Here is a 57,671-nt window from a genome sequence, read left to right on the forward strand (position 1 = left end):
AGCACAACCAGGCTCTAACGTATCACCATTTACCGCTTCCTTAACCTTAATTTTGCAATAATTGTTCAAACGCTCAGCAAAGGCAGTAGTAAACGTGCCCGGCATATGTTGAACCAGAATAATTGGGTAAGGAAAATTTGCAGGTAACGCAGTGAGGACTTTTTGAAGCGCAACCGGTCCACCTGTCGATGCACCGATAGCAAGACACTGATAGCGCTTGCCAGTACGAGTGACCGATGACACTGATTGTTGTACTGGCGCATCGGCTCTGCCCGTTAACACACCTGATGAACGAAAGAACTGCTGCTTAGGCGCCGTTTTCGGTAGCGGCCTACGAGAAGGTGACGTTGTTGTGGGACTCGGTGCAGTAGAAGACGAAAATGCGCGTTTTACCCCTGCGCCTCTTCTCGCGATAAGGCGAACTTTCGCTCTTAATAACGTTGATGCTTCTTTTCTGTCCTGGGCGATGTCTTCGAATTTTTTAGGTAAGAAATCTAACGCACCGGCGTGCAACGCATCTAACGTTGCTTGTGCACCTTGATGCGTAAGTGACGAAAACATGAGTATGGGGACCGGATGTGAATCCATAATAGACTTTACTGCGGAAATGCCGTCCATTACCGGCATTTCTACGTCCATTGTCACCACATCGGGTTTAAGTGTTTTGACTTTTTCTAATGCTTCCCTTCCGTCGCGTGCTTCACCGATAACCTCGAGTTCTCTGTCTTCATTCAAGATTTGGCGTACACGGCGACGGTAAAAGGTCGAATCGTCCACGATAAGGACTTTATAGACCATGTAGACACTATTCCTCTGTTACAACCTATTTAAGTGCTTTTTTTGCGTAACGTTTCAACAAGCTTGGAATATCAAGGATCAAAGCAATACCACCGTCAGATGTAATAGTTGCACCTGCCATTCCTGGTGTACCTTGCAACATTGCATCTAAAGGCTTAATCACCACCTCTTCTTGACCAATCAAGGCGTCAACCACAAAACCAACTTGCTGTGTGCCCATTTGCACCACAACAACATGACCTTTTTCTCGGTCAATTTTCTTGGGCCCACGTATTAACCACTCGCCCAAGAAGAAGAGCGGAATAGCTTTAGAGCGCACTATCATAGTTAACTGGCCATCAACCGTATTGGTCTTTTTGATGTCCATATTGATAATTTCACTAACCGCACCAAGCGGTAATGCGAATGTTTGCTTGCCTACAACGATCATTAACGTTGGCAATATCGCTAGCGTTAGCGGTACTTTAATTTCTAAGCTTGTGCCTTTGCCTAACTTAGAGTCGATATTCACTGTACCATTGAGTTGGTTGATTTTGGTTTTCACCACATCCATCCCAACACCACGGCCTGAAATATCGCTGATCTCTGTCTTCGTTGAGAAGCCAGGGGCAAATATCAAGTTAAATGCTTCGACATCCGACATACGGGCCGCCGCATCGGCGTCTAATACACCGCGAGAAATCGCAATTTCTTTGAGCTTTTCAGGGTCCATGCCCTTACCATCATCTTCTATTTTCAGAAGAATATGGTCGCCTTCCTGAGAAGCTGAAAGCTTTACTATCCCCATACGAGGCTTGCCAGACGCTTGACGATCATCAGGCATTTCGATGCCGTGGTCCACTGAGTTTCTAACCAAGTGAACAAGTGGATCAGCCAAAGCTTCTACCAAGTTTTTATCTAAATCGGTTTCTTCACCCTCTAGCTCGAGTGTAATTTCTTTCTTCAAGCTTCGTGCTAAGTCTCGAACAACGCGAGGGAAACGGCCAAACACCTTTTTGATTGGCTGCATGCGGGTTTTCATCACCGCACCCTGCAGATCACCGGTAACAACGTCGAGGTTTGCAATCGCCTTCGACATGTTTTCGTCATTGGTGTTTATACCAAGACTAATAAGACGGTTGCGCACCAATACAAGTTCGCCCACCATGTTCATAATTTGGTCTAGACGTTTGGTGTCAACACGTACTGTTGTTTCAGCTTGTGGCGCAGCAGGTGCTGGCTTTTTGTCATCCTTTTTCGCTGCTACTGGTGCTGGCGCAGCGGGTTTAGCCGCCGCAGGCTTGGGCGCAGCCGCTTTAGGCGCTTCAACTTTTGGCGCAGCAGGCGTTGGCTTAGGTGCAGCAGGCGCTTTGGGTGGCGGAGGAGGCGGTGGTGGCGTTGATGCCGCTGGCGCTTCGGCCGTGTCGCCAATGCTCGGGCCTTTACCTTGACCATGAAGCTGGTCTAATAATGCCTCAAATTCGTCATCTGTAATTTCGTCATCACCACCGGTAAGGGCAACATCTTGAGTTGCAGGTTTACTGGCTGGCGGTGTCGCACTGGCTGCACTTGACGACGAAGCATCTCCAGCAAATTGACCTTTGCCGTGCAACTCATCAAGTAGCGCTTCAAATTCATCGTCTGTGATATCATCGCCATTGCTGGCAGCCGCTGCGGGAGCAGGAGCCGCTGGCGCAGAGGCGGGTGCAGCATCAGCTTTACCTGGTGCCCCACCTGAACCGTGTAGTTCGTCGAGCAAGGCTTCGAATTCGTCTTCAGAGATATCGTCGATACTGCCGCCGTCTGCTGTAGGCGCAGGCGTGTCGTCGATCACTAATTCGTCGTCGAGTTCAAACAGTGCATTGTCTGCGGGATTTTCTGCAGGTACTTCTTCAGCCGTAGGCGTTGGTTCAGCAGCAGCTTCACCAAAAATATTTTCACCTGGCTTTTCGGGTGCTGATAACTTGTGCAGTACATCGACAAGTTCTGGCGATGCCGGCTCTAGAGGATCTCGAGATTTTACTTTCTCGAACATTGCAACTACGACGTCCGTAGCTTGCAAAATCACATCCATCAGCTCTGGTGTCAGTGTACGCTGACCATTTCTCATCACGTCAAACACGTTCTCTGCACCGTGGCAGATTTCAACGAGTTCGGTTAACGATAAAAATCCAGCGCCACCTTTTACTGTGTGATAGCCACGAAAAATTGCGTTAAGCAAATCGGCATCACCAGGATTGTTCTCTAGATCAACGAGTTGCTCTTGTAATTGTTCAAGAATCTCTCCGGCTTCCACCAGAAAGTCTTGCAATATATCCTCGTCAACATCAAACGACATGCGCCAGCTCCCCTAAAATCCTAGGCTAGACAAAAGGTCGTCAACATCATCTTGTCCTGAAACAACATCGTCGCGTTCTTCAGCGTTAATGATGGGACCTTCTGCCACTACAGTGTTATCGACTTCTTCAGCTTTTTTGGCACTAGGCTTAGCACCGAGGTCTGAGTCGCCGAACATGGTTAGCATATTCACTAGGCTATCTTCAACTTCACCCACGAGTTCAATAACTCGGCGGATCACTTGGCCCGTTAAGTCTTGGTAACCTTGTGCCATCAGCACTTCGGTTAACAGCCCTGTAAGTTTGTTAGAGTCTTCAGATGCACCTTCTAACAAACTGTCTAGGTCTTGACATAAGGCTTTGAATTCACCTAATTCGATTTGACGCGTCATCAGCTTTTTCCACTCGGGCATTACCGCTTCAATTTTAGTCGATAATGCTTCCGCAATTGGCATACTTGCTTCAACGGCGTCCATAGTAGTATTAGCCGCTTTTTCAGTTTCTTCAATGACGTAGGTCAATCGAGTTTGCGCGTCAGGAATTTCTTCGTTCGCCAAGCCGTGAATTCGCTCATCGAGTTGGAAATTATTGAGTGCATCATGCAGTTGGCGAGTGAGTTTTCCAACTTCAGCAAAAAGCTCCACCGATTCCTTCATCGATGCGGCTTCGAGAATGGCATTTGCTGAGTCGTTGTCCCCTTTCTCGAGGTGAGCAACAAGCTGCTTTGCCTCGTCCAACGAAATGGGTACAGGTTTAGATATTGTCATCCAGCGTTCCTCTACTTAATTCGAATTCGTCTGGATTAACCTAAACGTTCAAAGATCTTATCTAGCTTCTCTTTGAGCGTTGCTGCAGTAAACGGCTTAACCACGTAGCCATTAACACCGGCTTGTGCGGCGGCAACAATTTGCTCTTTCTTCGCTTCCGCGGTCACCATTAATACAGGCAAGTGTTTCAATTTGTCGTCGGCGCGAATTGCACGCAACAAATCAATGCCCTGCATACCTGGCATGTTCCAGTCGGTCACCACAAAGTCAAAATCACCCTGTTGTAGCATGGGTAACGCGGTGCTTCCGTCGTCCGCTTCCTGGATATTGGAAAAGCCCAAATCTTTAAGCAGATTCTTTATGATACGTCTCATGGTAGAGAAATCGTCAACCACGAGAATTTTCATATTTTTATCCAAAATGGCCTCCAGTGAGGATATTGTTATCTGATATTAATTATTATTGATGAGTACAACGGTCTTGTTCTTGGGTTGTTTTACTCACCAGCTTGCCAGTTTTTCATGCGCGATTTTAATTTTAGCATGGCCTGACTGTGAATTTGGCTTACACGTGATTCACTCACATCAAGCACTTCGCCAATTTCTCTTAAATTTAATTCTTCATCATAGTATAGAGACAAAACAATGGCTTCGCGCTCTGGTAATGTAGTAATAGCATGTGCCAGCGCTTTTTGGAAAGCGCCTTGCATTAAATCTTCTAATGGTGAGTCACTACCTCGATTTTGCTCGGTAGCAATCACGTCTTCCGACACGCCTAAATCTTCAATACCAACCAGCTTACCCGCATTCACTTCACCTAACATCTGATGATATTCTGCAAGTGATACATTCATTTTAGCAGCTATTTCAGCATCTCTAGCATCTCTGCCAGTTTCTTTTTCAACTAAGCTGATTGCTTCGGTGATTGCGCGGCCATTTTTGTGCACTGAACGAGGTGTCCAGTCGCCTTTGCGAATTTCGTCAAGCATGGCTCCGCGTATACGAATACCCGCAAAAGTTTCAAAACTCGCGCCTTTGGCGCCATCAAAATTTTTGGCGGCTTCTAATAACCCGATCATGCCGGCTTGAATAAGGTCGTCAACAAGCACACTGGCTGGCAAACGCGCCATCAAATGATGGGCAATGCGCTTAACGAGAGACGCGTGCCGTTCGACTAACTGCGCTTTATCGGTTTGTTGTCTGTACGCCGCAGCTTTGCTGTTCACCGTTGACTTCCTGCCACCTTATTCGTCACCAGTTGTTCAATAAAGAATTCTAAGTGACCACCGGGTTGTGCCGGAATAGGCCACTGCAGTGCTTTGCTTGCCAGCTGTGTAATAGCAACAGCCGCAGGCGAGCCGGGGAAGGCATCAACAATGGCGCTTTGTTTGCGCACTGAACGACGCACGTTTTCGTCGAATGGCACTGTTGCCACTAGCTCAAGTGCGACATCCAAGAAACGGCCGGTTACTTTCGATAACTTGCTGAAAAGCTCTTGCCCTTCACGCATGTCTCTGACCATGTTAGCAACGACTTTAAACCGGAATACACCGTGCTCTCTATTGAGGATTTTTATCAACGCGTAGGCATCGGTAAGAGAGGTGGGTTCATCGCACACTACGACCATAATGTCTTGTGAAGCGCGAGAGAAACTCAACACCATATCTGAAATGCCAGCTGCGGTATCGACAATTAACACGTCGATTTGTGAACGCAATTCGCTGAATGCTCGGATGAGGCCTGCATGTTGAGTGGGTGATAACTCGGTCATAGACTGAGTACCCGAGGTTGCAGGGGCTATTTTAATCCCGTGGGGGCCGGTCACTAACACTTCATCAAGAGTGCATTCGCCTGAAAGCACGTGAGAAAGGTTTTTCTCTACGCGTAAACCGAGCAGCACATCCACATTGGCTAAGCCTAAATCGGCATCAAGCACCATCACGCGCTTTCCTTGCTTAGCCATTGCAATTGCTGTGTTTAGGGTAACGTTAGTTTTACCCACACCGCCTTTACCACCGGTAACGGCGATCACCTTGATTAATCGTGACTGATTCATTTTTCTTAAGCTACTCGCTTGATCTTCGATCATACTGCTCGTGCTGCACTTACCGCTTTGTTTTCATTAGTATGATTCAAACTGTACTTTTTATAAAGCTTTGCAGCGGTAGACACCAAAGATTTTGCATCGGCAACCTTAATATCTTCAGGAACTTGTTGTCCATCAGTCACATAACTGATTGATAATTGGCGTTCGATCGCAGTACTAATGATTTCTCCCAAGCTGTAACATTCATCGAGTTTGGTGAATATACAACCGTCCAACTGCATGCCGTCATAAGCATCTACTATACGTTGTAACGCAGGATATTGCGTATTTGCCTGCGCTACTAGGTATTTTCGTACCATTTGACCATTCGCTTGTTCGAGGGATTTTAGCTGACTAATCAAGCGACTATCTCTTTGGCTAAAACCCGCTGTGTCGATAAGTATAAGTCGTTTATGACGTAACTGAAACAGTTGTTCTGATAATTCCTCTGCTGTTTGCGCTTTTCTTACAGGACAGCCAATAATTTTGCCGTACGTGGCCAATTGTTCATATGCAGCAATACGATAGGTGTCAATCGTAATCATCGCAACCGATTCAACACCGTACTTTTGAGCATACCGAGCAGCCAACTTCGCCACTGTGGTGGTTTTACCCGTGCCTGTAGGACCAACAAGCGCAACAACGCCCTGATGACTCAAGATATCATTGTTATTAACCTGAATACGATTAGCCAAAAGTTTTAATAAATAAACCCAAGCGTCGCGTTCGCTTAATTCAGCGGGCGTGTAAGCCACCATTTGCTCCGCTAAACTCGTACTCAGGCCCATATCGGTTAAGCGCTGAACTAAATAACGCAACATTGGACGCTGCTGGCGTTGTTTTGAGTCCATCAAATCAGCCATTTGAAATTGCAAAACGTTGCGCAATGAGGCTATTTCATCGCGAATATCATTTAAGTCAGATGGCATTGCATTTGAGGCTTGTACAGGCTGTTCAACACTCTGCTGCTGGGGGCGTGGGTCAGGACGCATAGTAGCTTGAGTTTGATTGTCTTGTTGCAGCCAGCTCAATTCTTCTTCATCAGGTACATGTTGCTTGGGCGCGGCTTCTGCCTGTTTTTGCTTTTCCAACAACGCACGCAAGCTATCTGGGCCATCTTCACCGATAATCTCACTTAATGTGGGCAAGGGTTTCTCACCACCTGCTGTACGATTATTGCCCATGGTCGGTTTATTGGCGCTTGGCGCAGTAATTTTGGGCTCAGGGTCTTTATCGTAGGCTGCGACGAGTTCAATCCCGTCTGCAACTTTGCGATTAGACATGATAACAGCGTCGCTACCTAGTTCATCCTTTACTAGCTTGAGCGCTTCGCGCATATCTTTACCAAAAAAACGTCTAATTTTCATAATGACCTCTTAACACCTGACGTCAGGTTATTGACCCACTGAGCTGACAATTCGGATTTGCTTGTCGTCTGGTATTTCCTGATAAGACAGAACGTGCAATCCCATCACTGCGTTCTTCAAGAACCGTGACAATACAGGTCGCAACATACCAGACGTCAACAATACGGCAGGCTCTCCTGCCAATTCTTGTTGCTGACTCGCTTCTTGGAGTGAGCGCTGTAGCCTTTCAGCCAGTCCAGGCTCAATCCCAGCGCCATCATCTCCACCCGCTTGAAGAGACTGATGCAGCATTTGTTCCAACTCTGGCGCCAAAGTGATGACAGGTAGCTCTTTTCCGCCATTATTTATCTCTTGAACGATTAAACGCTTAAGTGCAATGCGTACTGCAGACACCAATACATCTGGGTCTTGGCTACGTGGACCGTATTCGCAAAGCGTTTGCACTATGGTGCGCATATCTCTAATTGGCACCCCTTCATAAAGCAATGTTTGTAAAACTTTTACTACCGTGCTCAATTGCAAGATGTCTGGTACTAAGCCTTCAACCAGTTTAGGATTGGATTTGGCCAGCATGTCTAACAACTGTTGAACTTCTTCGTAACCCAGAAGCTGATAGGCATTATTGGTCAACAATTGAGATAAGTGAGTAGCCACTACCGTGGAAGAGTCAACTACGGTATAGCCAAGTGTTTGTGCATGTTCTCGTTGTTTTGGCTTAATCCAAACAGCATCAAGGCCAAAAGCAGGGTCTTTTGTCACTTTACCGTCGAGCTTACCAAACACCTGACCGGGGTTAATCGCCATTTCTTCGTCGTGTTGAACCAGTGACTCTCCAATACTCACACCCAACATAGATATGGTGTACGTATTTGGGTCGAGATCGAGGTTGTCACGAATGTGAACCGGCGGAATAAGAAAGCCCAATTCTTGCGATAATTTCTTACGTACACCTTTGATTCGCGTAAGTAGCTCACCGCCTTGCGACTTATCAACCAGAGGAATTAATCGGTAACCGACTTCTAAGCCAATGGTGTCAACGTGTTGAACGTCATCCCACCCAAGCTCTTTGACTTCGGTTGGCGCGGTATTTTCTTGCGGTTTTATTGGTTGTGGCTTGGCTGCCTCTTCTGCTTTTCGCTTCGCTGCCCACGTTTGATAATATGCAACACCACCTGATAAGGCCGCAAAACCAAGAAAGGCAATATGTGGCATACCAGGCACTATCCCCATCACAAACAACACACCTGAAGAGATATAAAGCGCTTGTTGGTTGCCCAGCTGATTGCGTAACTCTTTGCCCATTTCTTGCGTTTCGTTTTCACGAGTAACAATAATTGCAGTCGCAACTGACAAGAGCAATGATGGAATTTGCGCCACCAAACCATCACCAATCGTCAAAATGGTATACACCTCAATGGCATCACCAAAACTCAATCCGTGTTGAATCATGCCAATAAACAAACCTCCCACTATGTTAATTAGCATAATGAACAGGCCTGCTACAGCGTCTCCTTTTACGAATTTCGACGCACCGTCCATCGACCCATAAAAGTCCGCTTCGGCGGTAATATCTTCGCGGCGTCTGCGTGCTTCGTCTTGATCAATGTACCCCGCGTTTAAATCGGCGTCGATGGCCATCTGCTTACCGGGCATAGCATCCAAAGTAAAGCGAGCACTTACTTCCGAAATACGCCCTGCACCTGCAGTTACCACTTTAAAGTTAATAATGAGTAGAATAGCAAATACCACGATACCCACTGCGTAGTTACCGCCAATCACCACCTCACCGAAGGCTTCGATTACTTTACCGGCAGAATCTCCCCCCTCATGTCCGTACAACAACACTACACGTGTCGAGGCAACATTCAGCGCAAGTCGCAATACGGTAGCAATGAGTAGCACTAGCGGGAAAATACCAAAATCGACGGGACGCTGGGTAAATACAGCCACCAATATAATGACCAACGACAGCGCAATATTAAAACTGAACAAAACGTCGAGTAGAAAGGGAGGCATGGGCAAAATAACCATACCCATAATAGCCAAAAGTACGACGGGGGCGCCCAATCCTGAAGTGAATTTTTGCACCTGATTTTTATCAAAACGCTGAAGATAACCGGATAATTCCATCGAAAACGACACTCGCTAACAGATTTTTGACGCCCAATGCGACTCGTGTATAGCGGTATCAACTACCATGCCAGCTTGAATGAAGTACGATTTATACGCTTGATAATTAAACAGTTAAGGGTGTCGTAGCTCTGGAGGAATAGGCAGATCTTTTTTCAGGGGCTTCGGACGCTTTCCTTTGCCTTTGCGATAAGCTTTCAACTGATACACGTATGCCAACACCTGTGCGACCGCCATAAATAGCTTTTGCGGCACTTCGTGGTCGAGTTCAGTAGAATAATAAATTGCCCGAGCCAACATGGGAGAAGGGACGAGTGGAACTTCGTGGGCGGTAGCAATTTTACGAATATGCATGGCCAATTCATCCACGCCTTTTGCAACGACAATGGGTGCCCGTGCGCCATTATCTTCATACTTAATTGCCACGGAATAATGCGTTGGGTTAGTCACCACTACATCCGCGTTTGGCACTTCTTTCATCATTCGACGAGCGGCCGCCTGATATTGTAATCGGCGGATACGCCCTTTTACTTGAGGGTCACCCTCAGCATTTTTACGCTCGTCTTTCACTTCTTGTTTCGACATTTTCATTTCTTCGTTGTGCTTATACAACTGATAAGGCACATCAAAAAGAGCGATAGGTATCATGCCACACGTAAGAATTAAAAAGGCCCACTGGATGAGCTCTAACGCGTGAAATAAGTTGGAGGGGTACACTTCCATGTCTAGATGGAGCGCTTCGTCTTTAAACATAACCAGTGCGATAAGGGCCATACCACCAATTACAAAAAACTTCGCCACCGCCTTTAACAATTCGACTAAACCATTGGTACCAAACATGCGTTTGAACCCGCTAATGGGGTTCATTTTATTGCCCTTAGGTTTGGCCGATTCCCATGTAAAATTGTAACCACCTAGCGCTATCGAACCGTAAATGCCTGCAATCATGGCAACAACCATGTAGAACATCACCGGTAAGCTAATTTGATAAAAAACTTCCCCCCACGCTTGCCACATGTGCATGGTGTCGTAGGTTTCGTCTCGAGATAAAGAGAACACCCGCTGTGTGACTTTGAATAAAGCTTCAGCGATCAAGCCGCCCATAAAAATAAACATGACAGCACTTACAACAAGAACCAAAACCGTTGATAGCTCTCTGGAACGCGCTAGTTGCCCTTTCTTGCGCGCGTCTTCGAGCTTCTTGGAGGTGGGTTCTTCTGTTTTATCAAATGACTCAGCCATGATTTACCTTGTTTCGTCTACACCGGGCAGATATAGAGTAATTCACACATCAACTGTAGCGCTCTCATCCATTGGTCTTCAAAATGTGCGGTAAAATTATCGAGCGAAATCCAAATGATGATGAGGCCCATTATTTGCGCGATAGAAAAACCAATACTGAAAATATTCAATTGCGGCGCAGCTTTTGTCATGACACCAAAAGCCAGATTGACGATTAGCAAAGACACAATAGGAGCCAAAGAAATGGTCAACGCAGACACGAACATCCAGCCTCCCCAATGAGCAATTTGTTTGAGTTGTTCGCCTGTCCACCAGCCTTCTGCAATAGGGAAGGCTTCAAAACTCATGACTATCATTTTAATCATTGATAGGTGGCCGTCTAACGCCCAAAACAATAAGGTAGCTAAAATCAAATAAAACTGACCTACCGCCGGAACATTAATACCATTGATAGGGTCGACAATAGACGCGAAGCCCAAGCCCGTTTGCATTGCAATCACTTGACCGGCAAGAATGAAAGAATTCAGTACCATCATTGAGATAAAGCCAATTCCCGCACCGATGATGATCTGTTGAATCATTTCCACAACAGCTCCGGCACTGACGAGATTGTCCATTGGGACTGGCGGCACTAATGGCATAATGATAAATGCCAGTAAAACGGCGAGAAAGGCTTTTACCATAGCCGGAATAGATTGAGCGCTGAACCCTATCATGGCGGCAAACATGCCGCTAATCCGCATAAATGGCAGCATTAAATCGGCAATAAACTGCATTATAACCGATTCATTGAATGCCATTGCTTAGCCTACCACTTGAGGGATTTGTTCCACCATATGGTAGGTAAAATCCATCAATTTCTGAACCAGCCAATTCCCGCCCCAACTCAACGCCAAAAGCGTTACGATAAGACGAGGTAAGAAACTCATTGTTTGCTCGTTAATCGAGGTGGCAGCTTGAAATACAGCTACGATAAGACCTACGACCATACTCGGAATAATGATGACCGATACCAGCAGGATCACCATAAACAAAGACTCTCTTAATATCTCAACGAAAACCTCTGGGCTCATAAGCGCTCCTATACCCCCATGCCGAAACTGGTCGCAAGGGTGCCGAAAATTAGATTCCAGCCATCAACCAAAACAAATAACATTAATTTAAATGGCAATGACACTATCATTGGCGACAACATCATCATACCCATTGCCATGAGTATCGATGCAACAACCAAGTCTATGATCAGAAAAGGAATAAACAACATAAAGCCAATTTGAAACGCGGTCTTTAACTCACTTGTTACAAAAGCGGGGATCAAAATGGTAAGCGGTACGTCTGAAGGCTCTGCGTATTTATCTTCATCACCGGCAATTTCGACAAAGGTTTCGAGGTCTTTAACCCGAGTTTGCGACAACATAAAAGCGCGCATTGGGCCTTTGGCCTCCTCAATTGCCTGCATAGAGGTGATTTCTTCATTGAGATAAGGTTGAAGCGCGCGTTCGTTTACCTCGTCAAACACCGGCTTCATGATAAACATAGTAAGAAAAAGCGTCACACCCACCAATATCTGGTTTGAGGGAGATTGCTGAAGCCCGATAGCTTGGCGCAGAATCGAAAGCACTATAATAATGCGGGTAAATGAGGTCATCATCATCACAAACGCGGGTATTAAACTCAGCGCAGACATGATGAACAATGCCTGTAAGGTCATTGTATAGTCTTGGGTGCCATCACCGTTCGTGGTTACCGTTACCGCAGGAATACCGCTTTGTTGTGCTTCAGCCAGCGAGGGAAACCCTAACAAGACAACAGTTAACAGTAGCCATCCAATGGTTTTAGTCATTTTGTTGTCCTTTTATCGCTGGGTTGATTTTACTCGCCATTGCTTTCACTAACTTGTCTTTGAACAGAGCACCATTGTTGCTGTCACTCACCTTAGTTGGGAGAGGCGCTTCCAACTTGCTCAAATGATTAATATTTTGTGCAGTTACCCCGACCAAGTGTTGTTCGTCGCCCACTTGTATAACCATTATTTTCTCTCTGGCGCCAGCAGACAGACTTGCCACGACTTTTAATTGTCCATGAGACTGAGTGACATTAAACCGACGCATGATGTATGCAAAGGCGAAAATAATGCCGATAACCACCAATAGCGAGAGAAAAATTGACAGCACAGATTGAGGATTGGTAATACTCGAGGGGGAACTGGCCACTACGGGCAAGGAGAAAAACAGGAAGGTTAGCACGTAACCTCCTGTTTTTAATGATTTATTACCTAAGCTTTTTAATTCTTTCGATTTGACTAATAACATCCGTTAACCGAATACCAAATTTGTCGTTGACCACTACTACTTCACCATGAGCAATCAACGTGCCATTGACCAATACATCCAGTGGTTCACCTGCTACGCGATCAAGTTCTACCACAGACCCTTGGTTTAACTGTAGCAAATTTCGAATGCTAATATGACTGCGACCCACTTCCATTGAGATCGTAACTGGAATATCGAGAATTGTATCCAGTTTTTTCTTCTCTTCTTGAGTGATGGGTGCATCATCGGTCAATTCGTCTAATTCGGCAACCTGTACATCGTCATCGCCACCTTCAGCCTCTTCGCTTTCAGCCTGCTCGGCCATCGCTGCGGCCCAATCGTCCATACCGTCTTCTTCACTCATGGTAGTGCCTCTTTACGCTTAACCTTTACAGGTCTTCTTCTAAAATCTGTAACTCAGCGTCGTTGTCGATCACTCGACCACCCCGAGTTAATAACTGTAGCTCAGACTTCACTGATGTCGGTCTGGCAATTTTTTCTGTTATCTTCAACGCCAAGTTGTCTCTTGAACGGCCTAATTTGGCACGGAACGTTGGCAGTTGTTCAATTAATACGGTGATGTATTCTGGCATTTCTACCGGAATAATATCACCCGGTTTAAAATCCATAATATCTTGCAGAGTCAGTTCTAAATCGAGCATATGGGTGGTGAGCGCTACTTTGACATCCATAATTTCATCTCGTAGCGCTTTACTCCACCTTAAATCGGTGTCTTCTTTGTCGCTTTGCACACCGGCATCGAGTAATTCACGAATGGGTTCTAACATCGAGTAAGGTAACGACACGTGAAAATCGCCGCCACCGCCGTCTAGCTCGATATGGAATGAACTGATCACGACAACTTCTGTAGGACTCACAATGTTCGCCATCGCAGGGTTCACTTCTGAATCTAAATATTCAAAAGAAACATCCATCACCGGCGCCCATGCCTCTTTGTAATCCTCAAAAATAATTTTGAGTAGCATTTGGATTATTCGGCGCTCTGTGGGCGTAAACTCCCGCCCTTCGATTTTGGCGTGATAACGGCCGTCGCCACCAAAGAAGTTGTCTACGAGAATAAACACTAAACGCGCTTCCATGGTAATAAGCCCCGTTCCTTTGAGGGGACGGAAGCGCACCATGTTTAAACTGGTCGGAACGAATAGGGTATGAATGTACTCGCCAAACTTAATCATTTGGATACCGTTTATCGATACCTCAGCGGAGCGGCGCATCATGTTAAACAAGCTCACTCGCATATGACGTGCAAAGCGCTCATTTACAATTTCAAGCGTAGGCATTCGCCCACGCACAATTCTATCCTGTGACGAAAAGTCATATTCAAGCGCAGAGGAGTCCGAGGGAGAATCGGAAACCTCTTCTTCTTCTACATCATCGACACCGTGTAGTAGCGCATCAATTTCGTCTTGTGATAGTAAATCGCTCACCAGTACTCTCGCTTATTGCATCACAAAGCCAGTAAATAAGACCTTTTCAACGACCTTACCACCCGCAATATCTTCCATTTTAGTTTGAACCGATTTTAGTGCTTCGTCCCTCAATGCCATCTTGCCTGGCTCTGTTACCAGATCATCGGCATTGGTCGCACTAAAAACTTGTAACAGCGTTCCTTCAATGGAAGGAATATGTGTTTTGGCTATTTCTTCATTATCGGCGCCACGGACCATAAGCTGAACTTTGATTTGAACTAAACGGTCACGGCCTGCTCCCGGTACGTTAAAAACAAAGGGGCGTGGCATCGCGACGTAAAGTGCAGTGCCGATATCTGCCTGTGAAGGTGCTGCTTGTGCAACAGGTGCTCCGCTCTCTTCCGCCAATTGTTCTGCCGCCGAAGGGTCATCGCCCATAAACAAGAAGAAGTATGCCGCTCCTCCGCCAACAATGAGTACCACAGCAATAATGATGATCAACATCATCTTGCTCTTTTTCCCACCTTCTTCAATCTGTAACTCTTCTTCAGCCATTTTTTACCTCACATCCCATTTGTTTCGCGTATTATGAGTGTTCACAAACAAATGGCAATCTTCTCATACCTAAAAATGGAAGTTTAGGCGTAGTCGTCGATTGCGCCAAGGTGTCGACGCGTTATTGGTTGTTCAATTACCGTGCCAGCCTCGTCAAAATCATCATTGCTTTGGCCTCCTCGTCCTCGACCTTGAGCAAACTCACCGTCTCCGTTGGCGTTATTTCCCTGCTCACCTTGTTGACTAACAAAAGATTCGCCAAGCTCGATACCTTGCTCCGCTAACATGTCACGTAACCGTGGTACAGCATCAGCAATCGCGTCGCGTGCCTGCTGAGATTGCACAACAAAATTCACACTTGCCGCATCACCGGATACATTCACTCTTATTTGCATGCTGCCCATTTCTGGCGGGTCGAGTCGAATTTCAGCCATGGTATTTCGGCTGTTCATCATCCAGCGAATTTTTTCATTTAGCTGTTGCTGACCTTCAGGCTGCATTATATTGACTGGCTTGTCCTGACTGTCGAATTGTTGACGGGCTTTTGTTACGTCCTGAGCAACTTGAGCATTGTCGGTGTGACGCTGCTCAGCCGCCAACACTTGTGCAAAGTTACCATCGGTATTTGTGACATGTTGAGCAACCGTCCGAGCCATTGACAGAGACTGGGTTAACTGTGCCAACTGCTGGTCTAACTGCAAGCTTTGCTCTGAAGTAACATTAACCCCAGCGTCAACGTATGCTTTGGCCACCAAATCCTCTAGATTAATCGCTGGCTCATGACCTTTAGCCAATTGTTCTTTTATTTCGCTTAACCCCGCTTGCAACGACTGCTTGACCGCGCTTTGCTGTGCGTCTGTCATTGGCACAACTGAGGTGGCAATTTCTGTCACGCTTTTAGTCATCACTTCTGCGGTGGCAGAGTCATTCGCCATTAATTTCAGTAGGTCGATGGAGTTAACATCAGCGTTTTCATTTTGCTCTGCAGTGGTTGCTTTAGTCGCAGACTCTCCCCCTATCGTGGTAGGAGCAGGTCGAGGCATAGGCTGAATGGTGTCATTGGCAGCAAATCGTTTTACCTGGCCTTCGCCTTTTAACTCAGCATCAATCAAAGCGAGTAAGGTTTCTGCGTCTGCCAAATGCTGCTCATCCGATTTTGAAACATTATCAAACACATCTTGTGCCGCAGAATTATTTGAGCCTTCAACTGTACGCGCATCTTGAGGTGCAGAGAGTAACTTCATCGCTTCCAGCATACTCGCTGCCAGTGCAAGTAACTCTTCATCATCGCTGCTGGTTAGTGACCCCGCCTCTTCGACTGACAATTCATCAGCCTCTACATCGAGGTCAGCCATTGCCGACAATTTGTCAGAAATCGCATCCAATTTTGTCATCACTTCTGTCAACAGGGCTTTTTCGTCATCGGTTAATGGCGTTTGTGTATCCCCTTGCCATAAGCCCTGCGCTTGTAGCGTTTGCCTCAAAGACAACAAGACTTCGTCAGAATATTCCGTATCAGCACTCAATAACTCCGCTGCATCGCCAGCATTGATATTGTCAACCTCGGCGCCTTCCCCCGAAATACTGTCGGCAACAAGCTCGCTTTCTTCGGTATTCAACTCAGCCTCTTGTTCTGTTTCAAGGGTATTGTGTTCAGCGTTATCAAGCTCGGTTTGCTTGTGCTCTAATTCTCTCACCGCATCAACCAGTGCCAGCCAATCAATCTCTGAGTCTGTGGTTTCTTCAGTTGCTGATAGCACCTCGTTATTGACATCTTCCTCAATAACCTCATCGTGCATTTCATTTTCTTGTGTTAATTGCGGGTTTGTTTCTGTGCCTGCTTCCTGCTTTTCAGCGACAACTTCACCCAACGCCTTGTCTGCCTTCGGCTGCGCAGAGGGCAACGTTTTTTCGTCACTAACATTGCTTTCTGCTTTTTGCCTCATGCGATCCGTATCAGCTTGTTGCATTCGGAGCATGGCATCAAAATCCAAGCCATTTCTAGCGCTTTCTTGAGTTTCTTCATTTGAAGAACGTGATGTAGGCGATGCGGCAATATCTGCACGTGGCGTGGCAAGCTGTTGCATCATAATCTTGTGTCCTGTTTCCGCTTTCTGGTAAAACCTCGGGCGTTTACCATAAAAATTGAGCTATCGAGGATTACAGAGCAAATCCCGTTCCAAAACGGAATACACAACCAACAACAACTGGATTGATTCACGTGAGATCAGTATTCTTGAGGTATTGATACGTTAAAACAATGCCAAGGCAGAGCGCTAATCGATGGAAAAATTTGATGATGATTTTTTTGACGCCCTAATACAAACCGCGGCTGCTAGCCCTCGCCGCAGAACGAACAAAAACCTGCACAACAATTACAGCGACCCCGTGCAGCGTTTATTCATTGCCATGATGCCCGATTCCTACGTACGCCCCCATCGACATAGCAACCCGATCAAATTCGAATTTTTCATGGTGCTCAAGGGGCAATTAGATATTTTAATTTTAACGCCCGAAGGCCAACTTCTTGAACGCGTGAAACTAGATGCCGATGGTGAATGCAAAGGTATAGAAATACCGCCAAACACATGGCATTGCACCGTTTGTTACGGCCCGGTCGTTTTTGTAGAAGTAAAACAAGGCCCTTACGAGATCACCGATGACAAAGATTTCGCCTCTTGGGCGCCTCAAGAAGGCGAGGCAGAAGCAATGGCGTTTATTGAGAAAATGAAGGTACTCAAGGTGGGAGAAAGCTTGGTAGAAAGCAGATAGTGAAAATAAATAACCAACAATCAGGGTTGTATATTTCCTAGGCGTGAGTATCACACACCCCCCCTATGAAGATAAAAATTTGCAAAACCATCGCCCTTGGCGACATTGTCGCCAGACAGCTTATATTTTTTGATTGCAAGAGGCTGTAAGACCCGCACTATCGAACTTTTAGCGCTGCTTGCCTAAGAAACTTTTGAGTAGCAAATTCATCCATCAAGTTTTGTTCCTGACGGGCGTGGATCACACCCAGTTGCGCGTGCTTTTTGTCAATTAACGTCGTCACCGCTTTTTCTTTCTGCTGTTGCTGTAGCCATTGTCGCTTACGTTGATCAGCGGCTAATGTGGCTTTTGATAAGATAGCGGTTTGTTGTTCACAGGCTTTGTCGAGTTTACTCACGAAAGCCAAGTGCTGGTTATAATTTCTGGCCTCTAACCCCTGCTTACCGTTTTGCTGCACTTGGCGCATATAGTCTAACCGGTACTGCTCCAAGCTTTGCAACTTTAAGCGCTGTTCATCCACGTATTGCTGAGCAATTTGATACGCATTCGCTGCTCGCTGGGTTTTGTCTGCTTCCCAACGAGACACTGTATTGAGTTGTTTCAATGATTGATTTAGCTGACGTGCGCTCATTAGCCTTTACCTAATCCACCGGCCAATTTTGCCATTCCAGCTAAACACTCGTCATAGGGAATGACTTGCTTCATACCTTGTTGCAAAATAGCTTTGATTGCAGGTTCAGCATTGATAGCAAGATCAATACGCGGGTCGGTGCCTTTGGTATAAGCGCCAATAGCGATCAAGTCGCGGTTTTGATTGTAATTAGAGTACACCTGACGAATTCTTCGAGCTTGTGCTAAGTGTTCATCACTCACCACCATCGGCATAACACGGCTAATCGACGCTTCAATGTCGATTGCGGGATAATGCCCGCTGTCAGCTAACTGGCGAGATAACACTACGTGCCCATCCAAGATTGCGCGAGCGGCGTCGGCGATAGGGTCTTGCAAGTCATCACCTTCAGTGAGAACAGTGTAAAAGGCCGTAATGGAACCTTGATTATCGCTGCCGTTTCCAGCCCGTTCAACCAACGCAGGTAAACGCGCAAACACCGAAGGCGGATACCCTTTCGTTGCCGGAGGCTCGCCTACGGCGAGTGCAATTTCACGTTGAGCCATTGCGTAACGTGTTAGCGAGTCGATAAGCAACAACACTTTCAGGCCTTTATCACGGAAGTATTCCGCAACAGTAATTGCCGTTTCGCACCCTTTCAGACGCATCAAAGGGGAGGTATCTGCCGGGGCAGCAACAACCACCGCTTTTTGACGCTCTTCTTCTGTCAGAATGTCATGGATGAATTCTTTCACTTCTCGGCCACGCTCACCGACCAAACCAACCACAACAACGTCGGCGGCACTGCCACGGGTCATCATGCCAAGGAGCACACTTTTGCCCACGCCACTTCCGGCAAACAGGCCCATACGCTGACCAATACCCACCGTATTCAGTGCGTTGATTGCGCGTACTCCCACATCCATGGGTTCACTAATTTGACGACGAGTAAGAGGGTTAATTGGCGGCTTATTGGTAGACACACGCGTTTCGGTTTCAATTGCGCCTAACCCATCGAGAGGCTGTCCGTTACCGTCTATCACACGCCCAAGCAGGCCCATTCCCACGGCTAAACCACCTTCTCGATTTAACGGCATCACCCGAGATCCTGGCACTATGCCTCTAACAGCTTCGGTGGGCATCAAATAGGTAATATTATCGCCGAACCCCACAACTTCTGCTTCAATTTCACCATCAACGGTTTGCACCATACACTGACTCCCCACTGGGAGTTGGCAGCCTACCGCTTCCAGTGTCAGGCCTATTCCGCGAACGAGTTTTCCCGCAGCGACGATAGGCGGATGAGGCACTTGCTTTTCAAGGTGAGCAAAATAGTCGGCGAGCGGGTTACTCATCGCTAAGCCCTTGCTCACTCAAAAATTTGTCGAGTACTTGACGAGCTCGCCGTTCGATAGATACATCAACAGCGTTATTTTTAGTGATAATTTCACATCCTCCGCGCTCTGCCGAGGGCGCTTCCACTAAATGCCAGCCTTTTTGCTGAATTTCTTCTTCGCCAAAATGTGAGGTGATCACGGCGAGGTCTTCTGGATGCAAATGAATTTGATAATCTTTTTCTTCTATGGGCAACGCTTTCATACCCTCGCTTAACGCTTGAAGAATAACATCAGGAGACGTGGTGGTTTCTTTTCGAATAACTGCACGCGCCAAAGCCACAGACAACTTCACAAGCTGCTGTTTTACTTCGCCGTCGGCTTTCTCTAGCGGGTGATGAAGCGTATCGGTTAGCTGTTGCCAAATGGTGGCAAGTTCAGCAATTTGCGCTTGCCCCTGTTCAAGGCCTTGGGTTTGCCCCTCTTCAATCCCTTGCGCCAAACCTTGTTCATGACCTTGTTGCAACCCTTCTTCTTGGCCTTTTTCAAAGCCTTCTTGCTTACCTTGTTCAAAACCTTCTTCATACGCGGCTTGTCGGATAGCTTCTATCTCTTCGGCAGTAGGAGGAAGTATTTCAGGCTCTTCCTCTGGAGGCTCGTACTTCCAGTCTGAACGCCGGTTTAGCAAGTTCGTTTTGCGTAAATCTGCTTTAGATTTTGGGTTTTCTACAACCGGAATTTCCCAAGACTTCGCTTGTTCGAGTTCTTCAACCGTAAAGGGTTTGTTATTCATAATCACTTCTCAGCCAATTATAAGAACTCTTCGCCGCCACCACCGCCAAGCATAATTTCGCCAGCGTCAGCCAATCGACGAGCCACAGACAAGATTTCTTTCTGGGCAGTTTCCACTTCACTGATCCGCACAGGACCAAGAGCTTCAAGGTCATCAACCAACATTTCTGCCGCGCGTTTAGACATATTACGTGTGATCTTGTTCTTGAGTTCTTCATCAGCGCCTTTAATTGCTTTAAGCAGCGCATCTTGCTGAACTTCTCGTAAAATAGCTTGAATGCCGCGGTCGTCTACATCCACCAAGTTGTCGAACACGAACATCAAGTCTTGAATTTGCTGACTCATCTCTTCGTCCTGCTCGCGGATGGCATCCATCAACTGCCCTTCTACGTTGGTATCTAGGTAGTTCATAATATCAGCAGCAGATTTCAAGCCACCCATTTTGGCCGCTTGGGTTCCAGCCTGACCAGCAAACTGTTTCTCCATAATCTCGTTCAATTCTTGCAATGCGGCCGGTTGAACTTCTTCTAAGTTGGCCACGCGCATAAGTAGATCTAAGCGCACTTTTTCGGGGAATTGCGACAAAATCTCGGCGGACTGTTCAGGCTCTAGGTATGACAAAACGATAGTTTGGATCTGCGGGTGTTCGTTGCGAATAATACTCGCCACCTGCTTGGAATCCATCCACTTCAATGAATCAAGCCCTTTCGCGCCAGACCCCATCATAATTTGGTCGATCAAATTGGCGGCTTTGTCTTCTCCCAACGCCGCCGTCAGAGCGCGTTTAACAAAGTCTTGGCTTTGGAAACCAATGGTGCTGTAATTTTGTATTTCATCAATGAAGTGTTTATGCACAGCGGTAATTTTCCCCTGTGTCATATCTTCGATTTTTGCCATTTCAGAACCCAGTTTTTGTACTTGTTTAGGTTCTAAATGCTTTAAAATTTGTGCAGCATCTTCTTCCGACAAACTGAGCAGTAAGATGGCAGCTTTTTCAACCCCTTCTAACTTACCAACGTCGTACGACTCATCGCCGGCTGGCGCCGCCATTTCTTCAGCCATCGTTCTCTACCTCTACTCGTCCTGCATCAACCAGCCCTTCACTACTTGGGCTGATAGTTCTGGCTCATTCGCTACCAATGCACGAACAGCTTTTAATACGTCTTCATCTTTGTGTAAATCAGGCAACATCAATGAGCCATCTGGTGCGAAGCCCACCTGACCTTCGTCAAAATCTTGCGACAACATGGTAATGGTTTCATCACCAAGATCGAGCCCTTCATCTGCATCAAAGTCGTCGCCACCCTTAGATTCATCAGGATTCATTAGCTTGCGGAGCATTGGGCGCACTACAAACAAGATAAGCGCTAAAATAGACAAACCACCCACAGCCAGTTTAAGTATAGGTAAAAACTCTGGGCGTTCCCACATTGGCACTTCTACATCTAAGCCTGTATCGATGCGACTAAACGGCATACTGACCACTTCTAAACTGTCACCTCGTGTCACATCGAAGCCGATGCCACCCTGTAACAAACGGCGGATATTCAGTAACGCTTCCTGGGTTCTAGGCTCACTGGAAACTTCGCCTTCCTCGCCAACGTTCTGTACATAGTCAACGGCAACTGAAACGCTTAAACGTCGAATTACTCCAGTTTGCTGCTTAGTGTGGCTGAAAGTGGTATCTAGCTCATAGTTACGAGTAGATTCTTTGCTACTTCTGCCTGGTACAGGGTTTGTCTGCGCACCTTCGCCTACCGCTTGTTGAGGAATGACTGACTCAGTAGGGGGTTGATTAGATATCGCGCCAGGTACCCCACCGACTAAACTCCCCACTGAATTTTCTTCAACAGTCATTTCACTGCGCACTGCGGGTAAATCAGGATTGTAAGTACGTTGGGTCTGTTCTACCGAAGTGAAGTCCATCGTGACGTCGGCTTGGGCAGTATAATTGCCAACACCAAGAACAGGGATCAAGATAGCGTCAATTTTTTCCAGATATTCTTGTTCTCGCTGACGCTCGATTTCGTATTCTTTACGCGCTCTTGAACTCATTGAGTCTTGAGAGCCAGAGTTTAGCAAACGGCCATTGCTGTCTGTAACCGTTACCCCTTCTGGGTCCATACTTTGCACTGCTGACGCCACAATATCGATAACCGCGTCAACTTCTTCACTACTAATCGATGCGCCGCGACGCGCGGTTAGTACCACTGTTGCACTGGCTTTTTTCTCACGTCTGGCGAACACGTTGTCTTTTGGAAGGGCCAACAATACACGGGCTTTTTTAATGCTGTCGATATCTTCAATAGTGGCTGAGATTTGCTGTTCACGGGCATGCTTTAAGCGCTCCATTTCAACGCGCTGACTCACCCCAAATCCCATGTCTTGCATAATAATATCAGTGCCGGCTTCACCACCTTGGGAAAGCCCTTCACGGGTCATACCGAGTTTAATACCTTGGTATTCATCAGCCCGTACATGAATGATATTCCCCTTTAACTCATATTCAATTTGGTTGGCATCGAGGTAGTCGAGGGTTTCGATAAGCTCTTCGGTTTCCATTTTCGCAAGCGGACGATAGTCCGGCTCTTGCATCCAAATTAGAATGAATATGCCAATCGCAATACAGATAATGAGGACAACAATGAGCATAATTTGACGCATCATATCGGCATTGCCAATCGCGTCCATAAAACCTGACTTTTGTTCTACTTCATTATCACCCGCGCCATTATCTGGCACTGTGAGATTGGTTCCGGTTGCTTCAGCCACGTCGTACTACTCCAATTAAACAGGCATATTCATGATGGTTTTGTACGCTTCCAATACTTTATTGCGTACTTGAACCGTTGCTTCAAAAGCAATTCCTGCTTTTTCTTTCGTCAACATCACGTCGGCTAAACTCAGGGTGTTGTCGCCCATTTCAAAACGTTGCTGCAACTCTTTTGATTCTAGCTGCATACTATTCACGGTATTCACGGCATTGCCTAGCATCTCTGAAAACTCCGCACCGGAGGTTTGCTGCTGAGGTTGAATTTGCTGCGGATTAACATCAAGACGAGACTGCGCGATCATAGCCTGCATTTCTTGGTACAAACTGTTGGCTTTAACGTCCATAATTGCTCCCCGGTTAACGATGCCGAATTTGTGGCACTAAAACGATGTCTTACCCATCTTACAGCAAAGGCCGCGCCAACTTTTATAAACCTTTAAATTCAAAAGCTTACAATCAATTAGCCAAAATAATGACGAAATTATGGCGGCAATAGAGAGACCGCGCTCTGGCGACATAGAAAAAAGCCGCCTTTACAGACGGCATAGGGGAATGTAAACGGCAACAAACCGTTTAGTTAAAACCTGCTTGTACGGGAGAGAAGTCAGGCTGTGTATTTTGCTCGTCGGGTTACGCTGGTACGTCTATGCCATCGTCTCTCATACGCGCGAGTTTATAGCGCAAGGTACGCGGGCTAATCCCTAGCTTTTCCGCTACATCTTTGCGTTTGCCATTACAAGATTCCAATGTATCAAGGATAATTTGATGCTCTTGCTGGCGTAGCTCACTACCCAGCTTACTGCTGTCTTCTTCGGGCTTGGTAAAATCTTGAATGTGCGGCATAGCATCAATGGCACTTTCAATCATCAGATCGCTTGAATCAATCGCGTCCCCTTCACATAAGATTAACGCTCGCTGGATGACATTCTCTAGTTCTCTTACGTTACCGGGCCAGCTGTGTTGAACTAATTTATTACGCGCCGCTGCACTGAGCTTTTTCACAGACAGCCCCTGCTGCTTCGAGTGGCGCTGAATAAGATGTTCAGCCAAAGGGACAATATCGCCAGGACGTTGTGATAACGGCCGCCACGTCAACGGAAATACATTCAAGCGATAATACAAATCTTCCCTAAATTCTCCGTTAGTCACCGCGTGTTTTAGATCGCGGTTGCTGGTTGCGATCACACGAACATCCAGCTTCACGGTTTTACGTCCACCGAGGCGCTCCACCTCTTTTTCCTGTAAAACACGCAGTAATTTTGCTTGCAATGCGAGGTCCATTTCGGTGATTTCGTCGAGTAAAATGGTACCGCCTTGCGCTTGTTCAAACTTACCCGGACACGCTTGTACAGCTCCTGTAAAGGCGCCTTTTTCATAACCAAACAAAGTAGCTTCCAGCATGTTTTCAGGGATCGCCGCACAGTTAATAGCTACAAAGGGTTGGTCAGCTCGCAACGACTGATCATGAATATAGCGCGACAAGACTTCCTTTCCAGAGCCACTCGGGCCTAAAACCATCACCGACGCTTCGGAACGAGCCACTTTACGCGCTAACTGCAACATCTGCAGACTTGATTCGTCGGCCACTATCGGCGTGCGAGATTCAACTTTTTGAGCTGGTGCATAGCGCCCAACTAGATTCAGCAACACTTCTGGAGCAAAAGGTTTAGACAAATAGTCAGTTGCGCCGTCACGCATTGCACTCACTGCGTCATTGATGGTGGCGAACGCTGTCATCAATAAAACAGGCAAATTGGCATATTTTGCTTTAATCGCTTTAAGCAAACTCAGGCCGTTCATTTCACCCATTTGAATATCACTCACCACCAAGTCAACCGGTTGAGAAGTAAGTTTTATCAATGCTTGTTCCGCGCAATCTGCGACAATCACTTGATAACCCGCCAGTTGAAGTGTATCAAACAGGGCTTCACGCAAACCTGCATCATCTTCTACGATAAGGATCCGAGTTTGGCTCATGAGTTACTCCTTAAATTGCGCTGTGATCTGAAAGGTTTTCAGATTGTGGGAGACAAGGCAAAGCCAGCGTAAATCTCGCGCCTCGCCCATCGATATTATCTACACGGATTGTGCCTTGGTGGGCATTAACAACTGACTTCACTACCGCTAGTCCAAGCCCTGTTCCATGGGTTTTAGTGGTAAAGAATGGTTCAAAAATCTTGTCTTTTAACTCAGTGCTTACCCCAGGACCGCTATCGGTGATAGAGATGACTAACCAATTGTGATGACGTTGAAACTGTACATCGATATCGGTTGCTTTAGGACTAATTTGGCTACCGTTGTGGATCAGATTTAACAGTGCGCCTTGTAGCGCGGTAATGTTTCCCTGAACAATGGCCTTGGTGTCTCCCCCCTCAAAATGCACGTTTTGCTCTAGAGGCTGAGTCATTGTGATACTAGTGGCTTCAATTGCCTGCACTAATTCATCAACACTAATAGGGTTAACCACTTGCTCTTCGCCACTTTTGGCAAACAAAAGCATGTCATTCACTTGGCTTTCAAGTTCTTTTAATCTGTCTTGAAGCTTGCCGGCAAATTGTTGCGCTGAATCCTGCGCTAACCCTTTGCGCCCCAAATTGGCAGCATAGAGCATAGCTGCTGCGAGAGGCGTACGAATTTGGTGAGCTAACGAGGCGACCATTTTTCCCAAAGAAGACAAGCGCTGCATGTGACTCAAACGTGCTTGAAGCTGGCGAGTTTCCGTGAGGTCAGTCATCACGATTAACTGACCCGGTTCTTTATCTAGTGGTGTGATAGACAACTTTACACGACGACCATCGTGTAAAGACACTTCATGGCCGTCATCGGCTCGCGGCTTAAATGACCTTTTGATAATAGTACGCCACAACTGCCCTTCTAAAGGTTCGCCCAATAAATCCCTTGCTTGCTTATTGGCTTGGCGCACAAACCCCTTTCCATCAATAACAATCACGCCTGCGGGCATGACTTGTAACAAATGCTCCAAACGAGAGGCCTGTTGCCGCAGTGCGGTTATTTCCTTTTCGTCAGCATTCGCGCAGATGTCGTCATTCACGTGAGTGAATGGCGCAATGTCATATTCGGTAAAAGAGGTCGCTTGGCTGCTACTGAATGTCATTGTTTCCTCGTCAAAATGCAGACGTATTTTTAATGACAAACTTACTTGCACTTGGCGTGCCAGAATTTTTTACTTATTTTACAGCGAGTTGAACAACAAAGAGGAGTGAAACAATGTCATTTTATTGACAACGCGAAGCATCAAGCTTCGCGTTGTATGTCATATTTACGCATTTTTTCAACTAGTGAAACAATGTCATTTTATTGACAACGCGAAGCATCAAGCTTCGCGTTGTATGTCATATTTACGCATTTTTTCAACTAAGGTGGTTCTGCGCATACCCAATTTATCGGCGGCTCTAGCAACAACCCAATCTTGTTGATCCAAAGCTTGGCGGATGAGGTTTATTTCAAGCTCAGACAAGTACTCTTTCAGATTCACACCATCTTGAGGCAGTGCACCTGACGCCATAGAGGCATTAGCCGTGTCTCTCGCTTCCTCTTCTGCTGCCGTTTCAGCAAATAACTCATTAAATGCGTCTCGCTCAAGTACTTCTTCTGGGTACTCTGGCTCATAGGGCTCAATATCACCGTATTGGTACTTGGGAGGTAAATCTTGTACATCGACCATTTGGCCCGGATACAGAATCGTTAAGCGCTCAACAAGGTTAGACAACTCTCGCACATTACCGGCCCAAGCGTGTTCCATTAACGAGCCAATGGCCTGCTCCGTCAGTTTAACTCCCGACGCGCCTTCCCCTTCCATACGACTATTCAGTTCCTGTAGAAGCAAGGGAATATCTTCTCGACGCTCTCGCAGCGCAGGGCTGTCGATCGGAAATACGTTTAAGCGGTAATACAAATCTTCACGAAATTTGTCGGCTTGGATCATGGATTCGAGATCGCGGTGGGTGGCAGCAATGATACGTACATTGCATCGTATTGGCTTTGTGCCCCCTACCCGCTCATAAGTACGCTCTTGTAGCACACGTAAAAGCTTAACTTGCATTTGCAAAGGCATATCGCCAATCTCATCGAGGAAAAGCGTGCCTCCTTCCGCAAGTTCAAAACGACCTTTACGGCTACTAATCGCTCCGGTAAACGCCCCTTTCTCATGCCCGAACAACTCACTTTCTAGCAGGTCTCCGGGTATCGCACCGCAGTTCACGGGAATGAAAGGACCATCTTTTCGTTCAGATAAGAAGTGAACATTGCGTGCAACCACTTCTTTGCCCGTACCAGACTCACCTAAAATTAATACATTAGCGTCGGTTGGTGCCACCTGCTCAACAAGGCGACGAACAATTTGAATTTGCTCGCTACGCCCAACCAAACTGCGAAACAAACGCGTTTTAAGCGCAGACTGGCTGTTTTGTTTGGGCTGACGGCGAATATATTCTTGGCACCGATGAATCGCTTGGGTTAGCACCGGATAGGTGATTGGCATGGGTAGCACGCTAACCAAGTTATTACTTGAGTTAACGTTAGATTCATTGCTAACGACAGCCACGAAAGGCGTTTTAGGAAATTTTTTCACCAACGCCATCATGGCTGTTTGGTCTTTACCATCAATTAATACAGCAGATGAAGGGGCTTCTTCCAACCGCCGAGGGCAGCCGAGAAATGATTCTGCTTGGCAGGGTTCACCCAAGAAGGTCAAAATAGTGGAGAGATTCTGGATCAAATCACTATTATCGCTGACAAGTAAAATATCCTTCATCGAATCCCCAAAAAGCTGTTTTGTTCTTATATATTAGTTTAGCGCTAGGTTAATTGTAACGGTAAAACAGGATCACGCAACTGCCAAACGTACAAGAAATTGAGGAAATACAGTTGTTTTACAAACAAAAAAGGCAGGAAACCCTGCCTTAGTTTATAAATTAAACAAAGTACATTAGCTCAACAGAGCAAGAACCTGACCTTGTTGTTGATTTGCTTGTGCTTGAACGCTTACCGCAGCTTGACCTAATATGTCATTGGCTGCACTTTCAGACGCAGCTTGGGCGTAATCAGTGTCTTGAATACGACTTCTTGCCGCAGAGGTACTGATATCTGCCTGGGTTAAGTTACGCGCGGCACTTTCAAACTGGCTTTGCGTAGCACCGAGGTCGCTGCGAGCACCACCAACGGTTTCAATGGCCGCGTCAGCTTCTGCCAATGCGTCATCAACGCTCTGAGAGGTAATATCAACGCTTAAAATACCACTGAGTTGAGAAGCGATATCAGACGTAGCCACATCGATTTGTTGCCCTGCACCGGCCCCGACTTGAAAGCTAATACTGCTGTCTTCACTCAGAAGCGGCTTGCCAGCAAACTCTGTTTGCTCAATGGTTTGTGAAATGTTGTCTTGCAACTGCGTGATTTCAGCTTGGATCGCTTGTTTATCAGCAGCGTTCAGAATGCCATTACCCGCTTGCACGGTTAGCTCTCGAATACGGCTTACATCATTGTTGATGTTCTCCAAACCGCCTTCTGCTACTTGGGCTAGAGAAATACCGTCGTAAGCATTGCTAATAGACTGACGATTACCCTCAACCTGAGACGTTAATCGGTCGATAATTTGTTGTGCTGCTGCACCATCAGACGCATCGTTAACTTTTTTGCCGCTCGCCAGCTTTTCTAATAACGACGTTTGCTTTTCCTGCACTTGCTGTAAAAGCGATGTCGCCGCCGACGAATTGCTTGAATTCACATTGATCATAAATCACCTCACACTCTCCACTTTAGTATAGCGCAGGTTAAGTATTAACCAAAGTTTAAGAAGCGAATTATCTTAGTATACAAGGTATATTTATTTACCTATTCGTATTAGTCGGTATCACCATGGATACTGCCACACTAATTGTTTCAATACGTCATCTGGCACGTTTAGCTGTTGTTTCATCACACGGTTAAAATCGCGCTCTGCCTTCTGTATAAAGCTGTGTTTATCGGTGATTAAATTGGTATTGTATCGCACTAACTCCATGATCTTTCGAACGTATAATTTTAGCAAAGCTAGCAAATTCGACTGTTCGAAGTTCAATGTACTGACAACTGAAATCGTTTGTTCAAGCATCAACTTCACCGGACTTCCCTCTGTCAACATGTAATAAATTGCAGGGGAATGTTCAGCAGAAAAGTAACTCCGAGTCTCTGATTTGGTGCGATACGCGATGCAATTCTCAAGGTGTTGAAACTCACCTTGTTCAAGCATTCTTATCATCATAAACCAATCACTTGCCGCACTTTCATCTAAATGGTTAACGGCGTCGTGTATCTGTTCCCGCCTGAACACCCCGTAACACCATTGGTTTTCACAAGGATTAGACAAAAAACGACGTAATCTTTCATGCCAATTTCCTAGCAATGGCCGGTTTGAGCGAGCAGATTGTTCTTGAGCATTAGGTAACTGAAATACCGTTGACCCCGCGCTAAACCCAACTTCGGTGTTATCCAAACTTTGCGCAAGCTGATCATAATAGCCATCACTGACAAAATCATCCGGCGCCAACCAAGCAAAATAATATTCGCGACTATGAAAGTAGACATCTTTGAAATTGTTGGCTCTACCGACATTCTCCTTTTGTAGGGATATTACAAACTGGACATCAGGGTAATCAGCTTCCAGTTTTTTTACCACCTCGATGCTTCGGTCTGTAGAGCAGTTATCAAAAAAAACTAGCTGCTTCACCCTTTTAGAGGTAAGCGCCGAACGAATCGCCCTCTCTATCGTCGATTCATTATTATAATTTGGCATGCCAATGGAAATAGACCTAGTCAAAAACAACCTCTCGAAAAAAACGATGTGACACAATTGACGGAGTGCGTGCTAGCGACCATTGATAAATAACACTCTTAACATGGTTAAGGCGCTCAATATCATCGAGTACTTTATTCATGTGTGTAAGCCACTGAGCTTGGTCATCGGGCAAAACCCAATCATAATACTCGTCGGGTAAATCAGTATTAAAAAACAAAGAACGCGGAATAAAACAAGGAATGTTACGGCCAAGAAAGTTCGTTAAAGCGCTCGAGTTCAAATTAGAAGCAGATAAAACAACAGCAACATCCATCTGATCAAGTAACGCATTAAACTCAGGTTTATCTAAATACGTATTGTGTAATTCCAGCCCTTCTGGAAGTGGAGCGTGGCTTTCATAGCGCGCAGAATGAATAATACCTCGCACGGCCCTAGAGCGTTGTAGTTCACAAAGCAGTGTTATAATCTCTTCCAGATATTTATTGTCTCTGGTATGCCCTGCTGTACCAACACTAGTTACGCGTTTGAGGTCTTTTTTGAGTGGCGCTCGAATATAAATAGGTAGTGGAATAACGCAGATCTTAGATTGAATCTCGGCAAATTGTAGTAATTCAATATGGCGTGTCGAGTGTACACATATGACGTCGGCGTGGTCTCTCAACCAATCACGAATCAAACTTTCTGCAGCTCGGTCAATGGATAAATGACTCTGGGTGTTGTGAACTGTCCATACAATCTGTACACCCAAGCGTTTCATTTCTGTCATTCGGCCAACAAATATTTCGGCCGATAGCATCTGGTTATCCGACTTTTTTATTACCGCATCTTCCCAGTGCACATGGAAAACATCACCTTTTTGCATCTTGAGATGTCGGTTCCACGGGATAAGCTCAACAGACCAATGGTCGGCTTCACTATACAATAAATCAATGTACTCATTTGACTTGTAATTTGGGAAAAAAAATAGCCGTTTCACCAACGCTTACTCCTCAACTCTTTTTAACCAAGCGCCAGGCCAATGTGTGATATTGTGGGCCAAGTCACTTTCGTTGAAAGGCCACGCTGGCTGTTCAATGATAAATTGGGGATTGCTCTGTGCGAAATCAAAGGCGGCGCGCGTCGGGTTATCTTCAACCCAATTAGGCTTACCTCTTGGCAGGTCGGCTAAATCCGACATAATGCCATCAGTCGCGACAATGTAAGAATTAGCAGGTACCAAAGGAGCATAAGCCTGTAGTTCTGCTAGCACATGATCATAGCAATGATCAGAATCAAGGATGACGAGAACAACATCATCAGGCTTGATAAGCTGGTTAACTTGAGAGACAACGTCTGGATGAGTAGAGCTTCCTTCGATTAACGCGATCCGATGGGCAAGAGGGTGAGCTTCTATCGCTTTACGATTGTGCGGGCGAATTTCAATATCTACACCCACGACTTTTCCTCTCCCCATCGATTGCATCAAACTGGCATAAAAAACCAGTGAACCACCATGAGCGACTCCCGTTTCAACAATTACGTCTGGCTGTAATTGGTAAATCACTTCTTGCATACGAATCATGTCTTCGGGCAGCTGAATCACAGGGCGTCCATACCAACTGAACGTATATTGATATTTTTGATTCCATCCAACTCGAACCCATTGCCTTGATAGCGCCTCAAACGCTTCTTTGGAGTATAGAGGCAAAACCTGAGTTTCACCCTCTTGTTCGGTGGTTAGCGTTGCAGTATCAGTATCTAAAATTAATTTCATGAGGCTGTCCATTCATGCAAAGTCACACGTGTTGTGAGCGTAGATAGCGTTTTTTCAACTTCGTGTCGGTAATTAGGGTTCATTAATATAACGTGTTGGATTTGAAGCTCGTCCAAGGTAGAGGGCGATATTATGCGGTGACCGCTGCCCGGAATAAATTTCTCTTGTTTATTCGGATTAACGTCAACCACTGCTGTGATTAGGTCAACGTGGGGGTCGAGTAAATGGGCCAACGTAGCCCCTTTTGCCCCCGCTCCCCACAATGCGACACCGCCATCGCGTTGACATGACACTATCAGTTCGCGTAAATCATGTAATAAGAGCGTTTCTTTCACTTGATATTGCTCTGCTAGCTGCGTAGTTTTGCCTGCATCTTTCTCTGTAAGAATTTGATCTGCTGGACGCGCTGACAACCACAAATACTGTTCGTTAAACACGTGACGTACGTGCTCAACCTGAAAACCAGCACGATTAAAAGCACAAGAAAGTGAACCTGCGCTAAACAACGCGCAGTGTTCGTAAAAGAAATCCCAAACCACTTTGTTTTCTAATATCCAATCGATACACGGTGTTTCAAAAAACACTCGAGTATCAGCACGCTCTCCAATAGCAAGCCGAACGTTTTTTAACAATTCAACAGGGGCTGGCACATGTTCAATAACATGACGACAGATAATCACGTCCGCATCAACATCAACGCAGGTTTCGTCATAAAATGTTTTGTAAAAAGACAACTTCCCGTCAGCTGAAACCGGCTCCCCTACATAACTGGGGTCAAAGCCAATCCCTTTATTATTCGCACCAGGGTAATTGACTAATTTTTTTAAAAAAGTGCCTTTTCCGCAGCCAATTTCAACCACTGTGGCATTTCTCACGCCATTTACTTCAACGAGCTCGCGAACCAGATCATCCATGTAATCCTCAAATACATTTGAGTGGCATTGCGTGTTGTCGTACTCATCACCGTAAGATAACAGTGATAAATCAAACTTTTGATTAAAGACAAACCCACAATCGCGGCACAACTGAATATCCATTATGCCCGTTGTACACTGTTTCGCAGACTGCGCCGAATCCATGACCAAATTTTGATGTACTGGTACATTCTCTCTGTATACCAATGGCGATAATTGTGTAGACGCACACACTGGGCAATACATAGTCATTTTAGAAAAGATCCCGTATAAATAGCCTGTAGTCCTTGATGCAAAGACGTCACAGGCGACCATCCTAACGCGCGAAGTTTTGTATTATCGCCGACAATAATCTTTACATCTGGTGATTCTCGCTTTCCACAATTAAGTAAAACTTGTGCGGGTTTCCCAACAACATCTGCGATACTTTCAATTAACGAAGCAATAGCGGTTTCCTGTCCAGAACAAAGGTTGTAAATATCGTGTTTTCCACGTTGCAACAATACCCATAAGCCCTGAACGAGATCGTCTATGTAGATAAAGTCTCGTCGGCTCGACAGATAAGTAGAAAAAGCCGGCGCAGCGCCAGTGATCGCTTTAAACAAAGACGGAACGATACGGCGCTCATCTTCACCTTTCCCATATGGAAAAAAAATCCGCCCCCAACTACATCGCACACCGTTTGTTTCACAATAAGACATAACAAGTCGGCGAGTCGCGTCTTTAGAAACGCCATACAGTGTTGAGGGCTGACCATAATCGGTCCCTTCAAATAATGTGGTTTCAGATACACCGTATTCAGCACATGTACCTGAAAAAACGGCAGCCTTGCCGCCAGCAATACGAAATGCGTGTACCAAACGACACGTTGCCGCCACCCAGTCCATATTCTCTTCGGAGTGCCAAAATTTACCGTGGTCCACATTCCACGCTAGATGAAGTAAATGGGTGCATTTTAACTTGGCAAGTTTGTCAACAAGCTGCGTATCGGTCATCAGGTCAGTGCGTACAAAAGTCACAGTAGAGGACGTTTTAGGCGCTTCTCTCCCCAGCACAACCACAGGTATATTTTGATCACACAACCATGTGAGGGTGGTTTTTCCAATAAATCCTGTTGCTCCGGTGATCAGCACTTTCATAATTGCTTCAGTGTTGGAATTGCAATTACAAAATCACAGTCGTCACCAACAATGGGTGTAAGCTGAGCCTTAATTTCTTTGGACAAGTTCCAGGGTAAGATGAGGACGCAATCCGGTTTGTATGTGGTTAGCTCTTTTGGGTGTTTGATAGGTATATGACTCCCAGGCATAAACTTTCCTTGTTTGGAAGGAGCCGCATCGAATACTACAGGTAAGAGATCTAGCCCTATCCCCGCATAGTTAAGCATGGTATTGCCTTTAGCGGCGGCACCGTACGCAACAACACAACGCCCTAAACGCTTTTGTTCTTGTAAATAGTTTTTCAAGGAAACGGATATACGCTGCGCTTCATCAGCAAAGTGTTGGTACACTTCTTTCGTAGCCAATCCCGCTTCAATTTCCTGAGCAAGGATGTCATCCACACTCTTATCTATGTTTCTGTCGGTATTGGCTTTTGCCGCCCATACACGCAAACTGCCACCATGAGTGGTCAACTCTTCCACCCTGTAAATCAATAGGTTTGCTTGCAGCAAAATACGCTTAACTGCTAACAATGATAGATACGAGTAATGCTCGTGATAAATAGTATCGAATTGATGTTCTTCAAGCAGTTTTAGTAAATGCGGAAACTCAAATGAACATACCCCGTTGTCAGCAAGTAATACGCTGATCCCTTCCACAAAATCATTGATATCTGGGACGTGAGCGAGCACGTTGTTCGCGATAATCAGGTCGGCCTTGCGGTACAGCCTAACCAACTCTTTCGCCAGGGGCATACCGAAAAATGACGAAACAACATCAATACCCAAGGTACGAGCTTTTTCTGCTGCAGCCAGAGTCGGCTCGACTCCAAGGTTGGGGATGCCCCGTTTTTGGAAATTTTGCAATAAGTAGCCATCGTTTGATGCCAGTTCAACAACAAAACTCGAATGGTCAAGAGCTAGCGTTTCGACAGCCCCCTCTACATATTCGGCCGCATGTTGCAGCCAACTCGATGATGTCGATGAAAAATAGGCATAATCGGCGGTAAAAAGCTCATCAGCTCGGGTAAAATCCTGAGTTTGTACAAGCCAACACTGTTCGCACACTTTCACATTTAACGGATAACATTTTTCTTTATCGAAGTGAGCGTCACTAGACAAATATGCATTAGACGGCGGCATAGAACCAAAGTCCATCAAAGTCAGGTGTAAACTGTGATGACAATGTCTACATTTCATACTTCTATTCCACTAAAATCTTTTTCTAAAAAGGCAAAGCTTGAATCTCGCTGCGATATCGTTGATATCGGCAAAGCCAGTTTAATCTTGAGTATAGGGTCATCGACCCGACACCCACCTTCAAGCTCGGGAGCGTAATCGGCTGTGTGTAAATATAACAACTGGCTGTTGTCTTGAAGAGATTGGAAACCATGAGCACAACCAGGCGGAATCAACAGCATCACATCATCGGATGCTTCTAAATGAACGCTAATATGTGCCAAGAAAGTTGGCGAGTTGGCTCTTAAATCAACAATAATGTCAGACACAGCGCCTTGCACGCAGCGGACTAGCTTGTGCTCAGCCGCGGGAGGGTACTGAAAATGCAAGCCTCTCACTGTTCCTTTACGGGTATTCACCGAATGATTAATTTGTCTGACGCTTTTGTTTGGTAAAAGCGCGGCTAATTCGTTACCACAGTACCAACGAGCAAAAGATCCGCGGTCATCACTATATCGCAACGACCTTACTTCAAAAACACCGCCAAGCCCCAATTCCTTAATCGCTAATTTATTGCTCATAGTGGTTCCTAGCTCCCTTACCGATAAGCTCGGGTAAAAGTCAATTCTATTCTCTATGTGATTTAACAGTAACCGATGGGATGGAAAAGCACGCTGGGGCGACATAAGCAAAGTAGCAAACCTTTGTAAACTCGACGAACTCACACAACCCATTCATCGAGTTACAATACATCGACACTCACTACCATAGTTTCCAAGGTGCAGACTGTGAATCCCATAAAGCATCGAGGTGATTCTTATCACGTAGAGTGTCCATGCACTGCCAAAAACCATTGTGCTGATATGCATTTAATTGGCCGTCGGCGGCTAATTGAGAAAGAGGCGCCGATTCAAAGGCATCGGTATCGGCGTGCAAGTAGTCAAACACTTCGCTTTCTAATACAAAAAAACCACCGTTGATCCACGCACCGTCACCAGCAGGCTTCTCTTGAAAACGTTTTACTGTACTGTTTTGAATATCAAGTGCACCAAAGCGGCCTGGGGGCTGTATTGCCGTTACTGTTGCAATTTTCTTTGATTGGCGATGAGCACGGATTTGCGCTTCAATATCGACGTTGGCTAACCCATCACCATAAGTAAAGCAAAACGTGTCACTGCCCACATAGTCTCTCACACGACGTAACCGACCTCCCGTCATGCTATTCTCACCAGTGTCTACCAATGTAACTCGCCAAGGTTCAACATGTTTTTCATGCACTTCCATTGTATTGGATGCCATATCAAAAGTGACATCAGACATGTGCAAAAAATAGTTAGCGAAGTATTCCTTAATGATGTAGCCCTTGTACCCCAAACAGATAACAAAATCATTCACACCAAACGACGAATAGATCTTCATAATATGCCAAAGTATTGGTTTCCCACCAATTTCGATCATTGGCTTAGGACGAAGATGGGATTCTTCACTAATACGAGTACCTAGACCACCCGCCAGAATAACAGCCTTCATTGAGATTTTTATCCTTTGTTGTACTTTCTCAAACTTTATCTACTCGATATCGTCATATCAAAATAAATATTTAATGTTTCCCATCGACTTCACATTACTGCCAAGCGCATACCTCAAAAATTCACCACTTTGACTAACAAGTCAGCATTTTTTTCAGCCAAGTCTTGCTTCATCGAATCGCAATGATGATCGGTCACTAATACTATCGCATGCGCTCGCTCTAGCAAACTCGCATCCATGGTGTTCAACGCTCGAATAGGAATACCTTCTAAAGCGCTGCTTTTGTCGCCAAGGCCATTGTCAATAATGGCTAATACCTTGATATCGTTAGAGGTTACGTTAACAATTTCAAGTGAATAAGCGTTTGCTCCCCACAATATAACACTATGGTGCTGGTGAGTGCGGCAGTGTTCGAGCAATCGCTCAATTCGGCCGCACAACTGCACCCGACTTGCTCGCCACTTTTTCATTGAAAACAAAATTGAAGGCTTTTTCCAACATGCCCACCAAAATGTTCGCGTTAACAATAATGGCAAGAGCGAACTTGCCTTAATGGCTTTTTTTAGCACCACCCTTTCAAAAAAGTAAGTGGCTGTTTTTGCCTCAAAAAAGCGCTTATATTGTTTTAAGAACCCCAATGAATAACGCCAGTCTAAAGACTTAGCGACACTGTCGCTGCCATCTCTGTGGCGCAATGACAAGGTTTGCTCCACAAAGATAAAACGGTCAGTGTGAGCACCGAGCCTAAGGGCAAAATCCCAATCCTGATGCCCTCTTAGCTGCTCATTAAACATGACGTATTTTGCTAGTGATGCAGCGACGCAAAGGGTACTTGATTGAATACCACCAACATTATTGGTAACAAAAGAATAATGTGCGACGGATTCTCCGACCTGCTTGGCGAGTTTGGGATATGGTTTGCCTTTCTTGCCGAAATCGATATTGACATAGGGGTGATGAATAATAATGTCATCAACCGGCGTATAGGCCGACTGAATCGCTTGATACATGACATTCAGCTTGGCCGGCAGCCATTCATCATCAGAGTCTAAAAAGCAAATAAAATCACCTTTTGCGGCCTGAATTCCCGTATTTCTCGCTGCCGCCCCATTGCAATTTTCAGCATGGTGGATAAGTGTAATTCGCGGATCATTGAGCGCATTGACGATCGCTTGCATCTTGCGCCGATGATGTTGTTCAGAGCCATCATCAATAACGAGTATTTCTAGATCTTGGTAATCCTGAGCGAGTACAGATTTAATCGCCCGCATTAAAACATCCGAGCGATTAAAAACAGGAATTATTACCGAAAAAAGCATAGTTTAACGCTACTGCCACTTTAACTGTGTGTTCAGCTTACCTTCTGCTAAGTGTTTATCCAGAACAAACAAACGTTTATATCTTTCTAGTTGACCCATAGGAATGGGGCTCACACAATCGATAAGTTGTCGGATACTCTCGTGAAGTTCAATTTTAGGCGCCCACTCCATCGCTGCTTGTTCAAATTTGGTGAAATCGACCCGATAGGACCGTGTGTCTGAGCTGGCTTGTGTATTCACTTCAACTTCTACCGACGTAAGCAACGATTGCACCGCCTCAGCAAGCCCTAGTACATTGTAATTATTGGTCGTTTTACCGACATTGAAAATATTCACCGATTCATCTCGCTCTGCAACACAGGCCGCCCATACCAAGGCTCTCGCCATGTCATACGTATCAATGAGCGGTCGCCATGGCGTACCATCTGACAAAATATTAATTTTGTTATTTTTAACCGCAGAATAAACAAAGTCGTTGAGTACGAGATCTAACCGTAGGTTACAACTTGCGCCACACGCCGTAGCGAAGCGAAGACAGTAAACATCAAAGTGACTATCAGCCAAAGGTTGTAGTGCAGACTCCAGCTCAATTTTTGATTTGGCATAAGCAGTGACAGGATTTAATTGCCCATGTTCATCTACAAACTGAGACGTGTCTGCGGCTCCGTAAACGCTGCAACTCGACGCAAACACAAATCGCTTAACACCAGCAGATTTAGCCAACATAGCGAGTCGCTGACTCGCAGCCACATTAATATCATACGTCACGTCTTCAAATCGGTTACCCATAGGGTCATTTGAAATAGCCGCAAGGTGAATAATCACGTCAACGCCTTGTAGATGACTTGGTGATAGATCACGAATATCACACACTATCTGCTGATCAACCTGTTGAGCCTCGTATGCACTCGGTAAAGAAGCTTGCTGAGCAAAGAATTCAGTATCAACACCCAATGTTGTAACATCGCTAAAATGCGACTTTAATAGTGATGTTACCGCAGGCCCCACGTATCCTAAATTACCGGTAATGAGTACTTTTTTCATTTTTCACCTATTAATTTATAGCGAGCATTACTTTTATTAGCTCGTTTTACGAGCGACAGCGACAGTAAAGTGCCCATCATTACCTTTTACAACTTTACCTTTCACAGGGTCGTGTTGGGCGTAAAGTGTTATGTCAGAAAACCCAGCTTGGTTGAGCAGTGAAACTAACTCTTCATTCGTGAAATGTTTGACATGAAAACGGAACTTCTCTTTATCAAAAGGCATTACATCTTGATTTGGCGTCGAACATATTAAATAGCCCCCAGGTTTCAACCAACGATGATAGTGTTCAACTAATTGTTCCGCAAAATCAACGTGTTCTATTGTCTCAAATGATACAATGGCATCAAACTCAGCCGAGTCAAAAGTTAGCGCTCGGGCATCGCCCAACACGTAATCTATCTTCGGGGCAGGAAAATACTGTTTAGCATGCGCCAATGCAGCATTATCAATATCAACCGCGGTTATCCTTGCTTGGGTTTCCAATGCGAGTAATTGACTGCCATATCCAACTCCACATGCAAGATCCAAAATAGTGTCGGCACCAACAGCATTTAATTGCTGCACAGCAAACTCGTAACGATTCAAATGGTCAGGACGAACAGCTTCTCGACTAGTAACAACTTGACGTTCACCTTTGTCCATAGTTTTCACTGCGGTCATGGTGAGGGTGCCATCGGGAGCATTAATTCGTTCAGCGTCGAACAAGCCAGCGCGTTGAAGCAATAACGTAAGGCGTGATTCATTGAACCCAGCCAAATACGCACCTTGCGCACCAACCTGATAATCTTTCATCACGGGGTTACCAAATGCTTGCGCTCCCCACAAACCGGCAAAGGCTAATCTTGCCTCTGACTGCCCATCTTTAAGCGTTTCTTCAGTCCATTCTGCAGCAAGCCATTTTTTCATGAAGTAGTTTGTGTCTGGTACTGTGATAGTTAGCCGCCCGCCTTTGGAAAGTCTTTTTACCCAAACACGCATTGCTGTATCCGCTTCCATCGACGTTAAATACTGCATTGCATTGTCAATGTGCAAGTCTGATATGCCGGGCACGTCGGGAAGTTCCCAAGCCTGTTCCAAAGGTAATGTTTGATGACAACTGGCTAAATAGAACTTTCCAGCCTGCCATTTTATAGTATGCGAATGACTCACAATAAACCCTCTGTTTGTTTTTCAGAATAGTCGGGGAAACATTGCTGTTGAATTAAATACTCTTCCATATCAGTTGTAGATATATCTATTTGCCGACTAACCATCGCCGCTAATAACTTTTCTGGTTGATGCTGATGTTTATTGATTAAACTCACGCCCTCGGAAATAACCTCTACACCTGCCAATAGCGCCTCATACAGGGTGCTCGATGTAATACCGTGCACGCATCTCGCGTGTTTCAGCAATGTGAGAAATGGCTTTTCACTGACTCGGCGGTTGTGATAGTGATAATTGCGTCGGTTGGGGTCTTTGGGGTGTGCTTTAAAGACAACATCGACATCTTCAGGGTAATAATCGTTGATGTAATCAATAAACTCCTGCATCCCTGATGTAAAACGGCTAGCATTAACAATATTCGCATCATCGGGAACTTGTAACGGCACCAACACGTAATCTTTGGCCTCATGAGTAAATCCAGCCAAGAAAGATGCACGTGTGTAACTCAGTTGTTCAAGTTCTGAAGCACTGACCCAATGCAAATCGTCGTGCATGAGCGACGACTCTTGACTAACGCCACGTGCGTCGAAATAAATGTGTTCAGATTGGGGGAAAAAACCATATTCGATAAAGTACTTCTTAGCGTGGGGAAGATAGACATCGACCAATTCATACAAAGGACGTTGCCCGTTCCAGATGAACACGTCGCGATGTTGCCAATACGCAGAATAAAATGGGAGCATCAAAGGACACAAAGACACCACGGTTTTTCCCCGTTGCTGCCAATACGCTCTAAAACCCGTAAGGTGCTCTCGATGACGCTCCACACCATTGGTATGCTCTATCAACAATACCGTATTTTCCAATTCGGTTTGTTCTAACCCGCGTTGATTTGCACACTCATCGACTAAGTAAACTTTTTCAATCTGGTCGTCAGCTACCTTTGATAAAGCAATCAGTTGATTATACTGATAATTGCCGATACTCGCGCCAATCACAACTCGCCCACTCGCTTGCTCTGGTTTGATGAGGGGTTGATCAAAATGGGGATGACTGACTGCGCTGGCGTGGTGGTCAATAAATGCTAATACATTCAAGTCAGCCCTATCAATCAACTGCTTAGCATACCCACCCGTTCCGAATATTTGAACATCTTGGCCGCGCAAAGCCTGAATATCTACAGGCTCTACTTTTTGCATCAACGCAAGTAATTCATCGGTGATCACAGGGTTTACTCGACCAAATAGGTTTTAGGGCTCGCTGATTTTATGTCGTTAAAATCAACCTTATTCAAGTTCGCATAATCAGAGAGTTGCATATCTTGCTTTGGTGTTTTCCAATCGCCGTATTGGTAAGTCAAATAAGCGTCGTGTTCACAGGGAATGTTGATTTTCGTCCCCATCCAATCGATTTGCTCAAAAGTCAAAAAGTGCTTTTCTGGCCCATGCCACATACCCAAACTTGGCATATGATGCGCAACGCCATCTTTAAACTCTCGAAAGCCAAATGAAGTAGAAAAGCTAGTATGTACGCCAGAGTGGTCGGTAAATCTGAGCAATAACCCTAAAGTTTCACCTGATTGACTTTTTAGCTCTTCGATTCGCCAATCAACTTTATCAGGTGATTCGGCGATAAATGCTTTTAACACATGCACAAGCGCAGGCGCCTTGTCTTTGGCAATAGCAAAGTCGATGTCATCATCCCAAGGGATAATGTCACCATCGCGGATAATGCCGAGCAAAGTGCCAAAATCTACCATTAATGGCACGTTCTGTGATGCCGCTAACCGGCACAGATTGGTGATAATACGCTGGCCAAATGCTAAGGTTTCTAGGTTTCTAAATGGTTCCGCTTTCAGCGCTTTTAAGGTTTTCTTTTTAGGAATAAGTACCTTATTTTTATCAACGCCCAAACTTTCTGTTAGTTGCCCATAGACTTCCATCGACCACTGCGTCGTGATCACTATTTGATCGAAATCGAGTTCAACAATAGATTCAGGCGCCAGTACTTTTAGGCCAGCGACTTGTGTACCCACTTTAGCGGGGTCGTTATCCAATATTGCGATAAATGTTCGCTCATCAGTATCAATACTGCCTAAATACTGGCTCGCCCCACCACCTGCGCCAAATAATACTGTTTTAATAGACATTCTGTGTCTCCTTGTTGAGACTCAACACCAATACACGCTTAATCTGTTCAGGAGAAACTTCACGGGTAAAGTTTTTCGCTCGACTAGGGTCTAACTGATAATCAAAGTCGGAAATAATCTGCTCTGCAGAAGCAAATTTCGTGACCTCTTCAGCCAAATGCAAACTCGACAACAAGGCTTCAACCCCTATTCTCTGGGTATCACTCAACCCTAACTCCTCATTGGAAAACAGCCCAAGTAATGCAGGTAAAGTAAAACTACACGCTAAACCATGTGGAATACCGTATTTCATGGTCAATGAATATGACATAGCGTGGGCCAAGGCTGTGCGTGTTTCTGTAATCGCCATCCCCGCCAAGTTTGCGCCAATCAGCATCGTTTCTCGTGCAGACAATGACGAAGGCGAGGCCAACACTTGGGGCAAAGCGGCCACCACATGATCAATAGCGGCCAATGCTGCGCGCTGACTGGTAGCCGTGCGCTGGATGTTCCACAAAGACTCAAGCGCATGAGATAAGGCATCTAACCCTGAGTAAAGCGTTTCATTTCGCGGAAGTGTTTGAGTTAATTTGGCTTCTAAAACGGTGGCGTCTGGGATGCGATCAGCAAAAGAATACTTAGTTTGCGTGCGACTATCCCACACGGTAGCAAAAGGCGTAATCTCGGCCCCAGTACCCGATGATGTAGGAATGGTGATCAACGGCACAGGGCTGTTAGGCGGTAGCTGCGCGCCAGAAACCAAATACCCTTCGAGCGCTGCAGCAGGCTCACCGAGTAAACGGCTCAGCACTTTCGCAGAATCCATTACACTGCCGCCACCTAACGCAATAACAGACGTAAAGGCAGCGTCTTGGTAGCGTTCAAGTAACGATGATAAATAGGCAAGTTCAGGGTTTGGCGACACGCTATCAATAACAGTGACTTCGCTCTCAGATAACCCAGTAACCAGTTCACCAACAACACCACGACGAGCAAACCCTCCACTCGTTACGATTAACGGCCTCGGCCCAAGCGACAACTCGTGTAACGTGTCGAGCAGTGAATGTGTGGTAATTACATTAAATTGCGGCGATGAGGGCTCTGTCATGATATTCACTCTTTGGTTTCGGTCACAATCCAACGTGTTGCATAAACGCGCGTTTATTTTCAACAGGAGTCGATGTTGGGCGACCTAAATCATCCCTCGAACCTTGAGCAATGCGAACTTCTACTAATACCGGCCCTTCAAGCGCAAGTGCATTAGCAAACTGAGCGTGAATCTCTTGTTCTGAAGATAAACAAAGATAATGACGGTAACCACATGCTTTGGTCACACTTTCTAAGTCAACACCAGCGATTACAGTAGGCTGACCACCGACCGACTCATGGCTTTGATTATTCAATACAACATGAACAAAGTTCTCTGGAGAAACAGCACCTGTAACGGCGAGTGCCCCCATGTGCATGAGCAATGAACCATCACCGTCAAAAGCAACCACAGGTTTTGACGGCTGAGCCATGGCTACACCAAGCGCAATAGACGCCGTATGCCCCATGCCGCCAACGGTCAGGAAATCACTATTGGCTTGTTGCTTCGCTTTTCTTAGCTCAAACACTTCCCGAGAAGTTTTCCCTGTTGTCGATACCACCAGCGTGTCAGGCTGCATATTGTCGAGCAAACAAGATAGCGCGCTTTCTCTTTTCATCGTGAAGGCCTGCTCACGTTGTGGCGACTTTTCAGACGCGAATGAGCCTTTTTTCACAACAACAGCAACAGGACGAGATTCTTGCAGCATACGCGAAAGCAACGGGCTAACTGTCTCCAACGACGTGTTACTGTCTATGACCACGTAAGGCACATCTAACAGAGTTAACTGTTCGAGCGTGATTGCTCCTTGCTTAACATGCTGAGGTTCATCTTTCACCTCTGGTTCACCGCGCCAGCCAATCACTAACAGCATGGGAATGCTATAAACTTGTGTGTCACACAAGGATGTCATGGGGTTGACGATATTCCCCAACCCCGAATTTTGCATATACACCACCGCGGGCTTTGCAGATCCTAGGTAGAATCCGGTCGCCATGGCCATGGCATTCCCTTCATTCGCCGTTATCACGTGTTGGCTTTTCTCGTAATGGTTGTCGATATAAGCACACAAGGACTTCAACAATGAATCAGGCACACCGTAATATTGTGTCAGACCATGTTCCGCAAGAAACGTACAAAAATCTGCTGGCGCAATCATTATTTACCGCCAGGGATAAGTTCGAGAATTTGTTTAATTGGCATCATGCTGCTGTCTACTTCTGCAGAACGCCCATGGCTTAATATACTTTCTGCCGTATTCAACATAGCAGGGTATGCACTGCGCAATAACTGATTGGCATAAATCACCACGTTCACGCCTCTCGCTTCCAATTCGTGCTCGTAAACTTTGTTGTAACTCGAAGGTACGGCAACCAAGGTCTTGCGATTCGGCAATTGAGCATAGCGGTCACAAAACTCAAAAATTTCGTCAGGTGTTTTCTGGCGACTATGGATCATAATGCCATCAGCTCCCGCATCGAGATAGGCAGCAGCACGTTCCATGGCATCATCAACGCCTTGGTCTAAGATGAGGCTTTCAATACGGGCGATAATCATAAAATCGTTAGTCGCTTGCGCCGCTTTACCCGCTTGAATTTTGTGACAAAAATTCTCGATTGAATCCTGAGTTTGCGCAACTTCGGTGCCAAACAACGAGTTTTTCTTTAAGCCTGTTTTGTCTTCAATTATAACCGCTGACACGCCTAGGCGTTCTAGCGTTTTTACTGTAAAAACAAAGTGTTCTGTTTTGCCGCCTGTATCGCCGTCATAGATAATAGGCTTGGTAGTGACTTCGAGTACTTCATTTAACGTCGACATGCGTGATGTCACATCCACGGCTTCGATATCAGGCTTTCCTTTAGCTGTTGAGTCGGTCAAGCTGCTGCCCCACATGCCGTCGAATTCTTTTGGACCAGTCTCAGTCTCAATTCGGGTATTTTCTATAATTAACCCCGACAGGGCATTGTGGATATCGAGGAAACGCACTAAGGGTTTAGCATTCAAGATACGGCGTAGTGACTTCAAACGCACTTCTGGCGTAGTGCCAATCTCTTTCATAGCTTTGTGTAATTGAGAAGAAGAAATGCCATGGGTATAAGGTACTTCGACTAGCTTGCCATCCCATTGCGCAAGACAATCAATCACGCGCTGACGCGTTTTTTGCTGAACGCCCGTTTGCCAATCATCACCGTGTACCACAATATCAGGCTTAAGCGCTTCAAGGTTGGGCACGTAATCTAGCGTTTCTTGCGCAATGACATGGGCCACGCCTTTGATGTTTTCGATCACTTCTTTGCGTTGCTCGAAAGTCATAAAGGGAACGCGTTTATAGCTCGCGATTGCTTTATCAGTTAACAAACCAACGGTGACTTCACCGAGTTCCGCTGCTTTTTTGATGATATTCAGATGACCAGGATGAACTAAATCGGCGCTCATTCCGAGATATACTTTTTTCGTCATTGTCTCTACTTCTAATATATTACGCCGTTCATTCATCATTCTGAATGAGGGCTAAATTAACTTATCGAAATACGCCTTGATAGCTGGCTTAGCAATTCATAGCCATCCCAAATTGGCGAAAATGTGAGTGCCTGCCCAACAGGAACAATACGGTCCACTCCTGTTATCGACGGCAATGATAAAAACTTAATTAACTCTGCTTGTTCTAGCCCCCAATAGCTCAGGGTTTGCGCTTTATTATTGAGATACGGCTGTAAACCAGCCAAATTATCCAGTTGTACGTGAAGCAATATTTGCTGGCCTGGATGGGTGTCTATTAGCTCATACCCTTTGACGATGTCTTTTTCATTATCAACATCAACGATACACAAGCTGCCGTATTGTTTTATCAAAGTGGCTTGATTCGTTGCCTTTAGCCATTGAGCATAAACCAATTGTTCATTGCGTTGATTGATACCAGCAAAGGGTAACATTGAACCCAATTCACTGAAAAACATATCTTTTAACGCATTACTACCGAGCCAAAATACGTAGCGGGGTGAAGAACAGGCCTGTTGGGAAAACGCCGCCATGTCGCGCTTGAGCCCCTCGCACACTGAAGCGATGTTTGCGTCTGAAAGACCATCGCCATTAATAACAACAAAAGAGAAGCGGTTAGCGAAACTAATATCTCGGCACCGCGCTTTTGTGGGTAGCCGCTTAATGGCCGACACGCTATCATCGCCGCCCCAAATCACTCTTGCATCTGCCGCAAGGGCAATATCAAGGCTCACACTGGCGTCACGCTCAAAACGACAAAATACATTCGTGTTTGCGATAGCCTGGTGTTCAGCCAAACCAAGCACCTTTTCGATAATTTCGAGTAAAGCCTGCTGCAAAGGTGAAGTTTGGCTACCCAATCGAATCAGGTTGCGATTGCCCATTAATAAGCTGCACACCCAACTATACACAAACTGTGTATCGACGTTGTTGGGCGCATAATGCACCACCAAACCAACAGGTTTAAACCAATCATCACCCAGTTGCGCGTAATAGGCTTTAGTATTCGACGCTCTGAGCCAAAAGCCCAATGCGATAAGCTCGGGGAAATCTTTCGCTAACTCGCTACGCATTAATTCAGACGACAAGGTACCAATAAAAGAGAGTATGTGTGGGTCTTGGGGCAACAAATTCGTGCTTTCATCAAATAAGGCGTGTGCCTTAAACTCGCTCCATTCTACACCTTCGTTCAGGCGGCTGTGGGCGTTGGGGCACACTATCGAGATACTCATACTTGGCTCCCGGTATCGCTACACCCACGTAATTCGGTTTTTGGCAATCGACCAGATATCGAAAAATATCGGCCCAGACGGCCACAACTACAATCATCTTCTCCGAGTAGCGTTCCCTTATCCTCGGTTAAAATACTGAACCCAGGGTAACTCGTTGGTATCACAGACTGCACCTGAACTAGACCTTCTACACCCACTGGATTTGGCGACAAATCGGTAAAGTTTCGAACAATAACGTTAGCACTCGTCGGGCAATGCAAATGCCCATGTTCACATTCAACAAACACTGAGCCGACCTGCTCTGCCATACCGTAAAAATTATGGATTTTTTCGATCCCAGTCACGGCCGTGACCGTTGATTTAAATGTGGCATTGTCGACTTGCTGATCAACCAGCTTCTTCCATCCACCACTGTGAATTAACACGCCATGTGGTAAGGAAAGTGTACGATTGCTGCGCTTAAGTTGCTGAATAAAGTTCGCCCAAACCATAAAAGTAAAACCGAACAAGAGTCCTGGTTTACCGCGGTTTTGCTCACAAAAGGTCGATACAGCATCGATATCGAGTGCCATATTTTCGTCGAGAGCATAAACCGGTTTGCGACCAAAAAATGCCATGCCCTGAATACCCGCTCCACGTGCCGAAAACAAGGCTTTGTCTTTTAATACCGCAGGACTATCTATGATCAACATAGGCAAGCGTTGTCGGCCTATAAACTCTTGCATAATACGCACAAGGGCTTTCGATTGGTTCGAGCTGGTCTGTCGGTCCAGCACAACTTGTGCAGGTGATTGTCCTGTCGTACCGGAGCTGCGTAACACTTTAAATTCTTCATCCAAATCAATGCTGCTCAACTTCAAGAGTTTGAACAACCTAACCGCGAGATACGGAAAATCACTGAGCTGAATATTTGACGAGTCGTTTTGACCTAAAGCGACATCGGAGAAAAGCGAGCCATAATGTGACGATGCCTTGATGTGATGTTCGTGTAACGTACTAAAAACTTTGCCGAGCACCGCTTGTTTGTTGAATTTGTTCACGCCATAGACTGGCTGCTCAAGCACGTCACTAATTAACTGCTGAATATCATTAGGCACCATAACGCTCCTGCATCGAGGCATAGTCATACTTGCCATTCGTTGTGTACAACAATTCTACTGGCGCTTGAACACGTACGGTACTAGGGTGAATGTGCAATAACTTGGCTATCTCGATCGCACTTGTTGCCACATGAGTATCACTCAATACCGTTAGCAAATTGTCTTTCCCGCAGCAAACAACGTGCTTATCAGCATCACTCAATCTTGCCTCTACTGCATCTAGCGCGATGCGTTGACCGTGAATTTTTATCATGCGCTTTAAGCGCCCAGTAATGTAGTAATCACCATCATCGTCGACGTATGCCAAATCACCCGTATGCAACTGATTAATACTATCGAATTGAGCTAATTCTGGCCGAGAGTTTACATAACCTAACATGACATTAGGCCCTTGATATATCAATTCACCTTGCTGGTTAGTTTGGGTGATAGGATTGCCAGTTTCTAAATCAATTAACGAGAACTCTCCGTTTGGAATCGCTTTACCAATCGACTCGGGTTTGCTGGCGGTTGATTCAGGAGCCAACCATCCCATTCGCGCCGTCGCTTCAGTTTGACCGTACATAATAAAAAATTGCTTCTGATTAGCGTGACAATAGTCATTAAAATGCTTCACCCAACGAGAATTTAGGTTCCCCCCCGCTTGAGTCAAATATCGCAACTGGGGCAGTAAACGTTTGGTAAATCCCAATCTCGCTAGCATTTCATAGCTGTGAGGTACGCCAGCAATACTGTGAATAGGTGTTGATTCGAGTAATGCCCAATAATTGGGTTCCACTGGTGTGTGAGTGGTAAAAACGAGAGTAGCACCGACTAACAAATGGGAATTAATCACTGACAGCCCATAAGCATAATGCATGGGCAAATTTGCCAATGTCTTATCACTTGGCTTGATCGGTAAAAACGCGCAGATACTTTCAGCATTCGCGTATAAATTTGTGTAGCTTAACGCGACTTGCTTAGGGTCACCGGTACTACCCGACGTTGACATTAACAACGCCACATCAGCACCAATCGACGATACCTGATTGTCGAGTTCAGTGAGGCCTTGTCGATCAAAAATACCTTGAGGTTGATACGCTTGAAGTAATTGTTCTAGGGCATCATTTGCCAGTTCATCACTGACAAGCATGGCACAGTGACCGGTTTTTAAAATCGCGAGATATTGAACAAGCACACTGAGTGTATTGGTGGTCTTTACTACAAAAAGTGATTTATTGGTAAATTTAGATAACGCCTTTACTTGCGTATCAATACGCTGACAAAGCTCACCGTAGGTAACATGTAACTCACCTTCAATGACGGCAATCTGCTCGGTTGAATGTTCTGGAAAAGACAGCCCCATGATGCACTCGTTATATCAACATTCCACCATCCACACCAATCACTTGGCCGGTGATGTATGACGCTAAATCCGAGGCGAGAAACAGGGCACAGTTGGCAACATCTTCGGGTTTGCCAATTTCTCCCATGGCGATTGAGTCAAGCCTTTTGGTAAATGTCTCTGGGTCGAGGTCGCGCGCCAAATCCGTGTCGATGAAACCCGGAGCAATGGCGTTGACGCGTATTTTTTGTGCGGCTAATTCTTTTGCCAGCGAAGCCGTCATGCCTAACAAGGCAGCTTTACTGCCAGCATAAACCGCCTGCCCTGCACTGCCTTTCACACCCATAATCGAACTCACATTGATAACACTGCCACCACCACTTCGGGCCATCAATCGCGCAGCGTATTGAGTGTTGTATAACGCCCCAAAAACGTTGGTTTGATAAGTAGAATGCAAATTCGCTTCAGTCACCATCCCCAACAAAGCGCTTTGTAACACGCCAGCGTTATTCACGAGTATATCTAGCTTTCGGCTCACTTTATGGATGTGGGAATAAGCCTGTTTTACCTCTTGTGCATTTTGTACATCGAAAATTAAGGTATGCACCTTTGCGCCCAAAGCTTCACACTGCTCGGCTACAGGCGCTAGTGACGTTTCATCTCTGGCGCACAACCACAATTCAGCTCCCGCATTCGCAAAAACGGTGGCAATAGCCGCGCCAATACCTTTATTAGCACCGGTAATAACACAGCATTTTAGATTCAGTAAATCAGCATTGAACGTCATATTTTGCGAGTATTTCTTTTGCTTTAGCCACTGAACTCATATCGATAATGTCGTCAGTATCTAGCATCACATCGAAGGTATCTTCTAATTCGGCGATAAGAATCATGTGCGCGGTGGAATCCCATTCTTGAATGGTATTGTATGTCAGTGTATCGACGATTTGATTTTCAGCAATACCTAATGCTTTGCTGAACGCCGCGACCAATTGTTGTTGATTATCCACTCGACCCTCGCTTGAGTAATTGGTGTTGTTGAGATGTTATCTCGATAAAAATCGTTTCAGCATCGTAGTTTGCCGTTCATATTGGGTTGAAGGCAAGTAAAGATGTACTAAATCTCCCTGACTGGTTATCTCGTAACCGAGCTTCTCATTGTAATTTAATGCGGCTCGATTGGTTTTTAACACCACTGCTTTAAAAGCCTCTATATTCAGCGTGTTAAAACAATAATCATACAGTGCTAATGTAGGTGCAAAAGCCAGTATATTCCCTTGATACTTGGGTTCACCGATATATAAACCCGCTTCGAGTACTTTGGCATCTTGTATGGTGCTTTGCGAATCACTAACTCTGATATTCGTCGAACCTATTGGTGTCCCTTTGTACTCCACCACCCAATGTTGTTGGGTTTCGTCGTGCTGCAATTTTGAAAACCAAGCCAACTGTTGCTGTTCCGATATCGGTGACTGATTAAGCATTTGTCGCCTTACTGTGTCGGAATTACGCCACGCACGTAACTGTTCCAGATCTACAGATTGTATAGGACGAAGCCTTACCTGATATCCGTTAATGATCACGCCACTGGCTGTGTGCGACACTTCAATCATGTTGTAATCTCGCAATTGCTTCTAACACCCGTTGTGCCCCAACGCTGTCTGCTCCATGCTTAGCTGCCATATGCATATGATTTAATTGTTCGTCGTCTTTCCACAACTCAATAGCTCGGCCCACGAGAGCGTTAACATCTGCGTGAACTCGCCCATCAAAGCACTCGCACCACCCTTGGCTTTGCGCATTTTCTGTTGCATTAACTTGGTTATCGGCAACAACCACTAAAATTGCAGGCGTATGGCATACGTGTAACTCAAATTGTGCGCCGCCGGCTGCACTAATGGCCAATCGAGAATGTTGCCAAACATCTGCCATATCTTGCGCATTGTGAATATGTTGGGTGGGGTTGTTTATTTCTTGTAGAACTTGTTTTAGTTCAGGCAATGATGAAAAACTCGGGCCGGTAATGACACGCAAAGGAATATCCGGAGCCAAATTGTGAAACGCCCGTAACGTCGGGACTGTAAGACCACAGGGATCACTTCCACCGTAGTTGATGGTAAGGCTAAGACGTTGTGGAAAATCAACAGGTGAAACATGATTAAATTGCTCTCTAAGCAACCTGAATTGCCCACCAAGACAAAAGTGAGCATTTGGGTTCAGCACTTGGTAGTTGCTGTGTTGATTTTCTCCTGCGGGATTCACCACCAGATCAGCCAACGCAACTAATGGAGACAAGGTATCATCCATTAACACAATGCAATCTAGCTCAGTTCGCAGTTGGGTGAGCAATGAGGGAGAAAAACCATAGCCATCCACAATCACTGCCGCAACATCGGTGTGCTGTTTTATACTGTGGCATTGTACAACCATGTCTGATTCGGTTTGCACAGTTAAAATATGTCCCACCCAATCATGCCGAGACAAGGCGATATGTTTGCCTTGCTCAGTTAACAAAAAGTAGCTGGGAATTTGTTCGGCATCAGCCGCTTGTGCAAGTGCCAAACAACGCATTAAGTGACCGACGCCTTGCTGACTTCCTGCTTCGACACAAAAAACCAAGCATTGCACTACTCAATAAGCTCCCATGATAAAGGCGTCCCTTTTTTAATCGTGGAACGAGCGCGTTTATTTATTACATGTTCAAAGTGCTTTGGCGCTAATCCAAATGCCGGACGAATAACTTTAATGTTGTCTTTCGATATGAGCTCGCCCTGCGCAATATCTTGCGCCACGTAAATAGAGCGTCGATACTGTTTAGCGTCGTCCTCAGCTTTACTACCGCCGTAGGTCACTTTACCCATCGCTAACCAAGCTCGTTCCGACTCGACAACAAGCTGTTGTAACTCTTGGGGCTCCAACGAAAAAGCGGCGTCTACGCCCCCTGCGTCACGATCAAGTACAAAGTGTTTTTCAATCACAGAGGCACCCAATGCAACCGACGCCACAGCCACGCCAACTCCACCAGTGTGGTCGCTTAATCCCACTTCACAACCAAATGCCCCTTTCATATTGGGAATAGTGACAAGATTGGTATTCACAGGTTCTGCTGGATATGTACTGGTGCATTTAAGCAGAATGATATCAGTAGCCCCGTTTGCTTTTGCACACGTAACGGCATCTTCAATTTCAGACAAACTTGCCATGCCAGTAGACATAATAAGGGGTTTGCCTTTGCTCGCCGCTTTGGCAATTAATGGTAAATCGGTCAATTCAAACGACGCAATTTTAAAACAAGGGACACCGAGTCCATCGAGAAAGTCCACAGCATCAGGGTCAAACGGTGAACTGAACGCCTCCATGCCCAAACGGTTAGCACGTTCAAACAAGGCTTGATGCCATTCATATGGCGTAGCCGCTTTTTGATACAACGCATGTAACGACTCACCATGCCACAGGCTGTCTTCTTCGTTGATAACAAACTCGCCGTGTTGTACATCAAGTGTCATGCTGTCGGCAGTGTAAGTTTGCAGCTTGATCGCATGCGCACCAGCCGCCGCTGCCGCATCGACCATTTGACAGGCCAGCTCAAAATTTTGGCTATGATTACCACTTAACTCAGCGATTATAAAAGGAGGGTGATTTTCACCAATTTCACGCTGACCAATTTTTATCGTCGCCATGCTCTATTTCTCACTCAATATAGCGATTACACCTGCTGCGATACTGGCTGGCTCAACTGGCGTATCACTCATTTCGGTGGCGTAATCAGGCATCAAGGTTCGCGGGTCAACATGCCCCGTTATCACCAAAGATGGAGTATTAACGGTTGTTGCCAGCCACTGGGGCGCAGACGGCACAGTGACCAATAATTGGCTCGCTTTTAACTTCGCTAATGTGCGAGAAAGAGGCTCGCTGCCATCAAAACCTTGCCACACCAATACCCCTTCTGCTTCCAGTAAAGACACTAACTCTGAAGTATATGGGTAACAACGCTCTTGCGTGCGAGCTTGTGTATTCAATGCCACAATCGGTTGCTGCTGTGAAAGTAAATATTCATCGGCTGGAATATTGATCTGCATGTCCATAGCAATATCACCGAACCCACAACACCGTCGCAGGTAAAACTCTGGATAGCCTAGTTCAGGAGGGGTGCCATGCTCCCACCACGGCGTATGCCATTGTGCCATGCTCAACCAGCTGCTCTGCATGTACTGGCTCGGGAAATTAACATAATCAGGCGACAGGGTTTGGTTTTGTAAACCATCGACCAATTCAGTGATAGAAAGACTAATCGTGTTTCCTGACACTGGCTCACCGGCATCTTTGAGAAAACGCGCCAAAAAACATGGCATAAACCAGGTATCTAAATTAATGATTTGTGAATATTCTTCACCGAGAATATCTTCGGCAAGCCCCATGAAAACCTGCATTGCGCCGACAATATCCTCAGGCCATTCACCTTTTTTGAGGGCATACACTTTCACGTCGGGCATCGCGAGTTTAATCACTTCCTCGCCCGCGGCGTAAGTAAGCATATGCAATTCTGCGTCGGGAAATTTTTGACGTAGGTGCCGCAGTGCAGGAATACCAATACAGGTCACATCGCCAAAACCTAGCATGCGGATAAGCAGTATTTTATTCGCCATGATTCTCTCGTTCTATATAAGCGCGATACATAAGTTCGGCGCGTTCCCAATCTTCGGGGGTGTCTATGTCTTGCACTAGGTATCGCGGCAATACAATAGGGATACTATGCGCTGCGAACATGCGCTGTCGCGTTTCAAATGCCTGTGCCGTCCCCCAATAAAACTGTCCTGCATCGTGATAACACTCTTCAAGATCTTGTGAACGCTTACCCATATTGCCTGCGTCGATGGGCTCCACGCCATTATCTTTTACTCTGATAGCGCGTTGAATGGGAAACGGGAACGACGTCACCGAAAATGCATAGTACTTGCTCGAATCTCCCGACAATGCAGAGAACCCACGTTGAAGGCTTTCAGCATTCAAGAAAGGCGCTGTAGCGTAAATACAACATACGTAGTCCACCTGCCCATGTGTTGCCTCATAAGTTTTCACTGCGTGCTGTATCACGGGCGTCGTGCCAATTTGATCGTTGGCCAATTCTGCGGGGCGACGAATTACGTCTGTTGCGCCATTGGCTAAGGCTATTTCAGCAATTTCATCAGAATCGGTCGACACGATAATCGCATCAAAAAGTGTTGAAGACTTTGCAGCTTGCAGCGAATAAGCAATTAAGGGCTTACCGGCAAACAGCTTTATGTTTTTACCCGGGATACGTTTACTGCCACCTCGCGCAGGGATCACAGCTATATTCACGACAAAACCTCACAAAGAATATCAATCACTTGCTGTTGCATATCGGCCGTTAACGCGGGAAATAAAGGTAAAGTCACTGCGTTTTGATAATAATTCTCTGCCACAGGGTAATCACCGCGTTGAAACCCTAACTGTTGATAATAAGGGTGCCAATGAATGGGAATGTAATGAACGTTTACTCCCAGCCCTTTTTCTCGTAGCTGGTTAAATACGGTTTTTCTATCGTGCGCCTGTAATTCGATCACAAATAAGTGCCATGCACTATTGACGTCGAGGGGGGGTAACACAATCGGTAGGTGCGACAAAGCCTCGTGATAGCGCTGAGCCAATGCCAGTCGCGATGCAACAAAATCATCCAAACGTTTGAGCTGAGTGAGCCCAAGCGCTGCGTGGAGGTCACTCAAGCGATAATTAAAACCGAGTTGTTGTTGAGCATAAAACCAGGGTTCATCATCATGACCTTCTGGCATGTACGCCGGGTCCTTTGTAATCCCATGACTCGCGAACAATCTCAGCTTTTGCGCTAAAGTCTCGTTATTGGTTAAAACCGCACCACCTTCCGCAGTGGTAATTGACTTCACTGGATGGAAACTGCACACCGTCATATCCGAATAGACACATGCGCCTATTTTATTGCCAGCGGCATCTCGCCCCCCGAGTGCATGAGCTGCATCTTCAATTAAAACAATCGACATGTCGGAGATTAGCGCTTTTATCGCTGCCATATCGCAGCTACTTCCTGCAAAATGCACCACCACAATTGCACAAGGTAATGCATTCATACGTTTAGCATTGTCGAGCTTTTCAGCTAAGCGTGGTAAAGACAGATTGCGCGTTTTTGGGTCAATGTCGACAAAATCGACGCTAGCACCACAATACAAGGCACAATTCGCTGATGCGGCAAACGAATTCGGCACCGTCCAAACAATATCACCTTGTCCCACACCCGCAGCTAAACACGCGATATGCAACCCCGATGTACCGCTATTGACAGCGACAGCATGTTGAGCTTTTGTGTACTGGCTCAACGCCAACTCGAACGCAGGTACTTGCTGTCCTTGAGTCAGAAACTGGTTTTGCAATACATCTACAACAGCATCCACATCTTCTTGGTGAACACTGTGTTTGCCATAGGGGATCATAGCGTTGATTTATCCAACTCTTTTAGTTCATCTATGGTAAGAAAATGTGGGTTTTGCCCCGAGTGATATTCAAATTTTTCAGGCGCAGCTTTACCTTCTTCACCATTGCGATTTTTGAAGTAGTTGACATCTTTGTCAAAGAAAGTGATTGCTGGCGCAATTACAAAATGGTCTTCAAATTCAATAGAATGGTGAGCCATTTCTTGAGGCACCATCACTTCGTGAAGCTTTTCACCGGGTCGTATCCCAATAACTTCATAGTCGCGCTTACCACTCATCGCTTCAACCAAATCTAAAATGTGAATAGAAGGGATTTTGGGTACAAAAATTTCTCCGCCTTGCATACGAGAAAAGCTCTGAACAACAAATTCAATTCCTTCTTGAAGGGTTATCCAAAAACGTGTCATCTCAGTGTGAGTAACCGGGAGCTTCGTTTTTCCTTCCGCTAATAACTGGCGATAAAATGGCACGACAGACCCTCTAGAACCCACCACGTTTCCGTAACGAACTACGGAAAAACGAGGCCCTTTAGCGCCAGAGAGGTTATTGGCGGCGACAAATAACTTATCGGATGCCAACTTAGTCGCACCATATAAATTCACTGGATTGGCGGCTTTATCAGTCGATAAGGCGATGACCCGTGAAATATTGTTCGCAATCGCCGCATCAATAACATTCTGCGCACCATCGATATTCGTTTTGATACATTCATGAGGATTATATTCCGCTGCGGGAACCTGTTTTAAGGCGGCAGCATGCACCACATAATCCACGTCTTTCATTGCCGTCATCAAGCGCTCTTTGTCGCGCACGTCGCCAATGAAATAGCGCATGCATTTGGCATTAAAGCGTTGCTGCATTTCAAATTGCTTAAGTTCATCTCGAGAATAAATAATGATTTTTCGCGGCTGCGCTGTCGCGAGCAAATACTCGACAAACTTTTTGCCAAAGGAACCGGTACCGCCGGTTATCAATATTGATTTGTCTTTGAAATTAATCATTTTTGCTGGTCTCAAGATAATAGGTATTTTGTATATTTTGCTTGATTGTATCTTGCTCTGTCATCGGTAATTCATGCCCCATCAACGTATCAAACGCCCAGTTTTTAACTAGTGGAGCCGCTCTAGCGCCATCGGCTTGAATAAGAGCATGCTCTGCAATAGCTTCACGAGACAACAATACACATTGTGTTCCTTCATAAGCGCTAAAAGACGCAAACTTGTCGTAATGATAATAATCGGATAGCTGCTGCATGACTGGGTCTAATGTCAATTTAGGTAGTGCTAACGCTACATTAGCACGATAAGAATCAACCAATAATGCAATAAAAAAGATAAACCCGTCATGGCATGTAAAACTGGTATTTGGCTCCCGAAAATCGCCTGGTAGATAAACTACTGGCGGCAAGTTTGGTGTGTTTATGACGGTGTCTAACAACAACGCATCTGTAACACACAATACGCTCGCATCTGAATTTTCTGTATGGGCTAATAATGCCTCTTCCGTCTCAACAAAAACCACGTGAATAGATTTATCTGCATGTGGATTATTGCTTATCCCCTGCGCATCGAGAATCACGTCTCTCACGCGCGTAGAATTTTTACAGCCAGATAACTGAATATGGAATGGAGAGTCATTAAACCAGCGTTGTAAACAAGCCTTTCTGCGCAACGTTTTGAATGACCCTGTATTGT

At 45.7% G+C, this 57,671-nt stretch carries 57 protein-coding genes (2 of these 57 cut by a window edge); 1 reads left to right on the forward strand and 56 read right to left on the reverse strand.

Going from position 1 to position 57,671, the window contains the following annotated elements:
* The 17 genes from ACXAH6_RS05670 to ACXAH6_RS05750 form a co-directional block, all read right to left on the reverse strand.
* Nucleotides 1–798, reverse strand: the 5' portion of a protein-coding gene (locus tag ACXAH6_RS05670) for a protein-glutamate methylesterase/protein-glutamine glutaminase (RefSeq protein ID WP_474875671.1). Its footprint begins 363 nt before the window's first position; 798 of the gene's 1,161 nt are visible here — the first part of the coding sequence; it begins with the start codon at nt 796–798; its stop codon lies off the left edge, out of view.
* Nucleotides 799–823: 25 nt separating this feature from the next.
* Entirely contained in the window at nt 824–3,115 is a 2,292-nt protein-coding gene (locus tag ACXAH6_RS05675; protein ID WP_474875672.1) for a chemotaxis protein CheA, read from the reverse strand.
* 12 nt (nt 3,116–3,127) lie between these two features.
* Nucleotides 3,128–3,880: a protein phosphatase CheZ gene (locus tag ACXAH6_RS05680; protein ID WP_474875673.1), complete on the reverse strand. Its 753-nt coding sequence runs from the start codon at nt 3,878–3,880 to the stop codon at nt 3,128–3,130.
* A gap of 35 nt (nt 3,881–3,915) precedes the next feature.
* The gene (gene cheY, locus ACXAH6_RS05685; protein WP_108567833.1) at nt 3,916–4,299 is read right to left on the reverse strand and encodes a chemotaxis response regulator CheY; all 384 of its coding nucleotides are present in this window, start codon (nt 4,297–4,299) and stop codon (nt 3,916–3,918) included.
* 77 nt (nt 4,300–4,376) lie between these two features.
* Nucleotides 4,377–5,105 carry an RNA polymerase sigma factor FliA gene (locus ACXAH6_RS05690; RefSeq protein WP_474875674.1) on the reverse strand — a complete coding sequence of 243 codons (729 nt, stop codon included), beginning with the start codon at nt 5,103–5,105 and terminating at the stop codon, nt 4,377–4,379.
* Entirely contained in the window at nt 5,102–5,968 is an 867-nt protein-coding gene (locus ACXAH6_RS05695; RefSeq protein WP_474875675.1) for a MinD/ParA family protein, read from the reverse strand. Before ACXAH6_RS05695 ends, ACXAH6_RS05690 begins: the two co-directional genes overlap by 4 nt.
* A complete protein-coding gene (gene flhF, locus ACXAH6_RS05700; RefSeq protein WP_474875676.1) occupies nt 5,965–7,332 on the reverse strand; it encodes a flagellar biosynthesis protein FlhF in 1,368 nt (455 codons plus the stop codon). The genes ACXAH6_RS05695 and flhF overlap by 4 nt, the downstream gene beginning before the upstream one ends.
* A gap of 27 nt (nt 7,333–7,359) precedes the next feature.
* Nucleotides 7,360–9,462: a flagellar biosynthesis protein FlhA gene (gene flhA / locus ACXAH6_RS05705; protein WP_474875677.1), complete on the reverse strand. Its 2,103-nt coding sequence runs from the start codon at nt 9,460–9,462 to the stop codon at nt 7,360–7,362.
* Nucleotides 9,463–9,576: 114 nt separating this feature from the next.
* Nucleotides 9,577–10,704: a flagellar biosynthesis protein FlhB gene (gene flhB, locus ACXAH6_RS05710; protein WP_474875678.1), complete on the reverse strand. Its 1,128-nt coding sequence runs from the start codon at nt 10,702–10,704 to the stop codon at nt 9,577–9,579.
* Between the two features lie 17 nt (nt 10,705–10,721).
* The gene (fliR, locus tag ACXAH6_RS05715; RefSeq protein WP_474875679.1) at nt 10,722–11,504 is read right to left on the reverse strand and encodes a flagellar biosynthetic protein FliR; all 783 of its coding nucleotides are present in this window, start codon (nt 11,502–11,504) and stop codon (nt 10,722–10,724) included.
* A 3-nt stretch (nt 11,505–11,507) separates the two neighbouring features.
* Nucleotides 11,508–11,777: a flagellar biosynthesis protein FliQ gene (fliQ, locus tag ACXAH6_RS05720; protein WP_474875680.1), complete on the reverse strand. Its 270-nt coding sequence runs from the start codon at nt 11,775–11,777 to the stop codon at nt 11,508–11,510.
* An 8-nt stretch (nt 11,778–11,785) separates the two neighbouring features.
* A complete protein-coding gene (gene fliP / locus ACXAH6_RS05725) occupies nt 11,786–12,547 on the reverse strand; it encodes a flagellar type III secretion system pore protein FliP (RefSeq protein WP_474875681.1) in 762 nt (253 codons plus the stop codon).
* On the reverse strand, nt 12,540–12,950 hold the full coding sequence (gene fliO, locus ACXAH6_RS05730) for a flagellar biosynthetic protein FliO (protein ID WP_474875682.1): 411 nt from the start codon (nt 12,948–12,950) through the stop codon (nt 12,540–12,542). Before fliO ends, fliP begins: the two co-directional genes overlap by 8 nt.
* A gap of 25 nt (nt 12,951–12,975) precedes the next feature.
* Entirely contained in the window at nt 12,976–13,380 is a 405-nt protein-coding gene (gene fliN / locus ACXAH6_RS05735) for a flagellar motor switch protein FliN (RefSeq protein WP_474875683.1), read from the reverse strand.
* Between the two features lie 25 nt (nt 13,381–13,405).
* Nucleotides 13,406–14,464: a flagellar motor switch protein FliM gene (gene fliM / locus ACXAH6_RS05740; protein WP_474875684.1), complete on the reverse strand. Its 1,059-nt coding sequence runs from the start codon at nt 14,462–14,464 to the stop codon at nt 13,406–13,408.
* Nucleotides 14,465–14,476: 12 nt separating this feature from the next.
* Nucleotides 14,477–15,001, reverse strand: a complete 525-nt coding sequence (gene fliL / locus ACXAH6_RS05745; RefSeq protein WP_474875685.1) for a flagellar basal body-associated protein FliL — start codon at nt 14,999–15,001, stop codon at nt 14,477–14,479.
* Between the two features lie 83 nt (nt 15,002–15,084).
* The gene (locus ACXAH6_RS05750) at nt 15,085–17,091 is read right to left on the reverse strand and encodes a flagellar hook-length control protein FliK (protein ID WP_474875686.1); all 2,007 of its coding nucleotides are present in this window, start codon (nt 17,089–17,091) and stop codon (nt 15,085–15,087) included.
* 193 nt (nt 17,092–17,284) lie between these two features.
* Here ACXAH6_RS05750 and ACXAH6_RS05755 point away from each other — a divergent pair, with 193 nt between their 5' ends.
* On the forward strand, nt 17,285–17,773 hold the full coding sequence (locus ACXAH6_RS05755; protein ID WP_474875687.1) for a WbuC family cupin fold metalloprotein: 489 nt from the start codon (nt 17,285–17,287) through the stop codon (nt 17,771–17,773).
* A 157-nt stretch (nt 17,774–17,930) separates the two neighbouring features.
* Here ACXAH6_RS05755 and fliJ read toward each other — a convergent pair whose 3' ends face one another.
* From fliJ to ACXAH6_RS05950, 39 genes are all read right to left on the reverse strand, one after another.
* On the reverse strand, nt 17,931–18,404 hold the full coding sequence (fliJ, locus tag ACXAH6_RS05760; protein ID WP_474875688.1) for a flagellar export protein FliJ: 474 nt from the start codon (nt 18,402–18,404) through the stop codon (nt 17,931–17,933).
* Nucleotides 18,404–19,738 (reverse strand): flagellar protein export ATPase FliI, encoded by a 1,335-nt coding sequence (fliI, locus tag ACXAH6_RS05765; protein WP_474875689.1) that lies wholly within the window; start codon nt 19,736–19,738, stop codon nt 18,404–18,406. The genes fliJ and fliI overlap by 1 nt, the downstream gene beginning before the upstream one ends.
* A complete protein-coding gene (gene fliH / locus ACXAH6_RS05770) occupies nt 19,731–20,513 on the reverse strand; it encodes a flagellar assembly protein FliH (protein WP_474875816.1) in 783 nt (260 codons plus the stop codon). The genes fliI and fliH overlap by 8 nt, the downstream gene beginning before the upstream one ends.
* A gap of 14 nt (nt 20,514–20,527) precedes the next feature.
* Complete coding sequence (fliG, locus tag ACXAH6_RS05775; protein ID WP_474875690.1) at nt 20,528–21,571, reverse strand: flagellar motor switch protein FliG; 1,044 nt, start codon at nt 21,569–21,571, stop codon at nt 20,528–20,530.
* 12 nt (nt 21,572–21,583) lie between these two features.
* Nucleotides 21,584–23,281 (reverse strand): flagellar basal-body MS-ring/collar protein FliF, encoded by a 1,698-nt coding sequence (gene fliF, locus ACXAH6_RS05780; RefSeq protein ID WP_474875691.1) that lies wholly within the window; start codon nt 23,279–23,281, stop codon nt 21,584–21,586.
* Nucleotides 23,282–23,296: 15 nt separating this feature from the next.
* Nucleotides 23,297–23,626, reverse strand: coding sequence for a flagellar hook-basal body complex protein FliE (fliE, locus tag ACXAH6_RS05785; RefSeq protein WP_474875692.1), 330 nt, complete (start codon nt 23,624–23,626; stop codon nt 23,297–23,299).
* A gap of 286 nt (nt 23,627–23,912) precedes the next feature.
* A complete protein-coding gene (locus ACXAH6_RS05790) occupies nt 23,913–25,259 on the reverse strand; it encodes a sigma-54-dependent transcriptional regulator (RefSeq protein WP_474875693.1) in 1,347 nt (448 codons plus the stop codon).
* A gap of 10 nt (nt 25,260–25,269) precedes the next feature.
* A complete protein-coding gene (locus ACXAH6_RS05795) occupies nt 25,270–26,397 on the reverse strand; it encodes a sensor histidine kinase (RefSeq protein WP_474875694.1) in 1,128 nt (375 codons plus the stop codon).
* 219 nt (nt 26,398–26,616) lie between these two features.
* Nucleotides 26,617–28,056 (reverse strand): sigma-54 dependent transcriptional regulator, encoded by a 1,440-nt coding sequence (locus ACXAH6_RS05800; protein WP_474875695.1) that lies wholly within the window; start codon nt 28,054–28,056, stop codon nt 26,617–26,619.
* Between the two features lie 174 nt (nt 28,057–28,230).
* Nucleotides 28,231–29,037, reverse strand: coding sequence for a flagellin (locus ACXAH6_RS05805; RefSeq protein WP_474875696.1), 807 nt, complete (start codon nt 29,035–29,037; stop codon nt 28,231–28,233).
* 117 nt (nt 29,038–29,154) lie between these two features.
* A complete protein-coding gene (locus ACXAH6_RS05810) occupies nt 29,155–30,075 on the reverse strand; it encodes a glycosyltransferase family 2 protein (RefSeq protein WP_474875697.1) in 921 nt (306 codons plus the stop codon).
* Between the two features lie 16 nt (nt 30,076–30,091).
* Nucleotides 30,092–31,054: a hypothetical protein gene (locus tag ACXAH6_RS05815; RefSeq protein WP_474875698.1), complete on the reverse strand. Its 963-nt coding sequence runs from the start codon at nt 31,052–31,054 to the stop codon at nt 30,092–30,094.
* Between the two features lie 6 nt (nt 31,055–31,060).
* On the reverse strand, nt 31,061–31,831 hold the full coding sequence (locus ACXAH6_RS05820; protein WP_474875699.1) for a cephalosporin hydroxylase family protein: 771 nt from the start codon (nt 31,829–31,831) through the stop codon (nt 31,061–31,063).
* On the reverse strand, nt 31,828–32,997 hold the full coding sequence (locus ACXAH6_RS05825; RefSeq protein ID WP_474875700.1) for a class I SAM-dependent methyltransferase: 1,170 nt from the start codon (nt 32,995–32,997) through the stop codon (nt 31,828–31,830). Before ACXAH6_RS05825 ends, ACXAH6_RS05820 begins: the two co-directional genes overlap by 4 nt.
* Nucleotides 32,994–33,884, reverse strand: a complete 891-nt coding sequence (locus ACXAH6_RS05830; RefSeq protein WP_474875701.1) for an NAD-dependent epimerase/dehydratase family protein — start codon at nt 33,882–33,884, stop codon at nt 32,994–32,996. Before ACXAH6_RS05830 ends, ACXAH6_RS05825 begins: the two co-directional genes overlap by 4 nt.
* Nucleotides 33,881–35,104: a methyltransferase domain-containing protein gene (locus ACXAH6_RS05835; RefSeq protein WP_474875702.1), complete on the reverse strand. Its 1,224-nt coding sequence runs from the start codon at nt 35,102–35,104 to the stop codon at nt 33,881–33,883. The genes ACXAH6_RS05830 and ACXAH6_RS05835 overlap by 4 nt, the downstream gene beginning before the upstream one ends.
* Nucleotides 35,101–35,664, reverse strand: a complete 564-nt coding sequence (locus tag ACXAH6_RS05840) for a dTDP-4-dehydrorhamnose 3,5-epimerase family protein (RefSeq protein ID WP_474875703.1) — start codon at nt 35,662–35,664, stop codon at nt 35,101–35,103. Before ACXAH6_RS05840 ends, ACXAH6_RS05835 begins: the two co-directional genes overlap by 4 nt.
* A gap of 181 nt (nt 35,665–35,845) precedes the next feature.
* A complete protein-coding gene (gene rfbF / locus ACXAH6_RS05845; RefSeq protein WP_474875704.1) occupies nt 35,846–36,613 on the reverse strand; it encodes a glucose-1-phosphate cytidylyltransferase in 768 nt (255 codons plus the stop codon).
* Nucleotides 36,614–36,726: 113 nt separating this feature from the next.
* A complete protein-coding gene (locus ACXAH6_RS05850) occupies nt 36,727–37,932 on the reverse strand; it encodes a glycosyltransferase family 2 protein (RefSeq protein WP_474875705.1) in 1,206 nt (401 codons plus the stop codon).
* A 9-nt stretch (nt 37,933–37,941) separates the two neighbouring features.
* Entirely contained in the window at nt 37,942–38,976 is a 1,035-nt protein-coding gene (locus ACXAH6_RS05855) for an NAD-dependent epimerase/dehydratase family protein (RefSeq protein WP_474875706.1), read from the reverse strand.
* A 36-nt stretch (nt 38,977–39,012) separates the two neighbouring features.
* Nucleotides 39,013–40,128, reverse strand: a complete 1,116-nt coding sequence (locus ACXAH6_RS05860) for a class I SAM-dependent methyltransferase (RefSeq protein ID WP_474875707.1) — start codon at nt 40,126–40,128, stop codon at nt 39,013–39,015.
* Entirely contained in the window at nt 40,125–41,351 is a 1,227-nt protein-coding gene (locus ACXAH6_RS05865; RefSeq protein ID WP_474875708.1) for a capsular polysaccharide export protein, LipB/KpsS family, read from the reverse strand. The genes ACXAH6_RS05860 and ACXAH6_RS05865 overlap by 4 nt, the downstream gene beginning before the upstream one ends.
* Before the next feature lie 5 nt (nt 41,352–41,356).
* On the reverse strand, nt 41,357–42,274 hold the full coding sequence (locus tag ACXAH6_RS05870; RefSeq protein ID WP_474875709.1) for a nucleoside-diphosphate sugar epimerase/dehydratase: 918 nt from the start codon (nt 42,272–42,274) through the stop codon (nt 41,357–41,359).
* Nucleotides 42,264–43,361, reverse strand: a complete 1,098-nt coding sequence (locus ACXAH6_RS05875) for a phosphonoacetaldehyde reductase (RefSeq protein WP_474875710.1) — start codon at nt 43,359–43,361, stop codon at nt 42,264–42,266. Before ACXAH6_RS05875 ends, ACXAH6_RS05870 begins: the two co-directional genes overlap by 11 nt.
* Nucleotides 43,362–43,383: 22 nt before the next feature.
* Entirely contained in the window at nt 43,384–44,499 is a 1,116-nt protein-coding gene (gene aepY / locus ACXAH6_RS05880; RefSeq protein ID WP_474875711.1) for a phosphonopyruvate decarboxylase, read from the reverse strand.
* The gene (gene aepX, locus ACXAH6_RS05885) at nt 44,499–45,800 is read right to left on the reverse strand and encodes a phosphoenolpyruvate mutase (protein ID WP_474875712.1); all 1,302 of its coding nucleotides are present in this window, start codon (nt 45,798–45,800) and stop codon (nt 44,499–44,501) included. Before aepX ends, aepY begins: the two co-directional genes overlap by 1 nt.
* Nucleotides 45,801–45,856: 56 nt before the next feature.
* Nucleotides 45,857–47,071: an acyl-CoA reductase gene (locus tag ACXAH6_RS05890; RefSeq protein ID WP_474875713.1), complete on the reverse strand. Its 1,215-nt coding sequence runs from the start codon at nt 47,069–47,071 to the stop codon at nt 45,857–45,859.
* A complete protein-coding gene (locus tag ACXAH6_RS05895) occupies nt 47,068–48,171 on the reverse strand; it encodes a LuxE/PaaK family acyltransferase (protein WP_474875714.1) in 1,104 nt (367 codons plus the stop codon). The genes ACXAH6_RS05890 and ACXAH6_RS05895 overlap by 4 nt, the downstream gene beginning before the upstream one ends.
* Nucleotides 48,161–49,516: an AMP-binding protein gene (locus tag ACXAH6_RS05900; protein WP_474875715.1), complete on the reverse strand. Its 1,356-nt coding sequence runs from the start codon at nt 49,514–49,516 to the stop codon at nt 48,161–48,163. Before ACXAH6_RS05900 ends, ACXAH6_RS05895 begins: the two co-directional genes overlap by 11 nt.
* Nucleotides 49,517–49,526: 10 nt before the next feature.
* A complete protein-coding gene (locus ACXAH6_RS05905) occupies nt 49,527–50,282 on the reverse strand; it encodes an SDR family NAD(P)-dependent oxidoreductase (RefSeq protein ID WP_474875716.1) in 756 nt (251 codons plus the stop codon).
* The gene (locus tag ACXAH6_RS05910; RefSeq protein WP_474875717.1) at nt 50,266–50,505 is read right to left on the reverse strand and encodes an acyl carrier protein; all 240 of its coding nucleotides are present in this window, start codon (nt 50,503–50,505) and stop codon (nt 50,266–50,268) included. Before ACXAH6_RS05910 ends, ACXAH6_RS05905 begins: the two co-directional genes overlap by 17 nt.
* Before the next feature lie 36 nt (nt 50,506–50,541).
* Nucleotides 50,542–51,108 carry a GNAT family N-acetyltransferase gene (locus ACXAH6_RS05915; RefSeq protein ID WP_474875718.1) on the reverse strand — a complete coding sequence of 189 codons (567 nt, stop codon included), beginning with the start codon at nt 51,106–51,108 and terminating at the stop codon, nt 50,542–50,544.
* Nucleotides 51,101–52,123 (reverse strand): UDP-2,4-diacetamido-2,4,6-trideoxy-beta-L-altropyranose hydrolase, encoded by a 1,023-nt coding sequence (pseG, locus tag ACXAH6_RS05920; RefSeq protein ID WP_474875719.1) that lies wholly within the window; start codon nt 52,121–52,123, stop codon nt 51,101–51,103. Before pseG ends, ACXAH6_RS05915 begins: the two co-directional genes overlap by 8 nt.
* A complete protein-coding gene (pseI, locus tag ACXAH6_RS05925; protein ID WP_474875720.1) occupies nt 52,123–53,175 on the reverse strand; it encodes a pseudaminic acid synthase in 1,053 nt (350 codons plus the stop codon). Before pseI ends, pseG begins: the two co-directional genes overlap by 1 nt.
* 3 nt (nt 53,176–53,178) lie before the next feature.
* Nucleotides 53,179–54,141, reverse strand: a complete 963-nt coding sequence (locus ACXAH6_RS05930; RefSeq protein WP_474875721.1) for a glycosyltransferase family 9 protein — start codon at nt 54,139–54,141, stop codon at nt 53,179–53,181.
* Nucleotides 54,131–54,835: a pseudaminic acid cytidylyltransferase gene (gene pseF, locus ACXAH6_RS05935; protein WP_474875722.1), complete on the reverse strand. Its 705-nt coding sequence runs from the start codon at nt 54,833–54,835 to the stop codon at nt 54,131–54,133. Before pseF ends, ACXAH6_RS05930 begins: the two co-directional genes overlap by 11 nt.
* Nucleotides 54,832–55,977, reverse strand: a complete 1,146-nt coding sequence (pseC, locus tag ACXAH6_RS05940; protein ID WP_474875723.1) for a UDP-4-amino-4,6-dideoxy-N-acetyl-beta-L-altrosamine transaminase — start codon at nt 55,975–55,977, stop codon at nt 54,832–54,834. Before pseC ends, pseF begins: the two co-directional genes overlap by 4 nt.
* Nucleotides 55,974–56,978 carry a UDP-N-acetylglucosamine 4,6-dehydratase (inverting) gene (gene pseB, locus ACXAH6_RS05945; protein WP_474875724.1) on the reverse strand — a complete coding sequence of 335 codons (1,005 nt, stop codon included), beginning with the start codon at nt 56,976–56,978 and terminating at the stop codon, nt 55,974–55,976. The genes pseC and pseB overlap by 4 nt, the downstream gene beginning before the upstream one ends.
* A protein-coding gene (locus tag ACXAH6_RS05950) for a 6-hydroxymethylpterin diphosphokinase MptE-like protein (protein WP_474875725.1) crosses the window boundary here: on the reverse strand, nt 56,971–57,671 show its end. 2,740 nt of this gene lie beyond the right edge of the window; only the last 701 of its 3,441 coding nucleotides appear in the window; the start codon falls outside the window, past its right edge — the gene reads right to left on this strand; the stop codon is at nt 56,971–56,973. Before ACXAH6_RS05950 ends, pseB begins: the two co-directional genes overlap by 8 nt.

Source organism: Alteromonas sp. ABE4_545 (assembly GCF_056161325.1).

Bases quoted from the DNA above. Each gene is read 5' to 3' on its own strand.
- ACXAH6_RS05675 (WP_474875672.1), bottom strand. From the start codon at position 3,115: ATGTCGTTTGATGTTGACGAGGATATATTGCAAGACTTTCTGGTGGAA.
- ACXAH6_RS05680 (WP_474875673.1), bottom strand. From the start codon at position 3,880: ATGACAATATCTAAACCTGTACCCATTTCGTTGGACGAGGCAAAGCAG.
- ACXAH6_RS05695 (WP_474875675.1), bottom strand. From the start codon at position 5,968: ATGATCGAAGATCAAGCGAGTAGCTTAAGAAAAATGAATCAGTCACGA.
- flhF (WP_474875676.1), bottom strand. From the start codon at position 7,332: ATGAAAATTAGACGTTTTTTTGGTAAAGATATGCGCGAAGCGCTCAAG.
- flhA (WP_474875677.1), bottom strand. From the start codon at position 9,462: ATGGAATTATCCGGTTATCTTCAGCGTTTTGATAAAAATCAGGTGCAA.
- flhB (WP_474875678.1), bottom strand. From the start codon at position 10,704: ATGGCTGAGTCATTTGATAAAACAGAAGAACCCACCTCCAAGAAGCTC.
- fliR (WP_474875679.1), bottom strand. From the start codon at position 11,504: ATGGCATTCAATGAATCGGTTATAATGCAGTTTATTGCCGATTTAATG.
- fliQ (WP_474875680.1), bottom strand. From the start codon at position 11,777: ATGAGCCCAGAGGTTTTCGTTGAGATATTAAGAGAGTCTTTGTTTATG.
- fliP (WP_474875681.1), bottom strand. From the start codon at position 12,547: ATGACTAAAACCATTGGATGGCTACTGTTAACTGTTGTCTTGTTAGGG.
- fliN (WP_474875683.1), bottom strand. From the start codon at position 13,380: ATGAGTGAAGAAGACGGTATGGACGATTGGGCCGCAGCGATGGCCGAG.
- fliL (WP_474875685.1), bottom strand. From the start codon at position 15,001: ATGGCTGAAGAAGAGTTACAGATTGAAGAAGGTGGGAAAAAGAGCAAG.
- ACXAH6_RS05750 (WP_474875686.1), bottom strand. From the start codon at position 17,091: ATGATGCAACAGCTTGCCACGCCACGTGCAGATATTGCCGCATCGCCT.
- ACXAH6_RS05755 (WP_474875687.1), top strand. From the start codon at position 17,285: ATGGAAAAATTTGATGATGATTTTTTTGACGCCCTAATACAAACCGCG.
- fliJ (WP_474875688.1), bottom strand. From the start codon at position 18,404: ATGAGCGCACGTCAGCTAAATCAATCATTGAAACAACTCAATACAGTG.
- fliI (WP_474875689.1), bottom strand. From the start codon at position 19,738: ATGAGTAACCCGCTCGCCGACTATTTTGCTCACCTTGAAAAGCAAGTG.
- fliG (WP_474875690.1), bottom strand. From the start codon at position 21,571: ATGGCTGAAGAAATGGCGGCGCCAGCCGGCGATGAGTCGTACGACGTT.
- fliE (WP_474875692.1), bottom strand. From the start codon at position 23,626: ATGGACGTTAAAGCCAACAGTTTGTACCAAGAAATGCAGGCTATGATC.
- ACXAH6_RS05790 (WP_474875693.1), bottom strand. From the start codon at position 25,259: ATGAGCCAAACTCGGATCCTTATCGTAGAAGATGATGCAGGTTTGCGT.
- ACXAH6_RS05795 (WP_474875694.1), bottom strand. From the start codon at position 26,397: ATGACATTCAGTAGCAGCCAAGCGACCTCTTTTACCGAATATGACATT.
- ACXAH6_RS05800 (WP_474875695.1), bottom strand. From the start codon at position 28,056: ATGAAGGATATTTTACTTGTCAGCGATAATAGTGATTTGATCCAGAAT.
- ACXAH6_RS05805 (WP_474875696.1), bottom strand. From the start codon at position 29,037: ATGATCAATGTGAATTCAAGCAATTCGTCGGCGGCGACATCGCTTTTA.
- ACXAH6_RS05810 (WP_474875697.1), bottom strand. From the start codon at position 30,075: ATGCCAAATTATAATAATGAATCGACGATAGAGAGGGCGATTCGTTCG.
- ACXAH6_RS05820 (WP_474875699.1), bottom strand. From the start codon at position 31,831: ATGAAATTAATTTTAGATACTGATACTGCAACGCTAACCACCGAACAA.
- ACXAH6_RS05825 (WP_474875700.1), bottom strand. From the start codon at position 32,997: ATGACTATGTATTGCCCAGTGTGTGCGTCTACACAATTATCGCCATTG.
- ACXAH6_RS05830 (WP_474875701.1), bottom strand. From the start codon at position 33,884: ATGAAAGTGCTGATCACCGGAGCAACAGGATTTATTGGAAAAACCACC.
- ACXAH6_RS05835 (WP_474875702.1), bottom strand. From the start codon at position 35,104: ATGAAATGTAGACATTGTCATCACAGTTTACACCTGACTTTGATGGAC.
- ACXAH6_RS05840 (WP_474875703.1), bottom strand. From the start codon at position 35,664: ATGAGCAATAAATTAGCGATTAAGGAATTGGGGCTTGGCGGTGTTTTT.
- rfbF (WP_474875704.1), bottom strand. From the start codon at position 36,613: ATGAAGGCTGTTATTCTGGCGGGTGGTCTAGGTACTCGTATTAGTGAA.
- ACXAH6_RS05850 (WP_474875705.1), bottom strand. From the start codon at position 37,932: ATGCTTTTTTCGGTAATAATTCCTGTTTTTAATCGCTCGGATGTTTTA.
- ACXAH6_RS05855 (WP_474875706.1), bottom strand. From the start codon at position 38,976: ATGAAAAAAGTACTCATTACCGGTAATTTAGGATACGTGGGGCCTGCG.
- ACXAH6_RS05870 (WP_474875709.1), bottom strand. From the start codon at position 42,274: ATGTCTATTAAAACAGTATTATTTGGCGCAGGTGGTGGGGCGAGCCAG.
- ACXAH6_RS05875 (WP_474875710.1), bottom strand. From the start codon at position 43,361: ATGACAGAGCCCTCATCGCCGCAATTTAATGTAATTACCACACATTCA.
- aepY (WP_474875711.1), bottom strand. From the start codon at position 44,499: ATGATTGCGCCAGCAGATTTTTGTACGTTTCTTGCGGAACATGGTCTG.
- aepX (WP_474875712.1), bottom strand. From the start codon at position 45,800: ATGACGAAAAAAGTATATCTCGGAATGAGCGCCGATTTAGTTCATCCT.
- ACXAH6_RS05890 (WP_474875713.1), bottom strand. From the start codon at position 47,071: ATGAGTATCTCGATAGTGTGCCCCAACGCCCACAGCCGCCTGAACGAA.
- ACXAH6_RS05895 (WP_474875714.1), bottom strand. From the start codon at position 48,171: ATGGTGCCTAATGATATTCAGCAGTTAATTAGTGACGTGCTTGAGCAG.
- ACXAH6_RS05900 (WP_474875715.1), bottom strand. From the start codon at position 49,516: ATGGGGCTGTCTTTTCCAGAACATTCAACCGAGCAGATTGCCGTCATT.
- ACXAH6_RS05905 (WP_474875716.1), bottom strand. From the start codon at position 50,282: ATGACGTTCAATGCTGATTTACTGAATCTAAAATGCTGTGTTATTACC.
- ACXAH6_RS05915 (WP_474875718.1), bottom strand. From the start codon at position 51,108: ATGATTGAAGTGTCGCACACAGCCAGTGGCGTGATCATTAACGGATAT.
- pseI (WP_474875720.1), bottom strand. From the start codon at position 53,175: ATGGCGACGATAAAAATTGGTCAGCGTGAAATTGGTGAAAATCACCCT.
- ACXAH6_RS05930 (WP_474875721.1), bottom strand. From the start codon at position 54,141: ATGGCGAATAAAATACTGCTTATCCGCATGCTAGGTTTTGGCGATGTG.
- pseC (WP_474875723.1), bottom strand. From the start codon at position 55,977: ATGATCCCCTATGGCAAACACAGTGTTCACCAAGAAGATGTGGATGCT.
- pseB (WP_474875724.1), bottom strand. From the start codon at position 56,978: ATGATTAATTTCAAAGACAAATCAATATTGATAACCGGCGGTACCGGT.